At 67.1% G+C, this 55,999-nt stretch carries 54 protein-coding genes, 1 tRNA gene and 1 pseudogene (1 of these 56 cut by a window edge); 28 read left to right on the top strand and 28 right to left on the bottom strand.

Annotation, left to right across the window (positions count from 1 at the left end; genetic code table 11):
* The 4 genes in view from BP26_RS0116920 to BP26_RS0116905 are tightly spaced (at most 57 nt apart) and all read right to left on the bottom strand, a layout consistent with a single transcriptional unit that may run on beyond the window.
* On the bottom strand, window positions 1-1,743 hold the 5' portion of the coding sequence (locus tag BP26_RS0116920) for a glycosyltransferase family 39 protein (RefSeq protein WP_169740732.1). The gene continues 21 nt to the left of window position 1, outside the view; 1,743 of the gene's 1,764 nt are visible here — the first part of the coding sequence; the start codon lies at window positions 1,741-1,743; the stop codon falls past the left edge of the window.
* Window positions 1,744-1,800: 57 nt separating this feature from the next.
* Window positions 1,801-4,872, bottom strand: coding sequence for an efflux RND transporter permease subunit (locus tag BP26_RS0116915; protein WP_029921750.1), 3,072 nt, complete (start codon window positions 4,870-4,872; stop codon window positions 1,801-1,803).
* Between the two features lie 9 nt (window positions 4,873-4,881).
* The gene (locus BP26_RS0116910; RefSeq protein WP_029921749.1) at window positions 4,882-5,997 is read right to left on the bottom strand and encodes an efflux RND transporter periplasmic adaptor subunit; all 1,116 of its coding nucleotides are present in this window, start codon (window positions 5,995-5,997) and stop codon (window positions 4,882-4,884) included.
* Between the two features lies 1 nt (window position 5,998).
* Window positions 5,999-7,336, bottom strand: coding sequence for a TolC family protein (locus BP26_RS0116905; RefSeq protein WP_169740731.1), 1,338 nt, complete (start codon window positions 7,334-7,336; stop codon window positions 5,999-6,001).
* A gap of 175 nt (window positions 7,337-7,511) precedes the next feature.
* Between BP26_RS0116905 and BP26_RS0116900 the strand changes: the two genes are divergently transcribed.
* The 3 genes from BP26_RS0116900 (at window position 7,512) to BP26_RS29590 (ending at window position 10,174) form a co-directional block, all read left to right on the top strand.
* Window positions 7,512-8,183, top strand: coding sequence for a response regulator (locus BP26_RS0116900; RefSeq protein ID WP_029921747.1), 672 nt, complete (start codon window positions 7,512-7,514; stop codon window positions 8,181-8,183).
* 88 nt (window positions 8,184-8,271) lie between these two features.
* Window positions 8,272-9,636 (top strand): sensor histidine kinase, encoded by a 1,365-nt coding sequence (locus tag BP26_RS0116895; RefSeq protein WP_051749084.1) that lies wholly within the window; start codon window positions 8,272-8,274, stop codon window positions 9,634-9,636.
* Between the two features lie 217 nt (window positions 9,637-9,853).
* Entirely contained in the window at window positions 9,854-10,174 is a 321-nt protein-coding gene (locus BP26_RS29590) for a hypothetical protein (protein ID WP_157572575.1), read from the top strand.
* A 951-nt stretch (window positions 10,175-11,125) separates the two neighbouring features.
* Here the strand turns inward: BP26_RS29590 and BP26_RS31150 are convergent.
* The 3 genes and pseudogenes from BP26_RS31150 to BP26_RS0116880 form a co-directional block, all read right to left on the bottom strand.
* Complete coding sequence (locus BP26_RS31150) at window positions 11,126-11,542, bottom strand: protein tyrosine phosphatase family protein (RefSeq protein WP_436233354.1); 417 nt, start codon at window positions 11,540-11,542, stop codon at window positions 11,126-11,128.
* 27 nt (window positions 11,543-11,569) lie between these two features.
* Window positions 11,570-12,091 (bottom strand): annotated as a pseudogene (locus BP26_RS31145) (NUDIX domain-containing protein); the annotation flags it as partial.
* Window positions 12,088-12,537, bottom strand: coding sequence for a YiiD C-terminal domain-containing protein (locus BP26_RS0116880; protein ID WP_029921744.1), 450 nt, complete (start codon window positions 12,535-12,537; stop codon window positions 12,088-12,090). The pseudogene BP26_RS31145 and the gene BP26_RS0116880, both read right to left, overlap by 4 nt.
* A 175-nt stretch (window positions 12,538-12,712) precedes the next feature.
* On the opposite strand from BP26_RS0116880, the gene BP26_RS0116875 reads away from it, so the two are divergent.
* From BP26_RS0116875 to BP26_RS0116855, 4 genes are all read left to right on the top strand, one after another.
* Window positions 12,713-13,618 carry an oxidoreductase gene (locus tag BP26_RS0116875; protein ID WP_029921743.1) on the top strand — a complete coding sequence of 302 codons (906 nt, stop codon included), beginning with the start codon at window positions 12,713-12,715 and terminating at the stop codon, window positions 13,616-13,618.
* 117 nt (window positions 13,619-13,735) lie between these two features.
* Window positions 13,736-16,966, top strand: a complete 3,231-nt coding sequence (locus BP26_RS0116870) for an adenylate/guanylate cyclase domain-containing protein (protein ID WP_029921742.1) — start codon at window positions 13,736-13,738, stop codon at window positions 16,964-16,966.
* Window positions 16,967-17,320: 354 nt separating this feature from the next.
* Window positions 17,321-18,019: a response regulator transcription factor gene (locus BP26_RS0116860; RefSeq protein ID WP_211254952.1), complete on the top strand. Its 699-nt coding sequence runs from the start codon at window positions 17,321-17,323 to the stop codon at window positions 18,017-18,019.
* Window positions 17,925-19,703 (top strand): sensor histidine kinase, encoded by a 1,779-nt coding sequence (locus BP26_RS0116855; protein WP_051749083.1) that lies wholly within the window; start codon window positions 17,925-17,927, stop codon window positions 19,701-19,703. Before BP26_RS0116860 ends, BP26_RS0116855 begins: the two co-directional genes overlap by 95 nt.
* Before the next feature lie 70 nt (window positions 19,704-19,773).
* Here the strand turns inward: BP26_RS0116855 and BP26_RS0116850 are convergent, their stop codons facing one another.
* The 4 genes from BP26_RS0116850 to BP26_RS0116835 form a co-directional block, all read right to left on the bottom strand.
* Complete coding sequence (locus BP26_RS0116850; RefSeq protein WP_029921739.1) at window positions 19,774-20,175, bottom strand: CBS domain-containing protein; 402 nt, start codon at window positions 20,173-20,175, stop codon at window positions 19,774-19,776.
* A 171-nt stretch (window positions 20,176-20,346) separates the two neighbouring features.
* Window positions 20,347-21,096, bottom strand: a complete 750-nt coding sequence (locus BP26_RS27755; protein ID WP_169740730.1) for a M48 family metallopeptidase — start codon at window positions 21,094-21,096, stop codon at window positions 20,347-20,349.
* 8 nt (window positions 21,097-21,104) lie between these two features.
* Complete coding sequence (locus tag BP26_RS0116840) at window positions 21,105-21,695, bottom strand: lipocalin family protein (protein WP_029921737.1); 591 nt, start codon at window positions 21,693-21,695, stop codon at window positions 21,105-21,107.
* 141 nt (window positions 21,696-21,836) lie between these two features.
* Window positions 21,837-22,619, bottom strand: a complete 783-nt coding sequence (locus BP26_RS0116835) for a ParB/RepB/Spo0J family partition protein (protein ID WP_051749081.1) — start codon at window positions 22,617-22,619, stop codon at window positions 21,837-21,839.
* Between the two features lie 79 nt (window positions 22,620-22,698).
* Between BP26_RS0116835 and folE the strand changes: the two genes are divergently transcribed.
* The 3 genes from folE to BP26_RS0116820 all read left to right on the top strand — a co-directional run bounded on the left by folE (window position 22,699) and on the right by BP26_RS0116820 (window position 25,233).
* Entirely contained in the window at window positions 22,699-23,250 is a 552-nt protein-coding gene (folE, locus tag BP26_RS0116830) for a GTP cyclohydrolase I FolE (RefSeq protein WP_211254951.1), read from the top strand.
* Window positions 23,251-23,367: 117 nt separating this feature from the next.
* Window positions 23,368-24,354 carry an acyl-ACP desaturase gene (locus BP26_RS0116825; RefSeq protein WP_029921735.1) on the top strand — a complete coding sequence of 329 codons (987 nt, stop codon included), beginning with the start codon at window positions 23,368-23,370 and terminating at the stop codon, window positions 24,352-24,354.
* A gap of 12 nt (window positions 24,355-24,366) precedes the next feature.
* Entirely contained in the window at window positions 24,367-25,233 is an 867-nt protein-coding gene (locus BP26_RS0116820; RefSeq protein ID WP_051749080.1) for an SDR family oxidoreductase, read from the top strand.
* Window positions 25,234-25,252: 19 nt separating this feature from the next.
* Here the strand turns inward: BP26_RS0116820 and BP26_RS0116815 are convergent, their stop codons facing one another.
* The 8 genes from BP26_RS0116815 to BP26_RS0116780 form a co-directional block, all read right to left on the bottom strand.
* Window positions 25,253-26,020: a LytR/AlgR family response regulator transcription factor gene (locus tag BP26_RS0116815; RefSeq protein WP_029921733.1), complete on the bottom strand. Its 768-nt coding sequence runs from the start codon at window positions 26,018-26,020 to the stop codon at window positions 25,253-25,255.
* A gap of 13 nt (window positions 26,021-26,033) precedes the next feature.
* Window positions 26,034-27,149, bottom strand: coding sequence for a sensor histidine kinase (locus tag BP26_RS27750; RefSeq protein ID WP_169740729.1), 1,116 nt, complete (start codon window positions 27,147-27,149; stop codon window positions 26,034-26,036).
* Window positions 27,150-27,182: 33 nt separating this feature from the next.
* On the bottom strand, window positions 27,183-27,470 hold the full coding sequence (locus BP26_RS0116805) for a hypothetical protein (RefSeq protein WP_029921731.1): 288 nt from the start codon (window positions 27,468-27,470) through the stop codon (window positions 27,183-27,185).
* 109 nt (window positions 27,471-27,579) lie between these two features.
* Window positions 27,580-28,494 (bottom strand): polyphosphate kinase 2 family protein, encoded by a 915-nt coding sequence (locus BP26_RS0116800; protein ID WP_029921730.1) that lies wholly within the window; start codon window positions 28,492-28,494, stop codon window positions 27,580-27,582.
* Between the two features lie 21 nt (window positions 28,495-28,515).
* Complete coding sequence (gene trhA, locus BP26_RS0116795) at window positions 28,516-29,130, bottom strand: PAQR family membrane homeostasis protein TrhA (protein WP_366518049.1); 615 nt, start codon at window positions 29,128-29,130, stop codon at window positions 28,516-28,518.
* Window positions 29,131-29,212: 82 nt separating this feature from the next.
* Window positions 29,213-29,665 carry an NfeD family protein gene (locus BP26_RS0116790; RefSeq protein WP_245611828.1) on the bottom strand — a complete coding sequence of 151 codons (453 nt, stop codon included), beginning with the start codon at window positions 29,663-29,665 and terminating at the stop codon, window positions 29,213-29,215.
* Window positions 29,662-30,615, bottom strand: coding sequence for an SPFH domain-containing protein (locus BP26_RS0116785; protein ID WP_029921727.1), 954 nt, complete (start codon window positions 30,613-30,615; stop codon window positions 29,662-29,664). The genes BP26_RS0116790 and BP26_RS0116785 overlap by 4 nt, the downstream gene beginning before the upstream one ends.
* A 43-nt stretch (window positions 30,616-30,658) precedes the next feature.
* Window positions 30,659-31,081 (bottom strand): SufE family protein, encoded by a 423-nt coding sequence (locus BP26_RS0116780; RefSeq protein WP_029921726.1) that lies wholly within the window; start codon window positions 31,079-31,081, stop codon window positions 30,659-30,661.
* A gap of 159 nt (window positions 31,082-31,240) precedes the next feature.
* On the opposite strand from BP26_RS0116780, the gene msrP reads away from it, so the two are divergent.
* From msrP to BP26_RS0116740, 8 genes are all read left to right on the top strand, one after another.
* Window positions 31,241-32,230, top strand: a complete 990-nt coding sequence (gene msrP / locus BP26_RS0116775) for a protein-methionine-sulfoxide reductase catalytic subunit MsrP (protein ID WP_436233353.1) — start codon at window positions 31,241-31,243, stop codon at window positions 32,228-32,230.
* A 7-nt stretch (window positions 32,231-32,237) separates the two neighbouring features.
* Window positions 32,238-32,852, top strand: coding sequence for a protein-methionine-sulfoxide reductase heme-binding subunit MsrQ (gene msrQ / locus BP26_RS0116770; RefSeq protein WP_051749078.1), 615 nt, complete (start codon window positions 32,238-32,240; stop codon window positions 32,850-32,852).
* Window positions 32,853-32,944: 92 nt separating this feature from the next.
* Window positions 32,945-33,667, top strand: a complete 723-nt coding sequence (gene rph, locus BP26_RS0116765) for a ribonuclease PH (protein WP_029921723.1) — start codon at window positions 32,945-32,947, stop codon at window positions 33,665-33,667.
* An 18-nt stretch (window positions 33,668-33,685) separates the two neighbouring features.
* Complete coding sequence (rdgB, locus tag BP26_RS0116760) at window positions 33,686-34,285, top strand: RdgB/HAM1 family non-canonical purine NTP pyrophosphatase (RefSeq protein ID WP_029921722.1); 600 nt, start codon at window positions 33,686-33,688, stop codon at window positions 34,283-34,285.
* Window positions 34,275-35,492 carry a radical SAM family heme chaperone HemW gene (gene hemW / locus BP26_RS0116755; protein WP_084183168.1) on the top strand — a complete coding sequence of 406 codons (1,218 nt, stop codon included), beginning with the start codon at window positions 34,275-34,277 and terminating at the stop codon, window positions 35,490-35,492. Before rdgB ends, hemW begins: the two co-directional genes overlap by 11 nt.
* Window positions 35,493-35,517: 25 nt before the next feature.
* A complete protein-coding gene (locus tag BP26_RS0116750; protein WP_029921720.1) occupies window positions 35,518-35,706 on the top strand; it encodes a CPXCG motif-containing cysteine-rich protein in 189 nt (62 codons plus the stop codon).
* A 118-nt stretch (window positions 35,707-35,824) separates the two neighbouring features.
* Window positions 35,825-36,040, top strand: coding sequence for a 50S ribosomal protein L31 (gene rpmE, locus BP26_RS0116745; RefSeq protein ID WP_029921719.1), 216 nt, complete (start codon window positions 35,825-35,827; stop codon window positions 36,038-36,040).
* 270 nt (window positions 36,041-36,310) lie between these two features.
* Entirely contained in the window at window positions 36,311-37,606 is a 1,296-nt protein-coding gene (locus tag BP26_RS0116740; protein WP_029921718.1) for a citrate synthase, read from the top strand.
* A gap of 729 nt (window positions 37,607-38,335) precedes the next feature.
* On the opposite strand, the gene BP26_RS0116735 is transcribed toward BP26_RS0116740, so the two are convergent.
* A complete protein-coding gene (locus BP26_RS0116735) occupies window positions 38,336-38,611 on the bottom strand; it encodes an acylphosphatase (RefSeq protein ID WP_029921717.1) in 276 nt (91 codons plus the stop codon).
* 21 nt (window positions 38,612-38,632) lie between these two features.
* Here BP26_RS0116735 and BP26_RS0116730 point away from each other — a divergent pair, with 21 nt between their 5' ends.
* Both BP26_RS0116730 and BP26_RS0116725 read left to right on the top strand, forming a co-directional pair.
* Window positions 38,633-39,334, top strand: a complete 702-nt coding sequence (locus tag BP26_RS0116730; RefSeq protein ID WP_157572574.1) for a hypothetical protein — start codon at window positions 38,633-38,635, stop codon at window positions 39,332-39,334.
* Between the two features lie 83 nt (window positions 39,335-39,417).
* Entirely contained in the window at window positions 39,418-40,794 is a 1,377-nt protein-coding gene (locus BP26_RS0116725; protein ID WP_051749077.1) for an MATE family efflux transporter, read from the top strand.
* 74 nt (window positions 40,795-40,868) lie between these two features.
* On the opposite strand, the gene BP26_RS27745 is transcribed toward BP26_RS0116725, so the two are convergent.
* Both BP26_RS27745 and BP26_RS0116715 read right to left on the bottom strand, forming a co-directional pair.
* A complete protein-coding gene (locus tag BP26_RS27745) occupies window positions 40,869-41,513 on the bottom strand; it encodes a glycine zipper 2TM domain-containing protein (protein WP_157572573.1) in 645 nt (214 codons plus the stop codon).
* 127 nt (window positions 41,514-41,640) lie between these two features.
* Complete coding sequence (locus tag BP26_RS0116715; protein ID WP_029921713.1) at window positions 41,641-43,230, bottom strand: peptide chain release factor 3; 1,590 nt, start codon at window positions 43,228-43,230, stop codon at window positions 41,641-41,643.
* 234 nt (window positions 43,231-43,464) lie between these two features.
* On the opposite strand from BP26_RS0116715, the gene BP26_RS0116710 reads away from it, so the two are divergent.
* Both BP26_RS0116710 and BP26_RS0116705 read left to right on the top strand, forming a co-directional pair.
* A tRNA-Ile gene (locus BP26_RS0116710) sits at window positions 43,465-43,541 on the top strand.
* Between the two features lie 107 nt (window positions 43,542-43,648).
* Complete coding sequence (locus tag BP26_RS0116705; RefSeq protein WP_029921712.1) at window positions 43,649-44,731, top strand: metallophosphoesterase; 1,083 nt, start codon at window positions 43,649-43,651, stop codon at window positions 44,729-44,731.
* 9 nt (window positions 44,732-44,740) lie between these two features.
* On the opposite strand, the gene BP26_RS0116700 is transcribed toward BP26_RS0116705, so the two are convergent.
* Window positions 44,741-45,286 (bottom strand): DUF1415 domain-containing protein, encoded by a 546-nt coding sequence (locus BP26_RS0116700; RefSeq protein ID WP_029921711.1) that lies wholly within the window; start codon window positions 45,284-45,286, stop codon window positions 44,741-44,743.
* 85 nt (window positions 45,287-45,371) lie between these two features.
* On the bottom strand, window positions 45,372-46,328 hold the full coding sequence (locus tag BP26_RS0116695; RefSeq protein ID WP_029921710.1) for a DUF1684 domain-containing protein: 957 nt from the start codon (window positions 46,326-46,328) through the stop codon (window positions 45,372-45,374).
* Window positions 46,329-46,485: 157 nt separating this feature from the next.
* On the opposite strand from BP26_RS0116695, the gene BP26_RS0116690 reads away from it, so the two are divergent.
* The gene (locus BP26_RS0116690) at window positions 46,486-47,811 is read left to right on the top strand and encodes a PQQ-dependent sugar dehydrogenase (protein WP_029921709.1); all 1,326 of its coding nucleotides are present in this window, start codon (window positions 46,486-46,488) and stop codon (window positions 47,809-47,811) included.
* Between the two features lie 13 nt (window positions 47,812-47,824).
* Here BP26_RS0116690 and BP26_RS0116685 read toward each other — a convergent pair whose 3' ends face one another.
* A complete protein-coding gene (locus BP26_RS0116685; RefSeq protein WP_029921708.1) occupies window positions 47,825-48,748 on the bottom strand; it encodes a bestrophin family protein in 924 nt (307 codons plus the stop codon).
* A gap of 175 nt (window positions 48,749-48,923) precedes the next feature.
* On the opposite strand from BP26_RS0116685, the gene BP26_RS0116680 reads away from it, so the two are divergent.
* Window positions 48,924-49,376 carry a YybH family protein gene (locus BP26_RS0116680; protein ID WP_029921707.1) on the top strand — a complete coding sequence of 151 codons (453 nt, stop codon included), beginning with the start codon at window positions 48,924-48,926 and terminating at the stop codon, window positions 49,374-49,376.
* A gap of 9 nt (window positions 49,377-49,385) precedes the next feature.
* Here BP26_RS0116680 and BP26_RS0116675 read toward each other — a convergent pair whose 3' ends face one another.
* From BP26_RS0116675 to BP26_RS0116665, 3 genes are all read right to left on the bottom strand, one after another.
* Window positions 49,386-50,234, bottom strand: a complete 849-nt coding sequence (locus tag BP26_RS0116675; protein ID WP_029921706.1) for an isocitrate lyase/PEP mutase family protein — start codon at window positions 50,232-50,234, stop codon at window positions 49,386-49,388.
* Between the two features lie 188 nt (window positions 50,235-50,422).
* Window positions 50,423-51,466 carry an SDR family oxidoreductase gene (locus tag BP26_RS0116670; protein WP_029921705.1) on the bottom strand — a complete coding sequence of 348 codons (1,044 nt, stop codon included), beginning with the start codon at window positions 51,464-51,466 and terminating at the stop codon, window positions 50,423-50,425.
* Between the two features lie 298 nt (window positions 51,467-51,764).
* Window positions 51,765-52,583, bottom strand: a complete 819-nt coding sequence (locus BP26_RS0116665; RefSeq protein ID WP_029921704.1) for an SDR family NAD(P)-dependent oxidoreductase — start codon at window positions 52,581-52,583, stop codon at window positions 51,765-51,767.
* A 124-nt stretch (window positions 52,584-52,707) separates the two neighbouring features.
* Between BP26_RS0116665 and BP26_RS0116660 the strand changes: the two genes are divergently transcribed.
* From BP26_RS0116660 to BP26_RS26805, 4 genes are all read left to right on the top strand, one after another.
* Entirely contained in the window at window positions 52,708-53,484 is a 777-nt protein-coding gene (locus BP26_RS0116660) for a class II aldolase/adducin family protein (RefSeq protein ID WP_029921703.1), read from the top strand.
* A gap of 8 nt (window positions 53,485-53,492) precedes the next feature.
* On the top strand, window positions 53,493-54,512 hold the full coding sequence (locus tag BP26_RS0116655; protein WP_029921753.1) for a 2-dehydropantoate 2-reductase: 1,020 nt from the start codon (window positions 53,493-53,495) through the stop codon (window positions 54,510-54,512).
* A gap of 32 nt (window positions 54,513-54,544) precedes the next feature.
* Entirely contained in the window at window positions 54,545-55,618 is a 1,074-nt protein-coding gene (locus BP26_RS0116650) for an SMP-30/gluconolactonase/LRE family protein (RefSeq protein ID WP_211254950.1), read from the top strand.
* A gap of 16 nt (window positions 55,619-55,634) precedes the next feature.
* On the top strand, window positions 55,635-55,999 hold a 365-nt coding region (locus tag BP26_RS26805; protein WP_169740728.1), incomplete at its 3' end, for a hypothetical protein.

Raw genomic sequence — 55,999 nt, 5'->3', positions numbered from 1 at the left:
CGCCGAACTCAGCGCCATCACCGCCAGCAATCCCTGCGTTACCTTACCGCCCCGCCCACAAGCAATAACAAACGGCAACAACACCGGCAGAATGAAACGGAAGTCGCTCTCGCAGGAAAACGGGTAACTGATCCGTGCCGCCAGCAAGCTCAACAGCCACAGCACGCTCAACACGATCCACGGCGCCTCGCGCCACATCACTTTCGTCGACCAGCGCAGCGCAGCCGCCCGCATGATCAGCAAAGCCAGCAACCACAGCAGTACGACACCCCACAGCAGCGCGATAAAGCGATGCAACGCCCCCTGGAAACTGAACTCCCCCGATAGCGCCGACCGCAGCAGGAAATTCCAGAAGTTGGCACGCCCGGTCGCATCGGCCCGGGTATCGAGCCAGGGGGTACTGAGGAAGACCGGGATATCCAGCGGCAGGAAATAGTGGAACTGGTTGGGTACGCGCAGATCGGCGTCGAGGTTGACGATGTTGCCGATCAGCCAGTTGGACATCTGGCCATGCCACCAATAGTAGAGATTGCGGCCGAGGCCCAGCAGCAGGCCCACGGCCATCACCGCGCTGGCCGCGCCGGCATCGATCCAGCGCCGTGTCCTGCGCCAGCCGCCATGCCGCAACAGGCGCAGTGCGATCAGCGCCAGGGCCGCGGCCGGCAGGACCAGGGCGCTGCTCTTGCACAGCAGCGCCAGGGCGATGCTCGCCGCCATGCCCAGCAGGTGGCGCCGCCGCCCGCCGCGCCACCAGCGGAACATGAACCAGGTGGCGACCGCGGCGGCGGCATAGAGCGGCGGGTCGTTGCCCAGGCGCAGGCCGTGAATGATGCCGGCGGGCCACAGCACCAGGGCGGCGGTGGCCACGCCCTGTGCCGAGGGCGAGCGGCGCAGCGCCAGCCGCAGGGTTGCGGTGGATGCGACCAGGAAGATCAGCCAGAAGCCGAGCGCAAAAGCCTGCAGTGCCTGCGGCTGGGACAGTCCCAGCCAGTCCGCCCAGCGCCAGACCAGGGCGCCGCCGATGTAATACAGCGGCGGCTGGTAGTACTCCCAGCCCTGGTTCGGCAACGGCAGACTCAGGCGGGTGGCGATGTACTCGACATAGCCCAGGTGCCCGGTCTCACCGAGGCGCTTGACGTCGTAGTTGCGCCAGGTCCAGGGCGTGGCGCTCCAATAGAAGCACAGCACCACCAGCCCGATACCGAGCAGCACGGTTTGCCAGCGCCGCAGGCGGAAGGCGCCCGCCAGGGCCAGCAGCCAGGGCAGCAGGGCCGCCGCCAGCAGCAGGCAGCGCCAGCCGGGGAGCGGGTCCAGGGACAGGCTGCCGCTCCAGCCGTAGTTGTCGACGATGAATTCGAGCTGGTTGCCGCCGGTATGCAGCCAGGGCGACAGGTCGATATCGAAGCCGTAGCGCCAGTCAGTCAGGCCGCCGGGCCGCACGCCGTCCAGGGGAACCGGCTGCCCGTTGACGTGCAGCTCGACCAGCCGGTCGTCGGGCACGATGTGCCAGCGTCGCGGCGTCAGCCAGTTGAGCGGCATCTCCACGGTGAGGCGGTTGCCCTTGCTGACTTCGCCGAACAGCCAGGGCATGGACACCGGGCCGTCGCGGCCCCCGGCGAGGTGCTGCGTCGCCGTCATGCGCGGGTAGACCAGGCCCAGCGCGAGGCTGACCGTCAACAGGCCGATCAGCGCGAACGCGACGGCGCGCTTGCCGGAAAACGGTGTGAATGTCGCAAACGCCATCTGGCCCCCCGAGGTCGGCGCCAGCATACCGCCTGGGAGGGGAAAAATGCCTGCGCGTTACACGCCGCGGCCGCGGTTGACCCTGGCGAAGGCCACCGGCAGCACCAGCAGGGTCAGCAAAGTGGTACTGAGCATGCCGCCGAAGATCACCAGGGCCAGCGGCCGCTGCGCCTGCGAACCGATGGCGTGCGAGAACGCGGCGGGCGCCAGCCCCAGCGCAGCGAGGAGTGCCGTCATCAGCACCGAGCGGAAGCGCCGCGTGGCGCCCTCCACCACCGCCGCGTCGAACTGCCACTGCGGGCTCTGCGCCAGTTCGCGGATGCTGGTGATGAGGATGACCAGATTCTGGATCGCGATGCCGAACAGCGAGAGGAAGCCGATGCCGGCGGAGATGCTCAGGTCTTCGTGCGCCAGGTACAGAGCGGCGACGCCGCCGATGGCGGCGAAGGGCACGTTGATCAGCACCAGCGCGGCGTCGCGGACGCGGCCGAAGGCGAGCACCAGCAGCACGAAGATCGCGGCCAGCGCCACCGGGATGATCAGGCCCAGCTTGCGCTGCGCCAGCTTCATCTCGTTGAACTGGCCGTCCCAATGCAGCACGTAGCCGCGCGGCAGTGCGACATGTTCGGCGACGCGCGCCTGCGCCGCCGCCACCGCGCCGCCGAGATCGCGGCCGCGCACGCCGAACTTGATGGCGATATAGCGGCGCGCACCCTCGCGGTAGACGAAGAAGGGGCCGTCGCCCACTTCCACCTTGGCCACGGCGCTGACCGGTACGCGGCTGCCGTCCGGCGCATCGACCAGCAGGCGGGCGATTTGCTCCGGGCCGGAACGCGGCCCCTGCGGCAGGCGCAGGAACAGGTCGTAGACGCGCTCGCCCTCCTGCACCTGGGTCTGCGCGTTGCCGCCGACGGCGTTGAGTACCACGCTTTCGATGTCGGAGACGTTGAGGCCGTAGCGCTGCGCGGCGATGCGGTCCACGCTGAGGTTGAGGGTGGGCTGGCCCAGTTCCTTGAAGATGCCGACGTCGGCGACGCCCTGCACCTGCTCCAGCTGCGCCTGCACTTCCTCGGCCTTGGCCTGCAAGGTGGGCAGGTCGTCGCCGAAGATCTTCACCGAGTTCTCGCCCTTGACGCCGGACAGGGCTTCGTCGACGTTGTCCTGGATGTACTGCGAGAAATTGACGTCGATGCCGGGGATGCCGTCGAAATATTGCTGCAGGCGGTCGATCACGCCCTGCCGGTCGACGGCATGGCCGAGATCCGCCGGCGACTTGAAGTAGACCCCGTACTCCTGGTTGTAGACGCCGGCCGAATCGGTGCCGTCATCGGGGCGGCCGATCTGCGCCGTCACCGTGCGCACCTCGGACTCCGTGGCGATGCGCTTGCGGATCCTGTCGGCGATGCCGGCCGAATAGGCCAGGTCCACCGTGTTGGGCAGCGTCACGCGAATCCACAGGTTGTTCTCCTCCAGCGTCGGCAGGAAGCTGGTGCCCAGGCCGGCCAGGGCCACACCGGACAGGCCGAGGAAGAACAGCGACACCAGGCCGGTGCGGAAGGGATAGCGGATCAGCACTTCGAGAATGGCGCGGTAGCGCTGCTGCATCCACTCGATGAAGCGCGGCGCCTGTACCACCCAGCCGCCGCCGAACAAGGTGGCCGCCGCCGCCGGCACGAAGCTGGAGCTGAGGGCGATGGAGGCCAGCAGCGCCAGGCCCATGGTGAAGGCCATCGGCTCGAAGATGCGCCCTTCGACGCCGCCGAGCAGGAACAGCGGCGCGTAGGCGACGATGATGATGGCGGTGGAGAAGATCATGGCGCGCTGCACTTCCGCCGTGGCGCTGCGGAACACCAGGCCGGCCTCGCGGCCGCCGCGTTCCAGGTGCTGCATGATGTTCTCGATGACGATCACCGCGGCGTTGACGATCAGGCCGAAGTCGATGGCGCCGAGCGAGATCAGGTTGGCCGGCACGTCCAGCCAGTGCATGCCGCTGAAGGACACGCACAGGCCCAGCGGGATGATCGCCGCCACGGTCAGCGCCACGCGCAGGTTGCCGAGGAAGACCCACAGCACCAGCAGCACCAGCACGATGCCGACCAGCAGGGTATGCGTCACCGTGTGCACGGTGAGATCCAGCAGTTCCTGCCGGTCGTAGTAGGGTTGCACTTTGACGCCCTCCGGCAGGCGCCCGCTGGCATTGATGCCGACGATCTTCTCGCGCACCTGCGCCAGCACCGCGCTGGCGTTCTGGCCGCGGCGCAGCATCACCACGCCCTGCACGATGTCGTCCTGGTGGTTGAACTGCACCTGGCCGAGACGCTCGGCATGGCCGAGTTGCACCGTGGCCACGTCCGCCACCCGTACCGGCACACCGCCGTTGCCGGCGACGGTGATGCGGCGGATGTCGTCGAGCGACTGCACCAGGCCGACGCCGCGCACCACCAGTTGCTGCTCGCCGCTGGGCAGCAGGCCGCCGCCGACATTGGCGTTGCCGTTGCCCAGGGCCTGCGCCAGCTGCGCCAGGGTGACGCCGTAGCGTTGCAGCTTTTCCGGATCGGGCAGCACCTGGTACTGCCGCACCATGCCGCCGAAGCCGCTGACGTCGGCCACGCCGGGCACGCTCTTCAGCTCCTTGAAGACTTCCCAGTCCTGCAGGCTCTTCAGCTCTGTGAGGTCGACGTCCGGGTTATCCGAGGCGATGCGGTAGCGCATGATCTCGCCGGTGGCGTCGGAGTCCGGGCTCAGGCTGGGCTGCACGCCGGTGGGAAAGGTGATCTGGGCGAGGTACTGCTGCACGTTCTGCCGCGCCTGGAAGTCGTTGCTGCCGTCGCGGAACTGGATCGTCACCACCGACAGGCCGAACAGCGAGACCGAGCGCACCGATGCGGCGTCCGGCACGCCGGACAGCGCGGTCTCCACCGGCACGGTGAGCTGGCGCTCGACTTCGAGGGTGCTGCGCCCCGGCCACTGCGTGATGACCTGGACGTTCAGCGGCGCGATGTTCGGATAGGCCTCGATCGGCAACTGGCGGAAAGACCAGCCGCCGAGCAGCAGCAGCAGCGCGCAGGCGAGGAACACCAGGGCGCGGTTGTTGATGACGCCGTCGACGAATTTTTCGGAAGCGGTCATCGGGCGCGGCTAGGAACCGCTGACCTGGTTGAGCAGCACCGCGCCTTCGCTGACCACCGGCGTGGCGGCGTCGAGCCCGGTGACGACAGCGTACTCCGTATCGTCGAGGGCATGGCCCTGCACCGGCAGGCGGTGGTACTGCTTGCCGCCCTGCTGCACGAAGACGTAGTCCTGGTCGCGCACGCGGATCACCGCGCTGCGCGGCACCACCAGCGCGGTGCGCTCGCCGGTGCCGAGCTTGCCGCTGACGAACATCTCGGGCCGTAGCAGCCTATCCGGATTGGGAATGTCGCAGCGCACCGGCAGGGTGTGCGTGGCCGGGTCGATGGTGGGCGCGATGAAGCTGACGCGGCCGCTGAAGCTGCGGCCCGGCAGGGAGCTGCTCTGGAAGTCGAGCGGCTGGCCCAGCTTCAGCGCGGCGTAGTCGCTGTCGTAGCTGTTGAAGTACAGCCACAGCGTGGAGGTGTCGGCCACCGTCATCAGGCTGTCGCCGATGTTGAGGTAGCCGCCGGCGTCGACGTTGCGCTGCATCACCACGCCGCCGATCGGAGCGCGTACCAACAGGTATTGTTCGGCCTGGCCGCTGCGATCGAGACCGGCAATATCCGCATCGGCCGCGCCCAGCACCTTGAGACGGTTGGTGGCGGCGAGGAAGGTTTCCGCCGCGTCATCGCGCAGCGTAGCGTCCGAGCCGCCCTGGGCCAGGGCGTCGCGGAAATGCCGCGCCAGCAGGTATTCGTTCTCGGCGGAGATGAAGTCCGGACTGTAGACTTCGGCCAGCGGCTGGCCGGCCTTCACCGATTCGCCCTCGAACACGAAGACGCGGCCGAGGCGACCGGCGACGCGGGCGGCGGCGATGTGCACGCGCTGCCGGTCCAGCGCCAGCTTGCCGGTCACGGCGATGGTGTCGGGAACGGTGCGCGACTGCGGCAGGACGGTTTTGACGAAGTCGGGGTTGAAGGCCTGGGCGGGCTTGGCCGCATCGGGAGTGGTGGCCGCGGCATCGGCGGCTTTTTCCGCTGCGGAGGTGGAGTTTGTGGGCGCCGTGGCCGCATGCCGCCCGGCGCCGTAGCCGATGGCGAGCGCCAGCAGCGCCGGCACCAGGATGTAGAGCCAGGTTTTCATGTCAGGGAACGTCCGGGTCTTTGCCGATGGCGGCGGCGAGTGAAACGTAGGCTTGCACGGCGGCGTCCTGTGCCTGGATCAGGCTCAGCTCGGTATCGCGCAGGCCGGTTTGCGCGGTCAGCAGGTCGGAGAAACCGGTCCCGCCAGGGCTGCCGCTGCTGCCGTAACTGTCCAGCGCCAGCCGGTAGGCCATCTGCGCCTGCGGCAGCAGCTGGTCGCGGGTGAAGCCGAGCTGGCGCAGGGCGGTTTCCAGGCTGTGGTAGGCGTTGGCCACGCCGAGGTCGACCTGCTGCAGGTTGGCTTGTTGCCCCGCCCGCGCCGCCTCGAGCTGGGCCTGCGCCTGGCCCAGGCCGGCCTTCTCCCTGGCGAACCCCCAGCTCGGCAGGTTGAAGCTGATGCCCAGGGAATACATGCGCATGGTCTGCAACTGCACTACCGAGGGATCGGCGTAGGTGCCGGCGCTGAGCTGGAAATCGGGCCAGAACGACTTGTGCGCCAGGGCCACGCCCTTGTCCGCCGCCTCGACCTGGAACTCGCCGCCGGCGATGGCCGGGTTGTTCTTCTGCGCCAGCTCGATCAGGCGGTCCAGGGGCTGCGCCGGCAGGTGCGGACTGTCCTGCTGGTCCTGCACCTGCAAGGGCGTCTGCGAAGCCCGGCCGAGCAGGGTGTTGAGCTGCTCCCGGGCGCCCTGCACCTGCTTGTCCAGGGCGTAGCGGCCGTTCTGCAGGCCGCCGACGGCCACCTGGGCGTTGAGGAATTCGACATAGGCCGCGGCGTTGTTGGCGTAGCGGACCTTGGCGATGGCCTTGATCTGCTCCAGTCTTTGCAGGTCCTGGTCCGTGAAGTGCAGCTGGTCCTGCAGGGCCATCAGCTGGTAGTAGGCCAGCTTGAGTTGCGACACCAGTTGCAGTTCGAGGCTGTCGTACTGCCGCCCCACCGCCTCCGCCTGGGCCCGGGCGATGTCCGCCGCCAGGCTGCGCTTGCCCGGCCACAGCAGCGGCTGGCTGAAGTTGTAGTAGGCGTAGAAGCCGGAGTTGCGGTTGAAGTCGAAGGGGCCGCCGGTGTTCGCCTGTTCCAGCAGGCTGAACTGCGGCGCCGGCAACGCTTCGGCCTGGGGAACCGACAGCCGCGCCGCCAGGTAGTCCTGCCGCGCTTGCCGCAGCTGGGGATTGTCCTGCTTCAGCGCCGTCACCAGGTCGTCCAGGGTCCAGGCCCCGGCCGGAGCCGCGACGCCCGTATCGGCGATGGCGGCGCCCGCCAGCAGCAGGCCGGCCAGCACCAGCGCCACCGGGAATTGCGGGCGGAGGTGGCGGCGGATTGGCGGGTGGGTTCGGCGCATGAGAACAGGCAGCTCAACTTCCGGCCTGGGACAAGGCTGGCTTTCGGCGCGCAGGCTATGCGCAACTGCTTTCTCGGACCTTACGACTCCCCCCGCTGTCAGACGGTAAGCTACGCTTACCCGTGGGCGCCGCGAACAGCCAGCGCCCACAGGCTTATCCGCCGGGAGAGAGGCCATGCGCCTGCTATTGATCGAAGACGATGTACAGATTGCCGAAAGCCTGGGGCGCGCCCTGCGCCGCGCCGGCGACGTGGTCGACATTTACGGCACCGCCCGCGACGCGGAGCAGGCCCTGCGCGCGGTCGACTACGCGCTGGTGATCCTCGACCTGGGCCTGCCCGACCGCGACGGCGGCACCCTGCTGCGCGCCATGCGCGCGCAGGACAACCACACCCCGGTGCTGGTGGTGACGGCGCGCGACGAACTGAACGACCGCGTGCGCCTGCTCGACCTCGGCGCCGACGACTACCTGGTCAAGCCGTTCGAGATGGTGGAACTGCAGGCGCGCATCCGCGCGGTGGCGCGCCGCGCCATCGCCAAGTCCGGCGGCGACATCGGCGTCGGCGGCCTGCGCTTCGATCTGGCGGAACGGCGCGCCTATGCTGGCGACGTGCCGCTGGAGTTGTCGCCGCGCGAACTGGGTGTGCTGGAAATGCTGCTGCTGCGCCGCGGCCGCGTGGTGAGCAAGGCGCAGATCCAGGAGCACCTGTGCGACTGGGACGAAGCGCTCACCGACGGCGCCATCGAGCTCTACGTGCATCGCCTGCGCAAGAAGCTGGAAGGCACCGAGGTGGAACTGCGCACGGTGCGCGGCTTCGGTTACCTGCTGCAGCATCCGCAGGGATAAGCCCCTGGACGGTTCGGCCGGTTCCACCGGCGCAACCGCCGAAAGCCTGCGCCGGCGCTTCCTGCGCCTGCTGCTGGCGCCCCTGCTGGTGCTGTTCGCCATCGGCGGCGGCGCCTGCTACGCCTTCGCCCTGCACTACGCCAACACGGTGTACGACGGCTGGCTGTTCGATTCGGCCAAGTCGCTGGCGCTGGTGGTGGAGCGCACCGATCACGGCGTGATCCTCGACCTGCCGCAATCGGCCGTGCGCCTGTTCGTGTGGGATGTTTCGGATACCACCTATTACCGCGTCTCCGGCTCCAGCAGCGGCTTCATCGCCGGCCAGAGCGATTTTCCGGCGACGCCGGAGAACCCGGACGGCGCGGTCGACTACCAGGGCGCGCGCCTGTTCGACGCCGTCATCGACGGCCGCGCGGTGCGCGTGGCCACGCTGCAACTGCCCGCCGATCGCTTCGGCGAAGCGGTGACGGTGCAGGTGGCCGAAACGCAGAACAAGCGCCGCAAGCTGGCGCGTGAAATCCTGGCCAGCGTGTTGCTGCCGCAGATCGTGCTGATCGGTGCCGCGAGCCTGATGCTGTGGTTCGGCATCCGCGGCGGCCTGGCGCCGCTGGGCCGGCTGGCGGAGCGCCTGCAGGCGCAGGATCATCGCCGTCCACAGCCGATTGCCGTCGACGACGTGCCGCAGGAGGTCCAGCCCCTGGCGCTGGCCTTGAACGATCTGCTGACCCGCCTGGAAAGCGCGCTGGCGGCGCAGCGGCGCTTCGTCGCCGATGCCGCCCATCAGCTGCGCACGCCGCTGACCTCGCTCAAGCTGAACATGGAGCAGGCGCTGCAGGATGCCGGTCATGGCAATGCCGGCAACAGCGCCGGCAATAGCGTGATCCCGGTGTTGCAGGAATGCGCGCGCGCGGTGGAGCGCGTCACCCGCCTGTCCAACCAATTGCTATTGCTGGCCCGTTCCGAGCCCGACGCCATCGCCACCACGCCGTTCGAGCGGGTCGACCTGTCGAGGCTGGCGCGCGAGGTGGGCGCCGAGTGGGTGCCGCGGGCCCTGCGCCGGAACATCGATATCAGCCTGGCCGTGCCGCAGCAGGCGGTGGCGGTGAGCGGCAACGGCCTGCTGCTGGCGGAAGCGCTCAACAACCTGATCGACAACGCCATCAAGTACCACCCCGGCGGCGGTCACCTGTCGATCGAGGTGGCGGCGCAGCCGCAACCCTGCATGCGCGTCGTCGATGACGGCGCCGGCATCCCGGCGCCGCTGCGGGAACAGGCGCTGAAGCGCTTCTACCGGGTGGACCGCAGCGGCAGCGACGGCAGCGGCCTGGGCCTGGCCATCGTGCAGGAGATCGTGCGCTCGCACGGCGCCACGCTGACCCTGGGCGACGGGCTGGGCGGGCGCGGACTGAGCGCGAGCATCGTCTTCCCGGAAGCGGCGGCCGCGCGCCAGTAAGCCGCACCCCGCCTTGCCATAGGGACAGCCCGAAATCGGTGGCCTAAGCTTATATATCACGCGCTTGCCGTGCGGAGAATTGCCTGGCTCAGATTGACTGCTGCACCCGCGGTGAGATCTTTCGTGATTGGCGCAAATCGGCCCGAGGGGGTCGGTCGCGAACGGCAGCTTCGTGGAAATAGAATTGAAGCAACATCCGTTTGCCGGGAGTAGCTCAATGAATTGGTACGCTGGCCGCTCGGTTTATCTGTGGGGTCAGAAATCGGATGGCACAAATGTTTTTGAGGAAAGAGTAGTTGCATTTGCTGCTCAGTCGGAGAGCGATGCCGAAATAAAAGCGCGAGCCGAAGCGGAGGCTTACTGTCATAGCCGCAGAGACGTGACTTACGAACGCCATCCGGAATTAATCTTATATCTATTGGATGACGTGGCTTTGGCCGACGGGGCCGAGGTATGGTCAGAGATGTTTGAAGCCAGAGAGTCGCTTGTTCAGTTCTACGCAACCCGCTACCTGCGCTACGAGTATCATCCAGAATGATTCTGGCCTCGATTCGGCGCCAAGAGGCTGCGTTCGGCCCTGAGCGGTCGGTCGCGAGCGTCAGCTTTCGGGCAGGCTGTCTATTAGGTGCATTAGGGAGTCGTCCTTGTTAAGAACATCCTCAATGGCGGCCTCGGCCTCGCTGATCTGTTTGGCAGCATGCGCGATTTTGCCCGGACACCCGGCGGACTGTCCACGGGGACCATTCGAAACGAATCCCTCAAAAATTGTGGCGCCCACAATCCCCTACGTTAGCCCCGACACAATGGGCTATACCAGGATACCCATCGAAGCGGACGAAACGCGCAACGGAGCAGTAGGCGGGGAAGTTGGCGGTCTAGAGGGGCCTTACGGCGAAGCTGCATCGGGAGATTGGGGCTACGACGAAGATAGAGGACTCTTCTTTGAAACGGAGACTCTCTATGCCCCAAACAACCCTGCATGGAAGCCGGACGCATCTATTGTGTCCATCTCCCTGCGCCGACCATTAAATCCAAACGCCGTTAGAAAAGTTCGAACAGCTGATCACAGCGCTCAGATCGTCACGGTCTTAGTTGCCACACCCGAGCAGACGGCAAAATTTCACTGCTTAGAAAATGCACTATTAGCTGTGCCTTCCCCCTGGGTTCCGCCCCGGGAAATTAGGCGTTACTCAGATGCATATAGCACTGGCTTAGATTTGGTGAAAGATGGCAAACGAATAACTCCATATCCAGACCATCAGGGTGAGGGGGCAGATCAAATCAAGGTCCGAATCCACGCTTACATTGATGGGGTGCTGTTCGATACGTCCACGACCCCATGACATATCCGTATTGCGACGCTCAGCTTCAGCTTTGACCATTTATCTGGCAGCTATTCGGCAGCGAACTTAACGAGCCGAATGTCTCTACCTGGCACGTTGCTGACAATAAGGATTCGTTTGTCCCTACACCTGCTCGGCGCTCCCAGTCAGGCCGCAGCAGCCAGCCGCTCCTCGATGAATCTGCTCCACACCGCGTCCGGCTGCCACACCGCGAGCAGGTCGCGCGCCGCGACCTCGTATGCCACGCCCAGGCGCAGCACGCGGTAGAGGAAGACGAAGGCCGAGGCGCGCTTGTTGACGGCACAGTGCACGAAGATGCGGCGGTCGCTCTCGGCCTGCATCAGGGCGCAGAAGCGGGCGAAATCCTCGGCCGTCGGCGCTTCCCACACCACCGGCAGGTGGTGGTAGCGCAGACCCTGCTCTTCCACGGCGGCCTGTTCTCCCGTCACGGCCGATATCGAATCGGCCGGCAGCAGGTTGATCACGCTCTGGTAGCCGCCGCTGCGTACCGCGCGGAACTGTTCGGCGCTGGGCTGGCCGGCGGTGGCGAGGCGGTCGTCGATGATGCGCAGATTCTGGATCTGCTTGATCGGCTCGTTCTCGAACGGCAGCGGGGTGAGGCCGCGGCGGATCATCCAATCGCGCAGGGCCAGGCCGGTCGCGGCCGGCCAGGGGCGCAGCTGGTCCGGCGCCACTTTCCTGTATTCGACCAGCTCCTCGCCGAGCACGATCTCGCCCGCCGCGACGACGTGATAGGCGATGATGATCTGGTTCATGCGCTGGAACGGATAGTGGCCGATGAACTCCGTCACGCGGCCCTTCAGGCCCAGTTCCTCGTCCACCTCGCGCAGCACGCCGGAAGCCGGATCGGGATCGTCCTTTTCCAGGAAGCCGGTGATCAGGGCGAACATCTTCGGCGGCCACATGCGGTTGCGGGCGAGGATCACCTCGCCCTCGTGCTCGACGATGGCGGCGACCACCGGTACCGGGTTGTCCCAGTGCACGAAGCCGCAGCCCGTATCCGGGCAGCGCAGGCGCGGCGGGCCCTCGTCCACCGAGCCGATCGCCAGCGGCTTGGTGCAGCGCGGACAGAATTGGAAGGTCTGGGTCATGCCTGGTCTCCGCCGAGGGCGACAAAAGTCCCGCTATGTTGCACCACTTCACGGTCCGCGCTGCGCAGCGTGCTGTGCACCGTGATGCGCGCGCGCCCGCGCTTGCGCAAGGTGGCGAGGAAGCGCGCCCACTCGTCCACCGGCAGCCGGCTTTCCGAGAAGAACGCGTCGGAGACCGGTTCGAGGAATTCGCATTCGCTTTTCTGCACCACGATGCGCGCCTCCACCCCTTCCTGCCGCAGACCCTGTTGCAGCAGGGCCCAGCCGGTGACGATGCCGAGGGTGGCGAGGCTGCCGCCGAAGGCGGTATCGCGATGGTTGCGGTTGGGCGCGAGCGGCGCCGTCAGCTCGATGTGGCCGTCACCGTTCTGCAACACGCGCAACTGCATCGCGGCGGTCAGGGGAATATGACGGTGCAGGTATTCGGTGAAGGCTTCGGGTGACATCGGTGATTCCGGGCCGCTCCGGGGGCGAAAGCTGCGCGCACCTTACCGCAGTGCGCCGGGTGCGGCCAGCGTAGGCCCGCCCGGCCCTGCTCCGAACGCAGGAGGTCATGAACCGATTCGCCTGCAATGATGCCGCCAGCCGGATTTCAGGCCGGATTCGATCGGGGGATGCGACATGCCGCAGAAGAACTGGACGCTTGCCGAGATGCCGCGGCTGGATGACAAGGTGGCCGTGGTGACCGGGGCCAACCGCGGCCTGGGGCTGGAAATAAGCGCGGGGCTGGCGGGCGCCGGCGCCACCGTGGTGATGGCCTGCCGCGATCCGCGGAAGGCGCAGGCGGGAGCCGCCGAAGTGCGGCGGCGCGTGCCGCAGGCGAAACTGGAAATCATGCAGCTGGATCTCGCCGATCTCGCCTCGGTGCGGCAGTTCGCCCAGGATTTCAAGGCGCGCTTCAGCCGGCTCGACATCCTGTGCAACAACGGCAGCGCCATCATGGTGCCGCTGGGCAAGACCCGCGACGGCTTCGAGACGCACATCGGCACCAACCACCTCGGCCATTTCGCGCTGACCGGCCTGCTGCTGGAGCGCTTGCAGGCCACGCCGGGTTCGCGCGTGGTCAACACCGCCAGCATGGCGCACCGTCTGACCAAGGGGCTGAAGCTCGACGACCTGCATTTCGAGCGCCGCCCCTACAAGGAAATGGACGCCTACGGCCAGAGCAAGCTGGCCAGCCTGCTTTACACTTTCGAGCTGGACCGGCGGCTGCGCCAGTCCGGCTCGGCCGTCACCGCCGTCGCCGCCCACCCGGGCTGGTCCAATACCAATCCGGATCAGGGCAGCGCCCTGATGCGCTGGGCCAATTCGTTCATGGCGCAGCCTGCGGCGATGGGCGCCCTGCCGTCGCTCTATGCTGCCACGGCACCCGGGGTACAGGGCGGCGAGTATTTCGGCCCGGGTGGCTTCAAGGAGTTGCGCGGCTATCCGGCCAAGGTCGGCAGCAGCGACGAATCGCGGGATCCACAGCTCGCCGCGGCCCTGTGGGTGCGTTCGGAGCAGCTGACCGGGACCAAGTACCTGTAAGACTTGCCGTCTCTGCGGGAGCGGGCCCCGGTCCGTTTCAGCCGCTGTGGCTGGGGTAGCTGACGCCGCCGCGTCCTTGGCCCATGATGGGGACATAGCCAGGGAGGAGACCCCCGCTTGCCGACCTGTCACAACTGCGGCACCGCCAATCCGGACGGCGCACGCTTCTGCAACCAGTGCGGTACCCGCCTGGGCAATGACGCCGCTCCCGAGGCGGCGCGCCGCGTCTATACGCCGCGCCACCTGGTGGAGCGGGTGCTCAACAGCCGCGCCGCGCTGATCGGCGAGCGCAAGCGGGTCACCGTGCTGTTCGTCGACATCAAGGGCTCGACCCGGCTGGCGGAGCAGGCCGGCGCCGAGGCCTGGCACCTGATCCTCGATCGTTACTTCACCCTGCTCAGCGGTGCGGTGCATCGCTACGAAGGCACCGTCAACCAGTACACCGGCGACGGCATCATGGCCCTGTTCGGGGCGCCGCTGGCGCACGAGGACCACGCGGTGCGCGCCTGCTTCGCGGCGCTGGAGATGCAGCGCCAGGTGCGCCTGTATGCCGACGAGCTGCGCCTGGCTTCCGGCCTGAATCTTTCCATCCGCGTCGGCCTCAATACCGGCGAGGTCATCGTCGGCGCCATCGGCGACGACCTGCGCATGGACTACACCGCCCAGGGCCTGACGGTGAACCTGGCGGCGCGCATGGAGCAGATCTGCGAGCCCGGGCGCATCTACGCCACGCGCAACACCGCGGCGCTGGCCGAAGGTTATTTTCGCCTGCGCGATCTCGGCAAGATGGCGGTGGCCGGCATGGATGCGCCGCTGCGCGTTTACGAGGTCGAAGCCGAGGGAACATTGAAGACCCGGCTGGAGCGCGGGCTGGCCCGCGGCGCCGCGCGCTTCGTCGGCCGCGAGGCGGAACGAGAGCGGTTGCAGGCGGCGCTGGAGGAAGCGCAGGCCGGCCGCGGCCAGGTGGTGGCGGTGGTCGGCGAGGCCGGCATGGGCAAGAGCCGCCTGTGCCACGAGTTCGCGCAGGATTGCGAGCGCGGCGGCATGACCGTGCACCGCGCCACCGGCGTGCCGTATGCGGCGGCGATGCCGTTCCACCCCGTGACCACGCTGACGCGCCGCCGTCTGTGCCTGCCGGAGGATGGCCATCCGGCCGAGCTGAAACGCCTCGCCGCAGGCGCCTTGCTGCTGTTCGAGCCTGCTTCGGTGGCGTTGCTGCCGCGGCTGCTGGAGTTTCTCGGCGCGGGCGATGGGTCAGCGAGTGCGGCGGGTGCCGGCGCCACGGCGGATCGCCGCCAGCTGTTCGAACTGCTGGCGCGGCTGCTGCCGCGTGCCGACACGCCGCAGATCCTGCTGGTGGAAGACCTGCACTTCGCCGATGCCGGCAGCGAAGCCTTCCTGGAGATGCTGGCGGCGCAGGTGGCCGGCACGTCCACCTTGCTGCTGCTCAACTTCCGGCCCGACTATGCGGCCTCCTGGCTGGACGCGCATCCGCGTATCCACATCGGCGCGCTGGATGGCGTCCAGATCGAAGCAGTGGCCTCCGACCTGCTCGGCGCCCATCCCAGCGTGGTGGCGTTGCCGCAGCAACTGAGCCGGCGCGCCGGCGGCAATCCCTTCTATGTCGAGGAGGCGGTGCAGGCGCTGGGCGAGACCGGCTATCTGCAAGGCTCGAACGGCGCCTATTCCCTGGTGCGCCACATCGAGCAATGGCCGATCCCCGATACGGTGCACGCCCTGGTCGCGGCGCGCGTCGACCGCCTCGGCGAGGCCGACAAGAACCTGCTGCAGTCGGCCGCCATCATCGGCCTCGAATTCCCGCAGCAGGTGCTGGCGCGCCTTGCCGCGCTGCCGCCGGCGCAGTGCGCGGACGGCCTGAAGACGCTGCAGAGCCGCGGCTTCATACAAGCCAAGGCCGATGTGGTCGGGATTTATACCTTCAGCCATCCGCTGAGCCAGGATGTGGTCTACCGCGCGCAACTGGAAACGCAGCGCAGCGCGGCGCATCGTCGCCTGGCGGAGTTGCTGGAAGAAGAACATCCATTGAGCGCTCCCCCGGACGATGATGCGGCGGCCATCGCCCATCACTGGCGTCGTGCCGGCGAATGGGCGCGGGCGGCGGAGTGGAACCTGCGCGCGGCCAGCTGGTCCTCCGCCCATGGCGCCAATGCCTCGCTGGCGCAGTTCCGGCTGGCGCAGAAGAACCTGCTGCAGGCTCCGCGCAATGCCGCCACCGACCGCCTGCGCATCCAGTCGCTGGCCGGTCTGGTGCGCATGGCGCAGTTCACCGAAGCGGCGGAAGAAGAGATCGAGGCGGCCTATATCGAAGCCCGGGCCCTGGCCGAGGCCAACCAGGACACCGCGGCCCTGGCCGAGCTGCTGATTTCCTACAGCGCCGAACAGCTGCATCGCGGTGACGCGCGCGAGGCGATCCGCTACGCCGGCGAGGCCGTGCGGCTGGCGGTGGACAGCAATGCCCGCGGGCTGATCAACCGCTTCCGCTTGCAGCTGCTGCTGGTGCACAGCACCGCCGGCTACCCGCGCGAGGGCGCCGAACTGGTCAGCGCGGCCGGCGGCGACGGCTGGCTGACCGAGCCGGTCGGCCCGGAGAATTTCATGTCGCGCGCCTTCCATGCGCTGACACTGGGCTGGCTGGGAAAACTCGACCGGGCGCATGCGCAGCTGCGCGAGACGCTGAGCTACGCCGAACCGGAAGGCCGCGACACCAGCTGGATGCACACCAACTGGATCGACCTCGCCGCCTTCACCGGCGACCCGGCCGGCGTGTTGCAACACGGCCAGCTGGCCATGCAGCGCGCCGAGACCTGGGGCAGCTCCTACTTCCGCGCCATTGCCCTGCGCGGCCTGGGCATGGCCCATGTGCTGCTGGGCGACGGCGCAACGGCGGTGCGCGTGCTGGAGCCGGCCCTGCCCCTGGTGGCGCCCGGCGCCACCGCCCACCAGTTCCAGGCGCAGACCCTGGCCACGCTGGCCAAGGCCTATGTCCTGCTCGGCGCCAACGATCGCGCCCACGCAGTCGCCACCACCGCCATCGCCACGGCGCAGGGCTCGCATTCGCGGGTGTGGGAACTGATCTGCTGGGCGGCCTTCTTCGAACTGCCCGGCAAGGGCCCCTGGAGCGGCCGCGTACCGGAAGGCCTGGCACGCATGGCGGAGCTGATCGACAGCACCGGCGCCGAAGTGGCGCGCCCCTGGTGGTGGCTGGCACAGGCACGCTGGGCGCCGAGCGCGGCCGAGGCAGCCAGCCATCGGGCGAAGGCCCTGGAATGCTTTGCCGCTGTCGGCGCGCACGGGCATCTGCGGCGGCTGGCGGCGCAGGCGGCCTGAACGGAATGCAGCGATCGTAGGGCGGTCCGTGGCCGCCGCTGCGCCGCCCTGGCCGCGCGGCATGCGGCGGGCACGGCCCGCCCTACAAAAAGCACTCGATTCTCACGGTACTGCCAGGTCCATGGCCACCAGCGGCGGCAACAGGAACATCAGGGCGATGAAGAAGGCGAACCACATCATTTGCTCGCGCATGGCGCTGTCCTCGGCCGGGGTTGGCGGGGAGCAGTTTCGGCGCGGCGCTTGCCGCCGGATTGACGGCGCCATGCAAATGGCGAGGAACCGTGTGCAGAATCCGTGCAGCGCGGTTTTCGCCGCCCGGCGGCTGCTAATCTGCTCGCCGTTACGGTCAATTCGATGAGCGCGATGGAAAAGATCCTGGTGGTGGACGACGATCCGCATATCCGCGAGGTGGTGTGTTTCGCCTTGCAGAAGGCCGGCTATGCCACGGTCAGCGCCGAGAACGGCAAGCAGGCGCTGGACTGCTTCGGCCGCGAGAAGCCGGCGCTGGTGGTGCTCGACATCCTGATGCCGGAGATGGACGGCACCGAGGTCTGCCGGCGCCTGCGCGCGGCGCCGGCCACCGCGCACACGCCGATCCTGTTCGTCTCCAGCAAGGACGACGAGGTCGATCGCATCGTCGGCCTGGAACTGGGCGGCGACGACTACGTCGCCAAGCCGTTCTCGCCGCGCGAGCTGGTGGCGCGGGTGCGCGCCATCCTGCGCCGTGCCAGCCATGTTCCGGCGGCGGCGCAGCAGGCGCTCAAGCATGGTCGCCTGCGGCTGGATCTCGACCGTTACGAGGCCTACTGGGACGACAAGCTGGTGGTGCTGACCCTGACCGAATTCGGCATCCTGCGCACCCTGATCGAACGGCCCGGCAAGGTATGCAGCCGCGATCACCTGATGAACACCGCCTACGAGCTGCACAAGATCGTCAGCGACCGCACCATCGACAGCCATGTGCGCCGGGTGCGCGCCAAGTTCAGCGCGCTCGGCGCCGATCCGGTGGAAACGCTGCACGGCGTCGGCTATCGCCTGGGCCCCTGCGAGTAAGCCGATCGCTGCGATCACCCCCACTCCGGAAGCGGCAGGCAAGCGCGGCGGCGGCTGGTTCCGCCTGCGCCTGCGCACCATCCTGCTGCTGATCAACCTGGTGGTGCTGGTGTTGCCGCTGGGCAGCATCTTCGTGCTGCGCATCTACGAGAGCGCGCTGATCCGCCAGACCGAGTCGGAGCTGATCGCCCAGGGTGCAGTGATCGCGGCGGCGTACCAGACCGACTACACGCGGCTCGCCGGCCACCACGATCCGCATGCGCGCGGCGATGTGCAGTCGCTGGATTACGGCAATCCCCTGCTCTGGCATCCGCCGCAGAATCCCGGCAACGGTCCGTGGCGGCCGCGCAGCGCGCAGCTCGACCTCGCCGATGACAAGGTGCGCCCGCCGGTGCCGGATCCGGCCGTGGCTGACACCGGCGCCGATCCCCTGGCGCAGACCCTGGGCCACGAGCTGACGCCGGTGCTGCGCGGCGCGCAGCTCTATACCCTCGCCGGCATCCGCGTGGTCGACTACAACGGCATCGTCGTCGCCAGCACCAGCGAGGATCTCGGCGCTTCGCTGATCACCCGCGAGGAAGTGACGCGCGCCTTGCAGGGCGAGCCGGTGAGCTTGCTGCGCTGGCGCGGCACCGAACCGCCGACGCCGCTGGAATCGATCAGCCGCGGCGCGCATGTATCGGTACTGGTGGCGCAGCCCATCGTGCACGATGGGCGTGTGCTCGGCGCGGTGCTGCTGGTGCGCACGCCGGCCAACATCAAGCAGGCCATCCTGGGCAAGCGCACCGCGCTGCTGCGCGGCGCGCTGATATTGCTGCTGGTGGTGCTGGCGCTGTCCTTGTTCACCTCGCTCACCATCAGCCGCCCGGTACATGCGCTGATCGAGCAGGCGCGGCGCGCCGCCCGCGGCGAGCGCGGCGCGGTGACGCCGCTGCGCCACGCCGGCACGCGCGAGATCCACGAGTTGTCCGAAACCATCGCCGCCATGGCCGGCACGCTGGAAAGCCGCGCCGCCTACATCCGCGACTTCGCCGCGCACGTCTCGCACGAGTTCAAGACGCCGCTGACCTCGATGCAGGGCGCGGTGGAACTGCTGCGCGAGCACGGTGCCGGCATGTCCGGCGAGGAGCGCGAGCGCTTCCTCGGCATGGTCGCCGCCGACGCCAACCGGCTGGAGCGCCTGGTGCGCCGCCTGCTCGAACTGGCCCGCGCCGACGTGCTGCAGCCAAGACAGGAGCAGGCCGCCATCGTCGACATCGTCAACGCGGTGGCGACGCGGCAGCGCGAGCTCGGATTGGAAGTGGTGGTCGACGGCCAGGCCGCCGGTGCGCGCGTGGCGATCGCCGCCGAGGTGCTCGACTCGATCCTCGGCACGCTATGCGACAACGCCCGCCAGCATGCGGGCGCCGGCGCGCGCGTCACCATCCGTTACGCCATTGATCCGGCCGCCCGTCAGCTCATGATCGACTTCAGCGACAACGGCCCCGGCATTTCGCCCGGCAATGCCGCCAAGATATTCGAGCCGTTCTTCACCACGGCGCGCGAACGCGGCGGCACCGGATTGGGTTTGTCCATCACGCGCTCGCTGCTGGCGGCGCATGGGGGCGGGATTGCGCTGCTGCCTGCGGAACGCGGAGCAACGTTCCGCCTGAATTTGCCGCTGGTGCTGGAGCCTACGATTTAGACGGAATCTGGCCGGCGCGGAGGAAATCCGCGCTTGCCCGCCGTCGTCGAGGTTTCAGGGCAAGCCGGGATCAGCAGAGCGAATTGATCGCCTTCATCACGTCCGAGCGCGAAATCTGCCCTACCAGCTTGCCGTTCTCCAGCACCGGATAGCGCCGGAACGACTGGTTGACGAACATGGTGGCGAGTTGCGTCAGGTTCATCTCCGGATCGACGGTGACGACCTTGGTGCTCATGAACTGGCTGACCGGCCCGGCGATGCAGGTGTCCTGCGATGCCACTAGGGCGACGCTGAGGCAGTCCTTCTCCGAGAACATGCCCACCACCTGGCCGTCCTTGTTCACCACCGGCGCACCGGCGATGCCGTGCTGCACCAGGGTGTTGACCGCCCGCATCACTTCCATATCCGGTGTGAACGTAATGAGCTTGGTGCTCATGTAGTCCCTAACCCGTACCGAGTCCAGCGTTGCCATCACATGCTCCTCCGCAAGTGCGCGCAAGAGGACATTACCGGCCCCTGGCGCCGGATACAACCTCCCACTTGGGAAGGGAGGCCGATTGGTTCGTCTTGGATACAGAGTGGGCCGCTCTGGAACCGCCCGGCGCACCATTCCGGAGCGCCTTCCGTGCCGTCCGCGCGGGTTTCAGCGGCGCGGTAGGACGGTGTGGAGGGAGGCGCCTTCCTGGCGCAGCCAGGCGCGCCAGGCGCTGCTTTCCGGCATCTGGCGCATCACCAGCGTCCAGAACTGGCGCGAATGGTCCAGGCGGATGCGGTGGCACAGCTCATGTACGACCACGTAGCGGAACACTTCCGGCGGTGCCAGCACCAGGCGCCAGTTGAGGCTGATGTCGCCGCGGGGGGTGCAGCTGCCCCACAGCGACTTCTGGTCGGCGATGCGCAGACCGTGGTAATCCACGCCCAGGCGCGCGGCTTCCTCGTCGAGCAGGCGCCGCGCCTGGTGCCGCGCCAGTTCGCCGAGGGCGGTGCGCAGGGCCTTGGTCAATACCGCCGGATAGCTGCGGGCGATCTGCGCGCAGAAGATGGTGATGGCGCCGTCGTCGAAGCGCACGCGTGGCCGCGTCAGGCGGGCGGAGACGATCTCCACCGGCGTTTCCACGCCATGCAGCGGGATGGTATCGGTGCCGTCCCACAGCAGCGGCGGGCGCCGCGGCTCGGCGGCGCTGCGCAGGTGCAGTTCGGCCAGCTTGAGGCGGATCCATTCCTCGCGGCTGTGCAGGAACTCGTAGGCGGCGCGTTTCGGCACGAAGCGCGGAATGATCAGCCGCACCTCCCCGTCCGGGCGCACCTCGATGCGGATGCTGCGCGCCTGCTTGCTGACGCGTTCCACCACCTGGAACGGCGGCTGCGGTCCTTCCAGCGGGATGGCGGTCATGCCGGCGCTCATTGCGACTGGAAGCCGGGCTTGCCCAACTGGTCGATCTGCTGCGGCACGCGCAGGAAGCGGCTGGTGTCGTAGCCCTGCCGGTCGAACTCGGCCAGCAGCCGGTGATAGGTCGCGTCGTCGATCTCCGGCGAGCGGGCGAAGACCCAACCCCATTTTCTTTCGGGATAGCCGACCAGCGCGTACTGGTAGGCGGGATCGACGTAGAGGATCAGGTAGCTGAACGACACCGGCCAGACCGGTGAGGCGCGCCACTCGGCGTTGTTGCTGCCGGCCACCACGCTGTCCTTCAGTTCCTTCTTCTCCAGCGGGTTCTCGAAACTGCCCTTGCGGCCGAAGTAGAGGTCGTCGATGTCGCCGTCAGGCCGTTGCGCGTATTCGACATAGCTGCCGACATAGCCGGCTTCCGCGAAATAGGGAATGTTGGCGATAACATACCAGCGGCCCATGAAGCGCGGCAGATCCACCGCGGGGGCCAGCGCCAGCGGCGCAGCGGCGCGCGGATTGGGATTGGCGGGTGCGCCGACGCATGCGCACAGCACGGCCGGGGCCGCCACGCACAAGGCGAAAACGATGGAGCGACAATTCATCAAGCTGATGCGGTCAGGACTTCGGTGAGGACGCCATTATCCGACTTCCGGCGCTGGCGTGTGTTGCAGGGTGGCGATGCGCCTTTTCGTAACAGAACTCGTGCCAGATCATGCGCAAGCACAGACCGCCGATCGGCCCCTTCAGTTCTCGCGGTAGCCCATGCGCTCGAGCAGGCCGTCGAGTTCGTCGAGGCTGTGGAAGCGCAGTCGCAACTCGCCGGCGCCCTTGGCGCCCGGCTTGAAGTCCGCCGGATAGCCGAGGTGCTCCGACAGCTTCTGCGCCAGCTTTTCCCAGTCGTCGCCGCTGCGATTCTTCTTCGGCGCGCGCTTCATCGCCAGGCGTTGCTCGAAGGCGCGCACCGACAGGCGCTCGCGCAGGATGATCTGCGCCCAGGCCTGCTGCTTGTCCACCGGCAGGCCGGCCAGTACCTTGGCGTGACCCAGCGACAGGCCGCCCTCGTCCACCTGCGTCTGCACCGTCGGCGCCAGCGCCAGCAGGCGCAGGTGGTTGGTGACATAGGTGCGCGACTTGCCGATGCGCGTGCCGATGTCCTCGTGGCGCAGGGTGAAGGTGTCGCCCAGGCGGCGCAGGCCTTCGGCGGTTTCGATCGGCGAGAGCGATTCGCGCTGCAGGTTCTCGATCAGGCCGAGGATGTAGGCCTCGGTGTCCGACAGGTCGTCGCGCACCAGGGCCGGGATCTCGTGCAGGCCGGCCTGCTGCGCGGCGCGCCAGCGGCGCTCGCCGGCCAGCAGCTCGTAGCCGCGGCCGTCGCTGCGCACCACCACCGGCTGCACCACGCCTGATTCACGGATCGACTCGGCCAGTTCGGCCAGGGCGGCGGGATCGAAGCGGCGCCGGGCCTGGGTGCGGCCGGGGCGGATCAGGTCCACCGGCACCTGCAGCACTTCCTGGCGCTTAACCATTCCGCCCGTCCGGAGGAGCCGCCCGCTTGACCGCTGTGGAATAATCGAAAGTCACTATCACGCCAGAAAGAGAATAATCGTGGAAGAACATTACCGCGCCATCATCGAGGCCCTGGGCGAGGATCCGGAGCGCGAAGGCCTGCGGCGCACCCCGCACCGCGCCGCCAAGGCAATGGAATTCCTGACGCAGGGCTATCGCCAGGACCTGCAGGCAGTGGTGAACAATGCCATTTTCAGCACCACCAACAGCGAGATGGTGATCATCAAGGACATCGAACTCTACTCCTTGTGCGAGCACCACCTGCTGCCGTTCCTGGGCCGGGCCCACGTCGCCTACATCCCGGACGGCAAGGTCATCGGATTATCCAAGATTCCGCGCATCGTCGATATGTTCGCGCGGCGTCTGCAGATCCAGGAAAACCTGACCCAGCAGATCGGCAACTGCATCCAGGAGGTGACCGGCGCCCGCGGCGTGGCGGTGGTCATCGAAGCTAAACATCTATGTGCCATGATGCGGGGTGTGGAGAAGCAGAACTCCTCGATGACCACCTCGATGATGCTTGGAACGTTCCGCGACGACCCCCGCACGCGCACGGAATTCCTTACCTTAATCAGGAGGATAGCGGTCTGAATCAGCGCGTGGGCCCGGCCTCGTCTGTCCGCCCGTCGTTTCCGTATAATGATTTCGTAAGAAATGCCGCTTACCTCCCGGGCAGGCGGCGGCGGCAGCACTCTAGGATCGTCCACCATGGGCAGCGCAGCACCGAAAATCAGTTTTGGCACCCCCGACCAGATTGAAATCCTGGCCGCGCTGGAGCCGTTCGTCAGGGAGCAGACGGCCTCCCACCTGGAGCGCCGCAAGCTGTGGTTCCCCAATGACCTGTCGCCGGCCGACGACCAGGAGACGCAGCAGGACATCACGGAGCTGTTGCGGGTGCGCGACGCCGCACGCGGCCTGCCCGACGCGGTGCGCGTGGCGCTGGCCCTGAACCTGCTGACTGAGGAAGGGCTGCCGCACTTCCATCGCCTCATCGCCACCCACCTGGGCAACGAATCCCCCTGGTCCGACTGGAACAACCTGTGGACCGCCGAGGAAGACCGCCACGGCTGCGTGCTGCGCGACTACGTGCGCGATGCGCGCGTGTTCAATATGGGCGCGCTGGAGCGCATGCAGTACCGCTACATCGAAGCCGGTTTCAACCCGGACTGGCACCAGGATCCCTACCGCCTGCTGGCCTATACCAGCCTGCAGGAACGCGCCACGCAGTATGCGCACGCCAACACCGGCCGCAGCTGCGGCCGGTACGAGCCGAAAATCCAGCGCATCCTGGCCCACATCTCCGGCGACGAATCGCGGCATTACGCCTTCTACCGCGCGGTGTTCCACGAGGTGCTGAAGCAGGACACCAATGTCGCGCTGAATTCGCTGCTCAAGGTGATGCCGGCGCTGGCCATGCCCGGCCACAACATCTGCGACTACGAGCATATGGCGGACGTGGTGCGCCGCGCCGACATCTACGGCCCGCGCCATTACCAGCAGATCGTCGAGGAGCTGCTCGAGTTCTGGAACATCGGCGGCCTTACCGGCCTCTCGGCCGAGGGTGCCGCGGCGCAGGAAAAGCTGATGAAGATTCCGTCGCGCCTGCAGCGCATGGCCGATTACCTCGACGCCAAGGCCGCCGCCGAGCGCACTTTCAGCTTCGATTTCATCTACGATCGCACCATCACTCTTTAAGAGGATGGTTGCGTGAGTTCGACCCCCGCGGCACCGGGCCAGCAGGCCCGCAAGCGCATCTTCATCACCGGCGCCGGCAGCGGCCTGGGCAAGGCCGTGGCGCTGCGCTTTGCCCGCGAGGGCTGGCGGGTCGCCGTCACCGATGTCGATCTCGCCGCCGCCACGCAGACCCTGGCTGAAGTGACCGCCGCCGGCGGCAGCGGCTTCGCCGACGTCTGCAACGTGACCTCGGAGGAATCCTTCGCCGCCATTGCCGCGCGCCTGCAGCGCGAGTGGAACGGTGTCGACGTGCTGGTCAACAACGCCGGCGTCGCCACCAAGGGCACGGTGGTCGAGTCGTCCATCGAGCAGTGGCAGTGGGTGCTCAACATCAACCTGCTCGGCTGCGTGCGCGGCGCGCGCGCCATCGTGCCCCTGCTCACCGCGCAAGGCAGCGGCCATGTCGTCAACATCGCCTCCTTCGCCGGCATCGCCAATCCGCCGGCGATGGCCAGCTACAACGCCGCCAAGGCCGCGGTGATCTCGCTGTCCGAAACCCTGCGCCATGAGATGGAGCCGCACGGCGTCGGCGTCAGCGCGGTCTGCCCTTCCTTCTTCAAGACCAACCTCATCGCCACCAGCCGCCAGGCTTCGCCGGAACAGGGCGACGAGCCGGCGCCGCAGATGGACCGCATCGTGCAGCGCCTGATGGACAAGTCCGCCGTCACCGCCGACAGCGTCGCCAGCGACATCTTCGACGCGGTGCGCGACAAGCGCTTCCTGGTGTTGGTCAATGCGGATGACAGGCGGCAGGTGCTGCTCAAGCGGGTTTCGCCCGAGTTCTATTTCCGCATGGTGCAGAAGGCCACGGCGAAGTTCATGCAGCGCTCGAAGAGCTGAACCCGTCTCGCACCCGCGGCTAGATGTCCCCCAGCAGGGCCTTCACCCGATCGTGATAGCTGCGTGACAAGGTCAGCTCCGTGCCGTCCTTGAGCAGCACGCACTGATCCGCGTTGAACAGCGGCGTCAGTTCCTTGACCCGGTCCAGGTTGACGATGGTCGAGCGGTGGATGCGCACGAAGCGCTGCGGGTCGAGCTGCTGCTCGAAGGCGTTCATGGTTTCGCGGATCAGGTGCAGCTCGCTGCCGGCATGCAGGCTCAGGTAGTTGCCCTCGGCGCCGATCCAGTCGATCTCGTCGACGCTGACCACGCGGGTGCGGCCGCGGGTCTTGACCGCGACGCGGCGCAGCCAGCGCGCTTCCGGGCGCAGTTGCGCCAGCAAGGCGTCGAAGCGGTGGTCGAGGCTCTGTTCGCTGCGGTTGCGCAGCTGCTCCCGCGCGCGTTGCAGGGCGTTCTCGAAACGCTCGCTGTCGAAGGGCTTGAGCAGGTAATCGAGTGCGTGCACCTCGAACGCGCGCAAGGCGTGCTCGTCGTGAGCGGTGACGAACATGATGGCGGGACGCGCCGCCGGCTCCAGTGCGGCGATGACGCCGAAGCCGTCGATTTCCGGCATCTGCACGTCGAGGAATACCAGATCCGGGCGCAGGCTCCGGATGCTGCTGATGGCGGAGGCGCCGTCGCCGCACTCGCCGACGATCTCGAAATCCTCGGCCTGTTCCAGGTGGCGCCGCAGACGCCGACGCGCCGGGGGCATGTCGTCGACGATGAGGGTACGGATGGCGGCCATGGTGTTCCCCGCCTCAGCCGGTGCGCTGCCGTTCGTACGGCAGGCACAGGCGCGCATTGAAGCCGCCGGCCGCGGGCGAGTCGATTTCCAGGCCCTGCTCGCCGCCGTAAAGCTGGGTCAGTCGCGCGCGTGTATGCGACAGGCCGATGCCGTGGCGGCGCGGCGAAGCACCGGCGAGTCCCGGGCCGTCGTCGCTGACCCACAACTTGAGGCGGCCATTCTCGACGCGTGCGCCGACCTCGATGTGGCCGGTGGCGACGCGGCGCGAAATGCCGTGCACCACGGCGTTTTCCACCAGCGGTTGCAGGATGAAATTCGGCACCTGCGCCCCGAGCGCCTCGGGCTCGAAGGCGTAACGCACCTGCAAGCGGTCCTCCAGCAACAGTTGCTGGATGTCGAGGTAGCGGCGCACGAAAGCCAGCTCGTCGGCCAGCGGCACCTTTGGGGCATCGCCGCCGGCGAAGGACAGGCGCAGCAGGTCGCTGAGCATGGTGATCAGACGCTCGGCGGTGGCGGCGTCCTTGTAGGCGAATTCGGATACCGCGTTGAGCGTGTTGTAGAGGAAGTGCGGATTGAGCTGGGCCTTCAGTGCCTGCACCTGCGCCTGCGCCAGCAGCTTCTCGCGCTCCTCGTAGCGGCGCACCAGCCGGATCGAATAGACGATGGCGGCGAAGGCCAGGTAGATGATCACCATATAGGGCGTCGACACCAGCACGCTCTCGCCCAGCGTCCAGTGCACGCTGCTGCCGATGCGGTCGCCGAACACGGCATAGACGAGGGAGTGGCAGATGGCCACGTTGACCGCCGAGATGGCCAGGCCGGCTCCGGCGTGTATGCCGATGTTGCGCCAGCGCAGGGGCCCTTCGATGGCGTAGTGCTGCGTCAGCCACAGGATCAGGGGCGAGAGCAGGCTCCACACCGAGGCCTGCAGGAACGTGCCGAAGACATCCCGCGCCAGGTTGGCACCGTGGGCCATCTGCATGTCCTCGATCATGTCCGAGGGCATCATCAGGCCGTAGAAGCCGAACCAGAACAGCAACACCCAGGCCGCCACGCTCCAGCGGGCGACGGAAGGCCGCGCGGCCTGCGCGCCGTCGATGCTGTCCGGTGGAATCGAAGCTGCGCTCAAGTTCAACAAGGCCATCGAAGGATACGGCCCAGTTTAGACCGGTCCGCGCGCGGCCGTGGGCTCGGCGCCCAGGTGCAGCCAGCGGTGCGCCAGCCGCGCCAGACGGCTTTGCGGAGCACGGGCCTTGGCCGCGGCCCGGGCAACCATTGCGGGGGACTGGTCGGCCGCGGTGAACTGCTCCGAGTAGGTGTAGGCCAACAGGCGTTCGCCGCGCGTCGGTACCTGGCCGAAGCTGGCGAGTACGGCGGCGTGCAGCAGCAGCGCGGCGAAGCCGGCGCCGGCAACGGGATGGGCCGTGCAGAAAAGCATCAGTTTGTTCATCGGAAGATCTCCACAAGCAACGGCCCCTTGGCCGCAGTGGAAGTCTGTTCCGGGTCCGCTGACCTCGCCATGGCTGTGTGACGGGCCGTGGCAAGGACGGGATGGGGCGTCAGCCGCCTTCGGCCTCGAGTTGCTTCTTGAGCTTGTTGAAAGTGGCGCGCTCGGCCGTGGCGGGTTTGGGGTATTTGAGGTTCAGGCTTTCCAGGGTGCGCACGACGATATCCGCCACGGCGGCGCGCATGTGCGGCTTGTCGTCGGCAGGGATGGCATACCACGGCGCCCAGGGCCGGGACGTCTCGTTCAGTGCGTCCTGGTAGGCGCGCATGTAGTCCTTCCAGTAGGCGCGCTCGGCCACATCGCCGCTTTCGAACTTCCAGTTCTTCTCCGGTTCTTCCAGCCGCGCCAGGAAACGCTGGCGCTGCTCCTCCCAGGAGACGTTGAGCCAGAATTTGAGGATCACCGTGCCGTTGCGCGCCAGGTGCTTCTCCATGTCGCGGATCGAGGCATAGCGTTGCGGCCAGATTTCCTTGGGGTCGAACCCGCGCGGCAAGTGCTGCGGCTCAAGCAATTCGGGATGCACCCGGGCGATCAGCACCTCCTCGTAGTAGCTGCGATTGAACACGCCGATGCGGCCGCGTTCCGGCAGCCGCACATTGGTGCGCCAGAGGAAGTCGTGCTCCAGTTCTTCCTTGCTCGGCTGCTTGAACGAATACACCTGGCAGCCGGCCGGATTCACGCCGGACAGCACGGCGCGGATGGTCGAATCCTTGCCGGCCGCATCCATCGCCTGGAAGATCAGCAGCAGGGCGCGATGGTCGTAGGCGTAGAACATGTGCTGCAATTCGTCGAGCTTGCCGACCAGCCGGGCCAACTCGTCCTTCGTGGCATCCTTGCCCGGAGCGTCCTTGGGCGGTTTGGTCGGTGACTTCGCCAGCCTGAAACGGCCGTCGGCGGGCACCAGGTAGGGGCTGTCCACCGCCCGGAACAGGTTTTTCTCCCGTACCTGAGACTTGTCTTTGCCCATGCGGCTCCTCGTCGCGGTTGGTCAGTGCGGCCCGGGAAGCACGTAGAACAGCACCGAGAAGTAATGGCAGACGCTGCCGGCGAGCACGAAGGCATGCCAGATGGCGTGGTGATAGCGCAGCTGTTCCCAGGCGTAGAAAATCACGCCGAAGCTGTAACTCAGGCCGCCGGCCAGCAGCCACCACAGGCCGTTGGTTTCCATGCTGTGGATCAGCGGCTTGGCCGCGACCACGCCGCACCAGCCCATCAGCAGGTAGATCACCAGCGACAATGCCTCGAAGCGGCCGGTGGTGAAGATCTTGAAGACGATGCCGACCAGGGCCAGGCCCCAGGTGAAGCCGAACAGGCTCCAGCCGAGCCAGCCGTTCAGCGCCAGCAGGGTGAACGGCGTATAGGTGCCGGCGATCAGCACGTAGATCAGGCTGTGGTCGATGACGCGCAGCACGCGCTTGGTGGCGGGCAGCGGGATGCTGTGGAACAGGGTGCTGGCGGTATACATCAGCACCAGCGCGCTGCCGAAAATGGCGGCGGCGGTGATGTCCCGCGCGTGTCCCCACACCGCCGCCTTGGCGACGAGGATGGTCAGCCCGGCGATGGACAGCAGCGCGCCGATGCCATGGGTGAGGCCGTGCGCCAGCTCCTCGCCGAAGGTGTAGATGGTTTCGCGGACGCGTTCGGCCGGCGATTCAGGTGCCTGGTCTTCGACTTTGCTGCTGGTGTTAATCGGCTTTCTCCACTCTCAGGGTTGCGCCCTCCACCGCGATCACGCGCACGCAGCTGCCGGCGGGCAGATCCGGGCCGGCGACGCGCCACTGGCCATCGTCGACGCGGACCCGGCCGATGCCGTTGACGATCGGCGCTTCGAGGGTGAATGTACGGCCGGTGTACAAGCTGCTGCGGTCATTGAGGCCGTTGACCGCGACCTGGGCATTCTTCTGCGGCCGCAGCCGCCGCCAGGCCAGCACCGAGCCGATGGCGACGGCCGCGAACAGCGCCACCTGGAACACGATGCCGAGGCCCGGCGCGGCCCACAGCAGGGTGCCGACCACCAGCGCGGAAATGCCCATCCACAGGAAGAAGGCGCCGGGCAGGAAGGCCTCGACGATCATCAGCGCCAGGCCGACCAGCCACCAGTGCCAGAACACTAATTGCAGGGCGGGATGCAGGCTCACGGCTTGCCTTGCATGGTCTGCTTGGTCAGTTCGGCGATGCCGCCGATGGCCCCGATCACGCTGGCCGCTTCCAGCGGCATCAGCACCAGCTTCTGGTTCGGCGCCGCACCGATGATCTTGAGGGCTTCCACGTATTTCAGCGCGACGAAGTAGTTGATGGCCTGCGGGCTGCCCTTGGTGATGGCATCGGACACCACCTGCGTCGCCTTGGCTTCCGCCTCGGCCGAACGCTCGCGCGCCTCGGCTTCGCGGAAGGCGGCTTCCTTGAGGCCCTCGGCTTCGAGGATGCGCTTCTGCTTCTCGCCTTCGGCGGCGAGGATCTCGGCCTGGCGTGCGCCCTCGGCCTTGAGGATGGCCGACTGCCGCGCGCCCTCGGCTTCGAGGATCGAGGCGCGCTTGTCGCGCTCGGCCTTCATCTGCCGGCCCATCGAATCGATCAGGTCGGCCGGCGGGCGGATGTCCTTGATCTCGATGCGGGTCAGCTTCACGCCCCAGGGCGAGGTGGCCTGGTCGACCACGGTGAGCAGGCGCGAGTTGATGTGGTCGCGCTGCGACAGCAGTTCGTCCAGGTCCATCGAACCCATCACCGTGCGCAGATTGGTCATGGTCAGGTTGAGGATGGCGTATTGCAGGTTCTGCACCTCGTAGGCGGCGCGCGCCGCGTCGAGGATCTGGAAGAACACCACGCCGTCGACGCCGACCATGGCATTGTCCTTGGTGATCACTTCCTGGCTCGGCACGTCCAGCACCTGCTCCATCATCGACAGGCGGCGGCCGACCCGGTCCGACCACGGCACCAGCAGGTGCAGGCCAGGCTTGATGGTTTCCTTGTAGCGGCCGAAGCGCTCGACCGTGTACTGCATGCCCTGGCCGACGATGACGATGCTGCGGAACAGCGTCACGGCGACGAAAACCACCAGTACCACGAGTAATACGCTTCCGATCGGCATGTTGCGTCCCCCTGTTCCCGGATTCCGGCCTGAATCCCCGATTCTAGGCTGTCTCGTTGACAGCTTGTGTGGCCAGCAGCTTGATCCGCTCCACCATGGAGTAGAAACCGTTGCGCCGGTTCATGCTCAGATTGCTGTCCAGGCCCAGGCGGGCGAAGGCGCTGTTGATGTCGGTATCGAGGATTTCTCGCGGGGTGCGGTCGGAGCAGAGCATGAACAGCACGGCGATCAGGCCCTTGACGATATGCGCGTCGGAATCACCGGCAAAGTGCAGTTTCAGCGGCGGCCCCGGCTCGGTGCGGGCGGTCATCCACACCTGGCTCATGCAGCCGCGCACTTTGTTGGCCTCGTTGTGCTCGGCCTCGGGCAGCGGCGGCAGCTTGCGGCCGAGCTCGATGAGGTAGCGGTAGCGCTCCTCCCAGTCGCCCAGCATCTCGAAAGTTTCCGCCAGTTCTTCGACCTGCATGTCCTTGCGTCCGTAAGTTATGTTCGAGCGTATGCGGGCTATGTTAGCCGTGAACCGCCGGGGTCCGCTGCGGTCAGACGCTCGGCCAGCACCTGTTTTGCCCGCGAAACCGGCGCCATATCCGGCCCGGCACATTGAGAATGGAGTTGCACCATGTTGATCCGAGTCCGCCCGCAGCATCCGATTCAGCCGTCCGAAATCACCCCGGAAGGGGTGTACCGCGACCGTCGCCGTTTCCTGGCGCAGCTGGGAATGACCGCCATCGGCCTGGCTACGGCCGGCTGCGGCAAGGCCGGCGACGCGGCCAAGGCGGCGCTGCCCGCCGCCGCGAGCCCTGCCGATCAAGCTGCGGCCGCCGGCGCCGACTTCAAGCTCGACCGGAAGACCGACATGGCCGGCAAGGAGGCGCCCACGCCCTACCAGGACGTGACCCACTACAACAATTACTACGAATTCGGCACCGGCAAGGACGAACCGGCCCAGTATGCGAATACCCTGAAGACGCGGCCCTGGTCGGTGGCGGTGGGCGGGGAATGCGACGCGCCGGGCCAGGTCGGTATCGACGATCTGCTCAAGCTGTTTCCGCTGGAAGAGCGCGTCTACCGCCACCGCTGCGTCGAAGGCTGGAGCATCGTGGTGCCCTGGGACGGCTTCGCCCTGGGCCCGTTCCTGGCCCGCTTCAAGCCCAATTCCCGGGCCAAATACGTCAGTTTCAGCACGCTCTACGACGCCAAGCAGATGCCCCAGGCCGGTCGCGTCCTGCCCTGGCCCTACCGCGAGGGCCTGCGCATCGACGAGGCCATGCACCCCCTGGCCTTCCTCTCCATGGGCCTGTACGGCAGGAACCTGCCCAACCAGAACGGCGCGCCGCTGCGCCTGACCCTGCCCTGGAAATACGGCTTCAAGAGCATCAAGTCCATCGTCGGCATCGAGTTCACCGAGCAGGCGCCGCAAACCACCTGGAACCTGTCGGCGCCGGATGAGTACGGCTTCTACGCCAACGTCAATCCGAATGTCGACCACCCGCGCTGGAGCCAGAAGACCGAGCGCCGCCTGGGTGAGTTGTTCAAGCGGCCGACGCTGCTGTTCAACGGCTATCCGGAAGTGGCTTCGCTGTATTCCGGGCTGGACCTGCGCGCTTTCTACTGAGCCGGCCATGTCCATGACCCCATTGCGCTGGCTGAAGCTCGCCACCTGGCTGTTGTGCCTGGCTCCGGCCGCGCAATTGGGCTGGCTCACCTATATCGGTCATCTCGGCCCCAACCCGGTGGAAACGCTGGAACACGGCACCGGCAGCCGCGCCCTGCAGATCCTGCTGCTGACCCTGGCGATGACGCCGCTGCGCCAGCTCACAGGCCGGCCGGAGCCGATCCAGTTGCGCCGCACCCTGGGCCTGTTCGCTTATTTCTACATGTGCGCGCACTTCGCCATGTACCTGGTGTTCGACCTGGAGCTGTCCTTGCCCAAGCTGGGCGAGGACCTGGTCAAGCGCACCTGGATCACCCTGGGTTTTTCCTGCTGGTTGTTCCTGCTGCCGCTGGCCATCACCTCCACCGACGGCTGGCAACGCCGCCTCAAGCGCCGCTGGAAGAGCCTGCACCGCCTGATCTACCCGGCGGCGCTGCTGGCCTGCTTCCATTTCGTCTGGTTGGTGAAGAAGGACGAGACGGAACCCATGATTTACCTGGGGATTCTGCTGGTACTGCTGGGGTGGCGCATGCCATGGAGAAATTGGGCGAAGGGTATACTGGGCGCTCAAACCTCCACCTGAGCTTCAAGACGCGGCTTCACCCCGGGCACCCGAGTCATCCAGCGCAGACTGGATTTGCCGCCCCGGTGCCGCGTCCCACCTGCGTAATCCCCATGTCGACCCGTCCCTCCGGCCGCAATGCCGATCAGCTTCGTCCCATTACCATCCAGCGGCAGTTCACCAAGCACGCGGAAGGCTCGGTCCTGGTCAGCTTCGGCGATACCCGCGTGCTGTGCACCGCCAGCGTGGAAGAGCGCGCCCCGGCCTGGCGCAAGGAGCACGGCGGCGGCTGGCTCACCGCCGAGTACGGCATGCTGCCGCGCGCCACCCATACGCGCAGCAAGCGCGAAGCCGCGCAGGGCAAGCAGAACGGCCGCAGCCAGGAGATCCAGCGCCTGATCGGCCGCTCGCTGCGTTCGGTGCTGGACCTGAGCGCCCTCGGCAACTTCACCATCACCATCGACTGTGACGTATTGCAGGCCGACGGCGGCACCCGCACCGCCAGCATCACCGGCGGCTACGTCGCCCTGGTCGAGGCGGTCAACGCCATGCGCAAGCGCGGCCAGATCAAGACCAATCCCCTGCATGGCCAAGTGGCGGCGATCTCGGTGGGCATCTACCGCGGCCAGCCGGTGCTGGATCTGGACTACGTCGAGGACTCCGACTGCGAGACCGACATGAACGTGGTGATGAACGAAGCCGGCCAGTTCGTGGAAGTTCAGGGTACCGCCGAAGGCCACGCCTTCCGCCGCGAGGAGCTGGACGCCATGCTCGACCTCGCCGCCAAGGGCATCGCCGACCTGGTCAAGGCGCAGAACGAGGCGCTGGCCGGTTAGGCCCTGGGCGCTATCCCCATGGCCACGGAAGTCGTCCTCGCCAGCCGCAACGACGGCAAGTTCGCCGAGATGCAGGCGCTGTTCGCGCCGCTCGGCTGGAAGCTGCGTTCGGTGGCGGAGTTCTGCGACGACGCGGCGGAGGAGACCGCTTCGACCTTCGTCGAGAACGCCCTGATCAAGGCCCGCCATGCGGCCCTGGTTTCCGGACTGCCGGCCATCGCCGACGATTCCGGGCTGGAAGTGGCCGAACTGGAGGGCGCTCCCGGCGTACGCTCGGCGCGCTATGCCGGCGAGGGCGCCAGCGATGCCGACAACAACCAGAAACTGCTGGCCGCGCTGAAGAACATTCCCGACGAGCGCCGCGGCGCCCGCTTCGTCTGCCTGATGGTCTACCTGCGCCACGCCGAGGACGCCACCCCGCTGATCGCCCAGGGCAGCTGGCGCGGCACCATCCTGCACAACCCGCGCGGCACCCACGGCTTCGGCTATGACCCGTTGTTCCTGGTGCCGGACCTCAAGCGCAGCGCCGCCGAACTGGACGCCGAGGTGAAGAACCGCGTCAGCCATCGCGGCAAGGCGGCGCGGCACCTGTATTCGATGATTCATGATGCGGGGTGAAGCTGTGAGGCGGGAGGCGGGAGGCGATAAGCGTGATGAAGCCAAAGCGTCTCTTGGCGACATTCCGCTGTCGCTCTATCTGCATTTCCCCTGGTGCGTGCGCAAATGTCCGTACTGCGACTTCAACTCGCATGCCGTACGCGGCGATATTGAAGAAGACCGTTACGTCGACGCACTGATCCGCGATCTCGATTACGAACTCGCTGTTGCGCCTCTCGCCTCCCGCCTCTCGCCTCCCGTAGGAAGCATCTTCGCCGGCGGCGGTACCCCCAGCCTGTTCTCTGGCCGCGCCATCGGCCGCGTGCTCGAGGCGATGGCGGCGCGCCTGCCGTTCGCGCCGGATATCGAGATCACCCTGGAAGCCAATCCCGGCACCGCCGACGCCGGCAATTTCCGCGAATACCGCGCCGCCGGGGTCAACCGCCTGTCGATCGGCGTGCAGAGCCTGGACGACGTCCAGCTCAAGCGCCTGGGCCGTATTCACGGCCGCGAGGAGGCCATCGCCGCCTACCGCACCGCGCGTGACGCCGGCTTCGACAACATCAACCTGGACCTGATGTTCGCCCTGCCGCAACAGACGCCGGACGAAGCCCTGGCCGATCTGCGCGCCGCTTGCGCGCTGGCGCCGGAGCACCTGTCCTATTACCAGCTGACGCTGGAGCCGAATACCGAGTTCGCCGCCCATCCGCCGGTGCTGCCGGACGACGAGGCCGCCTGGACCATGCAGCTGGCCGGCCAAGCCCTGCTGGCCGAACAGGGCTACGCGCAATACGAGGTTTCGGCCTATGCCAGTGCCGGCCGCCAGTGCCGCCACAATCGCAACTACTGGGAGTTCGGCGACTACCTCGGCATTGGCGCCGGCGCCCACGGCAAACTCAGCGGCGCCGGCGGCATCGTCCGCCGCGCCCGGCACAAGCACCCGCGCAGCTACCTGGAGGGCGCCGGCGGGGCCGCGGCGATCCAGGAGGAAAGGACCGTGGCGGCGAGTGAACTTCCGTTCGAATTCGCCATGAACACCCTGCGCCTCAACCAGGGCTTCAGCCTAGCCGAATTCGAGCGCCGCACCGGGCTGCGGGCCACAGTGCTCGATGCGGCACTGAACCAGGCGCGGAAAAAGGGTCTAATCGAGGAGGAGGGCGGCCACATTCGCGCCAGCGTCTTCGGCCGCGCCCACCTCAATGCCCTGCTGCGCGAATTCCTGGAATAGCTCGAATAACCGGTAACAAGTCCCCATGATCGAAGAGACCACCGTCACCTGCCCGGCCTGCTGGGAAAGCATCGAGCTGACCGTGGACCTCAGCGCCGGCTCGCAGACTTATACCGAGGACTGCTCCGTGTGCTGCCGGCCCATGACCGTGCATCTGACGGTGGCCGACAACGGCGAGGAATACACCGTCGAGGTCGAGCCGGAAAGCGATTGACGGAGATCGAAATTTCCTTGCTTCCGGGGGGCTGTTCGGGTAGACTTCGCGACCCTTCTTCTGTGCCTATCGGTTTCCGCCCTTGGATTCCGGGGCCCGGACTTGACGAGAACCCATCATGAAAGCAGATATCCATCCGAATTACGTTGAAGTGAATGTCTCCTGCAGCTGCGGGAACAAGTTCCTGACCCGCTCGACGATCGGCCACGATCTGCAGATCGAAGTCTGCTCGAAGTGCCACCCGTTCTACACCGGCAAGCAGAAGGTGATGGACGCCGGCGGCCGCGTCGACAAGTTCAAGAAGCGCTACACCAAGACCGCTGCCACTGCCTGATCTGTACGCTTCTTCGCCAAAAAGCCGCCTTCGGGCGGCTTTTTTGTTTCAAATCCCCGGATCATGCGACTTTTCAGGAGCCTCCGGAGCGGCCATGACGATTTCCGGAAGGGAGGTTTACGCCGCTGCCATCTGGCGGCGTATGGGTGAAACTCGTTATGCTTGCGCGACTTAAACGCCCTACACCCTGCGCCCGACGTGTTGCTGCGGGCGATATTTGCGGCAGTGCGGCAACCCGATTCCCTGCAGAATTTGACGGAGAGTGCGGTCATGACGAACAGCTACAGCCTGCTCAACAACGAAACCGGTGAAAAAGTCGAATTGCCGCTGGTCAAGGGCACATTGGGCCCGGCCGGCGCCGATGTTGGCAAGGTCTACGACAAGATGGACCTGTTCACCTATGACCCGGGGTTCACCTCGACCTGCTCCACCAAGAGCGCCATCACCTACATCGACGGCGACAAGGGCGTGCTGCTGTACCGCGGTTACCCGATCGAGCAGCTGGCCGCCCACTCCAGCTTCATCGAGGTGGCCTACCTGATCCTCAACGGCGAGCTGCCCAACAAGGGCCAGCTGGAGGAATTCGAAGCCTCCATCCGCCGCCACACCATGATCAACGAGTCGCTGCGGCGCTTCTTCGACGGGTTCCGCTACGACGCGCACCCGATGGCCATGCTGACCGGCATCGTCGGCTCGCTGTCCGCGTTCTACCACGACACCACCAACAACAAGGACGAGCGGCAGCGCGAGATCTTCGCGCACCGCATGATCGCCAAGATCCCGACCATCGCCGCGGCCGCCTACAAGAAGTACTTCGGCCAGCCCTTCATGTACCCGCAGAACCACCTCGACTACTGTTCGAACCTGCTCTACATGATGTTCGCCGTGCCGGCCGAGCCGTACCACGTCGATCCGATCGCGGCCAAGGCCCTGGACATCCTGTTCATCCTGCATGCCGACCACGAGCAGAACGCCTCGACCTCGACCGTGCGCCTGGCCGGCTCCACCGGCTGCAATCCGTACGCCGCCGTGGCCAGCGGCATCGCCGCCCTGTGGGGCCCCGCCCATGGCGGCGCCAACGAGGCCGTGCTGAAGATGCTGGGCGAGATCGGCACCGTCAAGAACGTTCCGGCCTTCCTGACCAAGGTCAAGGACAAGAACAGCGGCGTGCGCCTGATGGGCTTCGGCCACCGCGTCTACAAGAACTTCGACCCGCGCGCGACCATCATCCGCGAGCAGTGCCACAAGGTGCTCAAGCACCTGGGCAAGGAAAACGATCCGCAGCTGGAGTTGGCGCTGGAGCTGGAGCGCATCGCGCTCACCGACGATTACTTCAAGGATCGCAAGCTCTACCCGAACGTCGACTTCTACTCCGGCATCATCTACAAGGCGCTCGGCATTCCGGTCAACATGTTCACGCCGATGTTCGCCATCGCGCGTACCGTCGGCTGGGTGGCGCACTGGTCGGAGATGGTGTCCGAGCCGGGCGGCCTCAAGATCGGCCGTCCGCGGCAGGTCTATGTGGGCTCGCCGGTGCGGGATTACAAGGATCTGACGTCGCGCTGAGCTTAGTTACTGACGGCCTCTCCCCATGTGTGGGGAGAGGCCGTTTCTCATCTGAGCAGCACCACCCTCCGTTCGCCCCGAGTGCCCGCGCAGCGGGTGTGCTTCTCCGAATGTCCCGAGTGAATCGCGAAGCGATTTGTATCGAGGGAGGGGCCGGCGCTGAACCATCCTCCATCGTCATTCCGGCGAAAGCCGGAATCCAGGCTTCGGTGAACTTGGGTGCCGGATGAACTCAACTTGGATACCCAACCGAGGTCCTATCGCTCGCTCTGAAATCTCGGTGTACGCGCTAGCGCGCGAGGCGTTTAAGTCGCAGATTGAAATTGCGGTTCCGCCTTGAAGGCGGGTTACTTTCTTGTCTCCAGCGACAAGAAAGTAACCAAAGAAGCGCCGCCCCGGAGCCTGCGCCCACATTTCGCTTTCGAGTTCATCTTTGCCGTCCCTGGCGAGACTTCATTGCTGTTCCCCCCCCCCGGCCCGGCCATCCATGGCCGGGCGTTCGGGCCTGTTGGAGTGACATTGAGTCACTCCAACAGGCCCTCACCCTGCGCTTCTCGCCCGCGGCGGGGTTTTCAGACAGGCCATCCCTGGCCTGTCTGAAAACGCTTCGGCATCCTGCCTCGCCTCGCGCCAAACAGGCGCGAGCCCATGTCGCCGCGGACTCCGATGCTCGGCGCAGGCAACGGGGGAACGTCAAAAGCCAAATCAAAAGCCGACAGACATCCTGTCCTAGCGCTTGACCAGAAACCCATCTTCCGCCGGTTCGCTGGTTTCGCTCCATTCGAACTGCTCCACCTGTGCGGCGGGCGAACCCTTCGACAGGAAATCGCGAAAAGCCTGCAGGTCGGTCTCATTGTCGCCGCCGACCAGGCCTTCCACGGCGCCGTCGTCGCGGTTGCGGATCCAGCCGCGCAGGCCGAGGAACAGGGCTTTGCCCTGGGCGGAGGCGCGGAAACCGACGCCCTGGACGCGTCCGGTGACGACGAAGCGGTATGATGGGGTCATGATTTGCCGTGGGTCCCGGTCATGAAGTTGCCCATCCTAAGTCGTTTGCGCGCCGCCGGCAGCAAGGGCGATGTCGCCGGCACGGCCGGCGGCGAGCGTTACACGCTGTCCGCGGAAATCCCCGGGCTGCGTCCGGGCAAGCCGCTGTGGCGGATCAACGTGGAAATGCACAGCGAACCGCAAGGCGATGGCGAGCGCCTGCATCTACGCGCGCACTGGCAGGCCAATTTCGCCAGCGCGCTGGCGCCGGCCTTGGGCGCGGATGGCGAGGCGCCGCCGGTGGCTGAGTCCGGGCCCGGCCATTCGCGCGAGATGCTGCCGGTGCAACGCGTCGGCCAGTGGCTCAAGCGCCGTCTCGACAATCCCCTGCTGCGCGCGGTGGCCGAGCCGTTGCTGCGGCATGACTTCAATTCCTGGATCGAGCTGCGCGCTTCCACCGCCGATCTCGCCGACGGCGCCGGCGCGCTGCTGCCGGAAACCGCCCGCCTGCGGGCGCTGGGCATCGAGCCCAAGCTGAGCGATGCGAAGAACGATGCGCCGCTGACGCAGTCCTGGGCCGGCAGCGCCATGGGCGCGCGGCCCGGGTTCGCCCAGGTGTCGTTACTGCAGATCGACAAGCGTCATCTGCCGCCGGCGCTCGCCGCCCTGTTGGGCGCGCGGCCGTTCCAGATGGCGGCGGCGGTGATCAATGTGGCGGAAGAGGAAGACAAGACAAAGCGGTAACAGAAAGACGTCATGCCGGCGCAAACCGGAATGACGATTCAACACTGCGCTGTGGCACTACGCACAAACCATAAGCGACGCCGATGACCGCCGACGCCGCAATCTCCCTCAAGCCCACCTCCGCCCGGCGCACGCGCGAGGTATGGGCGCTGGCCTTGCCGATCATCGGCGCCATGTCCTCGCAGAACGTGCTCAACCTGGTGGACACCGCCATGGTCAGCCATCTCGGGCCGGCGGCGCTGGCGGGCGTAGGCCTGGGCAGCTTCATCAACTTCATGTCCTTCTCCGCCATCACCGGCCTGTCCTCCGCGGTGCAGGCGATGGCGGCGCGGCGCTACGGCGAAGGGCGGTTGGGCGAGACGGCAGTGCCGCTGAACGGCGGCATCTTCCTGTCCCTGCTCATTGGCATGCCGCTGTCCATCGTGCTGTTCCTCGCGGCGCCGTGGATCTTCGCCAGGCTCAATCACGATCCCGAGGTGGTGCGGCAGGGCAGCATCTACCTGCAATGCCGCCTGGTCGGCGTGGCCGCGGTGGGCATCAACTTCTCCTTCCGCGGCTACTGGAGCGCGGTGAAGAAGACGCGCTTCTACTTGATCACGCTGTTCTGCATGTGCACGCTGAACATCCTGCTCGACTGGCTGCTGATCTTCGGCAAGCTCGGCCTGCCGGCACTGGGCGTGCGCGGCGCGGGCCTGGCCAGCGTGATCAGCGTCATCTGCGGCAGCCTGGCCTACTGCGCCATGGCCTGGAGCCAGGCGCGGCCGGCCGGCTTCTTCGCCCGGCTGCCGACGCGGGCGCAACTCGGTGATTTGCTGCGCCTGGGCCTGCCCACCTGCGCGCAGCAATTGCTGTTCTCGGGCGGCTTCGTGGTGCTGTTCTGGATCATCGGCCAGATCGGCACCGACGAGCTGGCGGTGAGCAATGTACTGGTCAACATCACCCTCACCGCGGTGCTGCCCGGCATGGGCTTCGGCCTCGCCGCCGCCACCTTCTGCGGCCAGGCCCTGGGACGGCACGACCCTGGCGACGCCTACCGCTGGGCCTGGGATGTGTACAAGGCCAGCTGGTGGGTGTTCGCGCTGATGGCGCTGCCGATGCTGCTGCTCACCGGGCCGGTGCTGCGGGTGTTCTTCGGCAGCGAGCACGATGCGAGCGCCACTGCCCACCTGGTGGAGATCGGCGCGCTGCCGCTGCGCCTGATCGGCGCCGGCGTGCTGCTCGACGGCCTCGGCTTCATCCTGATGCAGGCCCTGCTCGGCGTCGGCGCCAGCCGCGCGGTGATGCTGCTGTCGGTGGGCCTGCAATGGGGCCTGTTCCTGCCGCTGGCCTACCTGCTCGGCCCGTTGCTGGGTCTTGGCCTGGGGCCGATCTGGGCGCTGATGACGGCCTACCGCCTGACGCAGGATCTGATTCTGATCTCACTATGGCGTGGCCGGACCTGGGCGCGGATCAAATTCTGAGCCGGCGCGGCGATTGGGCCCCGCCCACAAAAAAGCCCGGGCAGTGCCCGGGCTTTTGCTTTCAGCCTGCCGGCTTAGTACGGCTGCAGGTTGTTGCCGTCGACGTGGACGCGCGTGCCGGGGGCCAGGCCCTCGGCGCTGTTGATGGTGACCACGCGCTGGCCGCCGGTCTCCATGTTCACCGCCACCTGGTACACGGTGCTGGAGGTCGCGGCCTTCTGCACTTCGCGGCCCGCCAGGGCGCCGCCGAGCACGCCGACCACGGTCATGGCGGTGTTGCCCTTGCCCTTGCCGAACTGGTTGCCCGCGAGGCCACCCGCAGCGGCGCCGCCGAGGGTGCCGACCCAGCCGGCTTCACCGGCCTTCTTGATCGGGGTGATGGAGGAGACCACACCGCAGTCCTGGCAGGCGGGCGGCGGCGGGGGGGCCGCCTGGGCCTGCTGCTGCGCCTGCTGCTGCTGCGCGGCGAGCGCGGCCTGCTGGCGCGCCAGCTTGCGCTGCTCGGCCTTGATCTTGGCCAGTTCCTGGTCGTTGGCGGACGGCGCGGCGGGGGCCGGAGCCGGAGCGGCCGCAACCGGGGCCGGGGCCGGAGCGGGCGCGGCGGCAGGCGCGGCAGCCGGAGGCGGGGCGGCCTGTTCGGCGGGCGGGGGCGGCGTCTGCGAGGGGCCGCAGGCGGCCAGGGTGACGAAGCTGAGCATTACCAAGGTTTTCTTGAACACGGTGACTCTCCCTTTGAGAAGTGGCAGGTGGCGGCAATCTAGCACCCGCAAACTGAACGGATGCTGTCTGCCGCCTGCATTGAGGCTGGCGTCAAAGTAGGCGTTTCCTTCGCCTGGCCAGACCCCTCTATTCGTGCTCGCCTTGCTCCCGCGTGTCAAGGAAGCGCACGTCCGGGGCGCGCTCCATCGCCATCTGCAGGTTGACCGAGCTGGAAGCCAGGTAGACCAGGTGGCCGGAATGGTCCAGCGCCAGGCGGGCGTCGTTCTTGTCTTTGAAATCCTTCAGCTTTTTCGGATCGTCGCAGGTCACCCAGCGGGCCGAATGGATGTTGCCGCCCTCGAATACCGCCTCCACACCGTACTCGTCGCGCAGACGGTATTGCACCACGTCGAACTGCAGCACGCCGACCGCGCCGAGGATGATGTCGTTGTTGACCAGCGGCCGGTACACCTGGGTGGCGCCTTCCTCGCACAGCTGGTCCAGGCCCTTGTTGAGCTGCTTGGCGCGCAGCGGATCCTTCAGGATCACGCGGCGGAACAGCTCCGGCGCGAAATTCGGGATGCCGGTGAAGCGCAGGGTCTCGCCCTCGGTGAAGGAATCGCCGATGGCGATGGTGCCGTGGTTGTGCAGGCCGACGATGTCGCCGGGGAAGGCTTCTTCCACGGCTTCGCGGTCCGCCGCCATGAAGGTCAGCGCATTGGCCACGCGCACCGGCGCGCCGAGGCGCACGCTGTATAGCTGCATGCCCTTGCGGTAGCTGCCGGAGCAGACGCGCAGGAAGGCCACGCGGTCGCGGTGCTTGGGATCCATGTTCGCCTGGATCTTGAAGACGAAGCCGCTGAACTTGGGCTCCTCCGGCAGCACCCGGCGCGGCGTGGCCTCGCGCGGCAGCGGCGAGGGCGCCCATTCGACGAAGGCGTTGAGCAGCTCGCGCACGCCGAAGTTGTTGATCGCCGCGCCAAAGAACACAGGAGTCAGCTTGGCGGCGCGGTACAGGTCCATGTCGAAGCCGGTGCCGGCCATCTGCAGCAGGTCGATCTCGTCCAGCAGCGTCTGGTAGGACTGGCCGAAACGCTCGGCCATGCCCGGTGCGCGCAGGCCGTCCACCACTTCGATCTCGCTGATGCGATGCTTGTCGCCGGAATACAGGTAGAAGCGGTCTTCCATCAGGTGGTAGACGCCCTTGAAGTCGCGGCCCATGCCCACCGGCCAGGTGATCGGCGCGCACTGGATGCCCAGCACCTTCTCCACCTCGTCCAGCAGCTCCATCGGGCTGTGGCCGTCGCGGTCCAGCTTGTTGATGAAGGTGATGATCGGCGTGTCGCGCAGGCGGCAGATCTCCATCAGCTTGATGGTGCGCGGCTCCACGCCCTTGGCGGCGTCGATCACCATCAGCGCCGAGTCCACCGCCGTCAGGGTGCGGTAGGTGTCTTCGGAGAAGTCCTCGTGGCCCGGCGTATCGAGCAGGTTGATGATCTTGCCGCGATACGGGAACTGCATCACCGAGGTGGTGATGGAGATGCCGCGCTGCTGTTCCAGCGCCATCCAGTCGGAGGTGGCGTGGCGGCTGGCCTTGCGGCCCTTCACCGTGCCGGCGAGCTGGATCGCGCCGCCGAACAGCAGCAGCTTTTCGGTCAGCGTGGTCTTGCCCGCGTCCGGATGCGAGATGATGGCGAAAGTGCGGCGCAGGGCCGCTTGTTCTGCAGGCGTGCTCATGGGGTTCAGGCGGCGCGAGGGGCGCGCAAATACAGCGTAGGGACGCGATTGTACCTTTCGCGGCCGGGCGGCGCGAAACTTGCCCCGGTAGCCGGCTCGGCGGATTCGCATCGTCAGCCGCGAATCCGCGATACACGGAGCGCGGGTGGTCGAAGCGATATCCAGCCTGCCCCGCCGGTTTTTGCGGGCGCAGGGAAGCGCTGGCTTCTCTTATACTTCCGCCTCCAGACGCGCGGGCCTTTAGCTCAATTGGTTAGAGCAGGGGACTCATAATCCCTTGGTTGTCGGTTCAAGTCCGACAGGGCCCACCAATTTCCGCGGATGACGCCGGAAGACGGCAGGCGGCTCCGCTTCCCGGCCAACCGCCGGCGTTCTCACCGAAAGGCCATTGTGCGGTTCCGGCCACCGAGAGGAAAACATGGCCTTGATTCGCCCGCTGCCCGAAGGGCCGCTGGACATCATCGGAGACGTGCACGGCGAGCTGGCGGCGCTGCATGAGCTGCTGGCGCGGCTGGGCTATGACTCCGAAGGGTGGCACCCCGAAGGCCGGCGCCTGGTGTTCGTGGGGGACCTCTGCGACCGCGGGCCGGACAGCCCCGGCGTGTTCGCCCTGGTACGCCGCATCGTCGACAGCGGCCGCGGCGACTGCATCCTCGGCAATCATGAGCTGAACCTGCTGCGGCTTTCGCCGAAGCTGGGCAACGGCTGGTTCTTCGCCGAGGAAGACGACCACGACCTGAAGCTGGGCCAGTTCAGCGGTTGCCGGCGGCTGCCGCAGGAGGATCGCGCGGCGCTGCTGCAATTCATCGGCGGCCTGCCGCTGGCATTGGAGCGTGAGGATCTGCGCATCGTCCATGCCTGCTGGAATGCGGAGACGATCACGGTCTTGCGCGGCGAAGGCGCGGACGAGCCGTTGCGCATCTATCGCGACAGCGAGGACCACTACGCCGACCGCATGGCGGGCGCCGATTTCCTCGCGCTGGCGGAAGCGGAAGAGCTGGCTTTTTCCGCGATGGCCACCGACCGCAACCGGCAGCCGCCGCCCGCTCCGAACTACGCGCGCTGCGACGAGCTGTACCAGAACGGCAACCCGGTGCGCGTCGCCACCTCCGGCATGGAGCGCGTTGCGGCGCAGCCGTTCTTCTCCACCGGCAAATGGCGCCTGCTCGAGCGGGTGCGCTGGTGGGAGGAATACACCGACGGCGTGGCGGTGGTGTTCGGCCACTACTGGCGCGTGCCGGACGGCATGGAACGGCCGCGGCACAAGGACATCATGAATCCCTTCGAGCGCTATGCGGAAGGCGACTGGTTCGGTCCGCAGGCGCGCGCGTTCTGTGTCGACTACTGCATTGGCGCGCGCTTCCTGGAGCGGGAGCGCGGCGTCACCACCGGCTTCCTCACCCGGCTGGGTGCACTGCGCTGGCCGGAAGCCGTGTTGCTGATGGACAACGGCCGCATGGTGCAGACCACGCCGGGATCGCGCGGAGCAACGGCACTGTAGACGCGTGCCTTATTCCGACGGCAGGTAGCCGAACAGTTGCCGGCGCTGCTCCGGCGTCAGCTCCCGCATCTTGCGGATGTTGGTCTCCGGTATGCCGTCCGGATCGGGATGGCTGTCCAGCGCCGCTTCCACGCTGTCTTCACGCAGCAGGTGCAGCAGCGGATACGGCGCGCGGTTGGTGAGGTTCTCGGCGTCGCCCGGCATGGTGCCGGCGAACTGGTACTGCGGGTGGAAGCTCGCCACCTGGTAGTCGCCGCTCCATTCGAACTCCTCCAGCAACTGGTCCACCTGGTCGAGGAAGTCGTTGTAGTCGGCAAAATCCGCCAGCAGGTTGGAAATCGCGATCAGCGTGGTTTCCAGTTCGGCCGGCGGCGTCTCGTCCAGCTTGCGCAACTCCATCTGCAACTCGGTCAGCAGCTCCAGCTCGTCGGCCGCCGTGCTGACATGGACGCGCAGGCGCCCCTCGCGCACCGGCTTGCCGGCGAACGGGCACAGGTTCAGGCCGATCACCACGCTGTCCAGCCATTGGCGTACCGCGCTTTCGATAGGGTCCATGGAGGGCTGCCTCAAGTAAGGGCGGGCACTTTAAGGCTTACGGCACGGCGGCGAAAGCGATGGCATTCGTCGATCCGCGCCGCGCTCATCGCTCCGCCACACCCTCTACCCCTTCGTGATACTTCTTCTCGCCCACCGGCAGCGCCACCTTGAGCCAGTTCTGCCGCGGCGGCAGCGGGCAGGTGGCGTATGGGGTGTAGGCGCAGGGCGGGTTCTGCAGGCGGTTGAAGTCCAGCCACACCTCGCCGGGCTGGTCGAGGCCGTGGTCGGGGAATTCGCTGTAGAGGAAGCGGCCGGCGCCGTAGCTGGTCTTGGGGCTGGTGCTGTCGCGCAGGATGTAGAACAGCACCGTGTCGCCCGGCTCCTCGATGATCGGCTCCAGCTTGTAGCTCTGGCCGCCGATGGTGAATTCGGCTACGCCGGGTACCGGCGACTTGTCCTCGGTGCCGATGATGCTGGGAATGGAGATGATCTTCTGCGGCACGTACGGGGTCCACTTCGCCTTGACGCGGAAGGCGGGATCCGGCGCGTACCAGTTGAGGTGCTGGAAGCCGGTGCGCGTCGGTGCCTGCGAGTCTTTTATCCGCAGGATGTAGCGGTCGCCGCGGTGGATGACGAAGAACACCAGGGTGCCGGCGGTGAGCCGGGTCGGCTGCGGCTCGTCGTCGGCGTGCAGGGTCTGCGCCTGCGCCGGCTTGCCGTCCACCTGGAGTTCGGCGGGGAAGCCGCCTGGCGGCGGCAACAGCTTGACCGTGCTGCCGTCACGCTCGAGCACGCCGAGGTGAGCCGGCACCTGGCCCTTGAGGTGGATGGGGTTGTCGTCGGCGCCGCCGAAGGGGTTGCGGCCCTGTGCGATCGGCTCCAGGCCGGTGAGGGACATCCAGCCTTCCGGCGCGGAGAGCTTCTGCGCGCGCGCATCGCGCCAGGCCTGCAGGTCCTTGCTCCAGTCGCCGGCGGTTGGTGTGGTCGCCGCCGCGGCCAGGGTGCAACCTGCGCCGGCCAGCGCCAGCAAGGCGGCGCGCAGCATCACTTGGGAGTTCATGGGGGTATATCCCGATATATTCGATGCGCCGATTTTGCGCGCGAAAGCGGCATAACGAAACGAATTTGTGGCGATGAGCTAATGTTCAGTTGATGCGGTACCGGGCAGACTGCTGACGCTTCGCGGCCCATGCTCCCGATGTGACGAGGAAAATGCCATGCGTTCCAGTTTCTTCAAGCTATTGCTGGCCGGCCTGTTCGCTTCCAGCTTCGCCGCCTGTGCCGACCAGGCGACGCAGACGGTCGAGGCGGGGAGCGGCCCGCACCCGGTATTGCCGCCGCCGCAGCACAGCCTGCTGCCGACCGTGAAGATCGCGCCGGCCAGGGGCTGGCCCGCGGGCGCCAAGCCGGTCGCCGCGCCCGGCCTGGCGGTGGCCGCCTACGCCAGCGGACTGGACCATCCGCGCTGGCTCTACGTGCTGCCCAACGGCGACGTGCTGGTGGCGGAGACCAATTCGCCGGCGAAGCCGGACGACGATGCCGGCATCAAGGGCTGGATCGGCAAGCTGGTGATGAAGCGCGCCGGGGCCGGCGTGCCCAGCGCCAACCGCATCACCCTGCTGCGCGATACGGACGGTGACGGCGTGGCGGAAACCCGGACGGTGTTCCTGCAAGGCCTGAATTCGCCCTTCGGCATGAGCCTGGTCGGCGACACGCTCTACGTCGCGGATACCGATGCGGTGCTGCGCTTCCCCTACCACGCCGGCGACACGCAGATCACCGCGGCGGGGGTGAAGGTCACCGACCTGCCGGCGGGCACCATCAACCACCACTGGACCAAGAACATCCTGGCCAGCGCGGACGGCTCGAAGCTCTACGTCACCGTGGGCTCGAACAGCAACGTCGCCGAGAACGGCATGGACAACGAGCACAACCGCGCCGCCATCCTCGAAGTCGATCCGGCCAGCGGCCATTCCCGCGTCTTCGCCTCCGGCTTGCGCAATCCCAACGGCCTGGCCTGGCAGCCGCAGAGCGGCGCGTTGTGGACGGCGGTGAACGAGCGCGACGAGATCGGCAGCGACCTCGTACCGGACTACATGACCTCGGTGCGCGACGGCGGTTTCTACGGCTGGCCCTACAGCTATTACGGCCAGCACGTCGACGAGCGCGTCCAGCCGCAGAACCCGGACCTCGTGGCCAAGGCCCTGGTGCCGGACTACGCATTGGGACCGCACACCGCCTCGCTGGGCCTGTGCTTCTACCAGGGCGCGCTGCTGCCGCAGCACTATGCCGGCGGCGCCTTCGTCGGCCAGCACGGCTCCTGGAACCGCAATCCGCGCAGCGGCTACAAGGTGATCTTCGTGCCCTTCGCCGACGGCAAGCCGGCCGGCGTGCCGGAGGATGTGCTGACCGGCTTCCTCGATGCGGATGGCGATGCGCTGGGCCGCCCGGTGGGCGTGACGGTGGACCGCGCCGGCGCCTTGCTGGTGGCGGACGATGTGGGCAACACGGTATGGCGCGTCACCCTAGGCACCAGCCACTGAGTGCGCGACTGCGTTACAGCAGGACGTAGTCCCTGGGGATTTCCGGCAGCGGCGGCAGCGGGTCGCCGAGCATCTCCAGCAGCGTGGACTTGATCATCAGGCTCAGGGTATTGAGCGGCAGGTCGTTGGGGTCGACGCCGAACGGCTCCTCGATTTCATCTGCGATGGCGTCGAGTGCGATGAACGTGTACGAGATGAATACCGCGAACAGCGGCGTCAGCCAGCCGATGGCCGAAGCCAGGCCGAACGGCAGCAGCATGCAGTACACGTATACCGTGCGGTGCAGCAGCACGGCGTAAGGCATCGGAATCGGCGTGTTCTGGATGCGCTCGCAGCCGCCGACTACTTCGGCGAGCTGATCGAGATTGCGTTCCATCGCGTGCGCCATCATCTCGCTGACGCGATCCTCGCGCCGTGACTGGCCGAGCTGTTGGCCCAGCAGCAGCAGGATCGCCATCGGGCGGAAGCGCGCGGCAAGCACGCCCGGCAGCACCCCGGCGGGCAGCAAGTCCTTCAGCTCCGCGGCGGGATCGCTGCGGCGCAGCTGGTGTTTCAGCGCATAGGAGAACGCCGCCAGCCCCAGCACGAAGCGCCGCGCCTCCGCCCCGTCCGGCGCCCATTGCGTCTGGGTCAGCGCCTGGCGGCCGAGGGCACGCACGACGTTGAGCAGTTGTCCCCACAAGCGGCGCGCTTCCCAGTAGCGGTCGTAACTGACGGTGTTGCGGAACCCCAGGAAGATGGCGAGCGCGATGCCGACCAGGGTGAAAGGCTGAATGTTGAGGTCCAGCGCCAGGCGTGACAGCAACAGCTGGTGGGCCGGCACGGCCACCACGCCCAGGATCAGGATCACTGTCAGCCGCGGCAGGATTTTCGGCAGGATCGAACCGCGCCAGGCGAAGATCATGCGAAACCAGTTCAGCTTCGAGCGTACGATCATTGCGGAGCCGTCTCCTGAGTGCGGCGCCGGGCCGCGGCGGCAAGGGTAGCGCATCCGGTACGCGGCGGGCATGGGTTACAAACCTGTAGCCTTCCTGGGGCATCCAAGCGCATCGGCCGGCACACCGCAGGGGACGGCGTGCGGCCGGGCGCACATGACAAAAGGGGAATCAGGGATGCGTATCAAAATTGTCTCGCTGCTTGCCGCGGTGGCCTTGCTTGCCGGCTGTGCCGGTGTCGCCCCGCAGCCGGTTCAGGAGAGGGCGGAACTGCAAAAGCAGGTGATGGAAACCGAGCGGGCCTTCGCCAAATCCATGGCCGACCGCGACCATGTCGCCTTCGCCGCGCACCTGTCGGAAGAGGCCGTGTTCTTCTCCGATCCGAGCGTGCTGCGCGGCAAGCAGGCGGTGGCGGACGCCTGGAAGCCCTACTTCGCCAAGGCGGCCGCGCCGTTCTCGTGGAACCCGGAACACGTCGAGGTGCTGGACTCCGGCACGCTGGCGTTGAGCAGCGGCCCGGTCTACAACCCGCAAGGCAAGCTGATCGCCACCTTCAATTCCATCTGGCGGCTGGAAGCGCCGGGCGTGTGGCGCATCGTCTTCGACAAGGGTAGCGACGTCTGCAAGTAGCCCGGCTTTTCAGCGCGGCGTCTTGCGCCGCGCCTGGTCCTCGCCGAAGAACTTGTCCAGCGCCGCGCCCGAGGCCGCTTCGCCGAGTGCATCGAAGCTGCCCTGCTGCGCGATCTCCTGCGCCGCGCGCATGAAGCCGCCCCAGGCCGAGCGCGCCAGCGCGCCGCCGACGCTGATGCGGCGCACGCCCAGATCCGCCAGCTCGGCCACGCTCAGTCGCATCGCCGGTACGGTCAGCACGTTGAGCGGCTTGGGTGCCACCGCCCGCACCAGCAGCTTCACCTCCTCGCGGGTCTTGGCGCCGGGCGCGTAGAGCACGTCGGCACCGGCGTCCGCATAGGCCTGCAGACGCAGGATCGCTTCCTTCAGCGGAGAGGCATGCCCGGTGAGGAAACATTCGGCGCGGCCCACCAGCAGGGCTTCGCCGCCGCGTTCGTCGATCGCCGCGCGGGCGGCGGCAATGCGTTCCACCGCCTCGGCCACTTCGTACAACGGCCGTTGCGGATCGCGCCGCGAATCCTCGATGGACAGCGCCGCCACGCCGGTTTCCAGGCACAGCACCACGTTGCGCGCCACGCCCACTGCGTCGCTGGCGAAGCCGCTTTCGAAGTCGGCGTTGACCGGCACGTCGCTGGCCTCGACCATGCCCTGGATATGCGCCAGCGCCATGCCCAGCGTGATGTTGTTGTCGGGCATGCCCACGCTCCAGGCGGCGCCGGAGCTGGTGGTGGCCAGGGCCTTGAAGCCCAGGCTTTGCAGGTAGCGCGCGCTGCCCACGTCCCAGGGATTGGGGATGACGAAGCAGCCCTCCTGGTGCAGCCGCCGCATGGCGGCGCGATGTTCCTTGATGCTTGGCATGGCGGACTCCAGGGTGCGGCGGGCGGGGGCCTGCCGCTTCGTTGCCGGACGAGATGATTTTCCTCCCTCGGCAACCCGTTGTCTGCTGCTTTCCAAGGCGGCAGTCCATGACCGCCGTATCGGCCCTGATGCAGCCTGGCCGGCGACAGGATCGCCTCCGGTTACGGCGCAACGCGGTTCCGGAATCCCTATGCGGTTTTTTCCGGATTGCTCTTCAGCAGCCCGAGCCGCAGCAGGCTTTCCGCCGTCGCGACGATCGCCTCCTCGTTCGGCCGCGGCGCCCAGCCCAGTACCCGCCGGGCCTTGTCGTTGCTGCCGTTCTTCACCTTGCCGAGTTCCGGCAGCACCTGCCGTAGCGCGGGGCTGAACAACGCCGTGGTGCGTACCAGCCAATCCGGAAGCTGCCGCGCGGGTACCTTGCGGCCCGCCTCGCCCATGCGGCGCTTCAGCACCTCCGCGATTTCGAACATCGACATGAAATCGCCGGCGGCGGCGAGGAAGCGTTCACCCACGGCGGCGGGATGCGTCATGGCGCGCAGGTGCAGGTCGGCCACGTCGCGCACATCGACCACACCGAAGTACAACCGAGGGCAGCCGGGCATGGCGCCCAGCAACATCTGTTTGAGCAACTGTATCGAGGACGAGAAGTCCGGTCCCAGCACCGGGCCGAACACGGCTACCGGATTGACCGCGACGAGCTCCAGGCCGCGGCCTTCCCGGGCGATGAAGTCCCAGGCCGCGCGTTCGGCCAGGGTTTTCGACTTCACGTAGGCGGGCACCCTCACCTCGAGATTGGTCCAGTCCGCCTCGGTGAATGGCGTGGTCCGCTTGCTGTGGCCATAGCCCATCGCCGCGAAAGAGGAAGTCAGCACCACGCGCCTGACTCCCGCGTCCCGCGCCGCCCGCAGCACGCGCAGCGCGCCTTCGCGCGCGGGCACGATCAGCTCGTCCTCGTGCTTCGGCGCGCCGGAGGGGAAGGGCGAGGCCAGGTGCAGCACGTAATCGCAGCCGGCGACGGCTTCCGCCCAGCCCGCGTCGCGTTCCAGGTCGGCGGCGAAGAAGGACAGGCGCTCACCCGGCTCGGCGCCGCCGGTCCTGAGCATGGCGCGCACCTCGCCTTCGCGCTTCAGGCTGCGCACCGTGGTGCGTACCGTGTGGCCCGCGGCCAGGAGTTGCAGGATGGTATGGCTGCCGATGAAGCCGGAGCCGCCGGTGACGAGTATGGTGCCCATCGTTGTTTCCTTGGAGCCCTAGTGTCCTGTAACACAATGAATCGCGCCTGCGAAGGCGGTCATTTTTGCGCATTGCACGAAGGATGGGCGCCGGGCCAAAAAAAACCCCCATCGGGGGACGGGGCCAAGCTCAGAATCCTGTTTCCCTATGCCGGATGCGGACGAGGCGCTTGCAAGGTGCGCGTCTGCGGCCCGCGATCGGCTGGAATCTGTAGGCCGCAGATTGTGCGTCGTGGCCAAGACCGTCTGTGCGGTAACGTACATAGCAGGGACCGGCCGGGCCGGCGCATGCCATGCTTCAGCCGCGCGCCTTGGCCCGCCGCGCCGCCAGGTTCTTCCGGCCGTGCTTCTCCAGGTCCGCCAGCACGATGCGCATGATCCAGCCGAAGGCGCCGAAAGCGCGCAGCAGCCAACCCTGGAAAGCCGGCACGGTGACTTCGCGCGGCCGCTTCGCCACCGCGCCGACGATGGCGCGCGCCATCACGTCCGGCGTGATCGCCGGCTCGCCGAAGGCGGCGGCGGCGCTGTCGTCCTGCGCTTCCTGCTCCAGCATCGGCGTCTCCACCGCGGGCGGGTAGACGATGGTGAAGTGCAGCGGCTGCTTGCGGTACTCCCAGGCAAGCGAATGGTGAAAGCCGCGCAGCGCGTGCTTGGTGCCGGCATAGCTGGCCAGGCTGGGGAAAGGCATGTAGGTGGTGAGGCTGCAGATGGTGATGAGGTGGCCGTGGCCTTGCGCGATGAAGCGCGGCAACGCCGCCAGCACCCCGGCGATATTGCCCAGGTAATTCACCTCCACCGTGTGTCGGTGCTGCTCGAGCGAAACATCCAGCACGTAGCCGGTGTGCACCACGCCGGCATTGTTGATCAGCACGTCGACCCGGCCGAAGTGCCGCCAGGCCTGGTCCAGCGCAGCCTGCCATTGCGCCGGGTCGCGTACGTCCAGCGCCAGGCCGAAGGCGGCCTCGCCGAGCTTCTGGGCCAGCGCCGCCGCGCCCGTACCGTCGATGTCCGCCAGTACCGCGCGGTAACCCCGCCGCACCGCCTCACGCGCCGTCTCCGCGCCGATGCCGCGCGCGGCGCCGGTGATGAACAGCACCTTTCCGTCAGCCGCCGTCATGTGCACTTTCCTTTCCTTCCGGGATAGGTCATTTTTACCCGCGGCGGCGTGACCCGCTTGACACTCAACGACAGCGCCCAACGCTTACCATGAGAGCAGGCCAAAATAACCAGGAGCAGGCGCCATGAGCGTGCAAGCCATCAAGACCCCGTCGGACGTGCGTCAGCAAGTGAGCCAGGACGAGTGGCAGACGCGCGTCGACCTCGCCGCCGCCTACCGCTTGGTGGCGCTCTACGGCTGGGACGACCTGGTCTTCACCCACATCACCGCCAAGGTGCCGGGGCCCGGGCACCACTTCCTGATCAACCCCTACGGCATGATGTTCGAGGAGATCACCGCCTCCTCGCTGGTCAAGATCGACGCCGCCGGCAAAAAGGTGATGGACTCGCCCTACCCGGTGAACCCCGCCGGCTTCACCATCCACAGCTGCGTCCATGGCGCGCGCGGCGACGCCAAGTGCGTGATGCACACCCACTCGGTCAACGGCGTGGCGGTGTCGGCGCAGAAGGAGGGCGTGCTGCCGATCTCGCAACAGGCCTTCTTCGTCCTGTCCTCCCTGGCCTACCACGACTACGAGGGCGTGGCCCTGCTGGAAGACGAGAAGCCGCGCCTGGTGCGCGACCTCGGCGACAAGGTGTTCTTCATGCTGCGCAACCACGGCCTGCTCACCGTCGGCCAGACCGTGGCCGAGGCCTTCGTCGCCATGTACATCTTCGAGGCCGCCTGCATGGTGCAGGTGCGTGCCCAGTCCGGCGGCGGCGAGCTGATCCATATCGACAAGAAGATCCTTGCCATGGCCCAGGCCCAGGTGGCCAAGGTCACCCTTGGCGGTGGCGGCGCGCTGGCCTGGCCGGCGCTGCTGCGCAAGCTAGATCGCGCCAACCCGGGTTACGACGCCTGAACGCGCCCATCAGCGCATCCCCCCGCATCTGCGTCTTCGGCGCCGGCAGCATCGGCTGCTACATCGGTGGCCGCCTGCAGGCCGCCGGCGTGGCGGTGCAGCTCATCGGCCGGTCGCGCCTCGCGGCCGAGCTCGACCGTCACGGCCTGCATCTCACCGACCTCCATGGCGCCGACCAGCGCGTCAGCCGCACCGCCCTGCATTTCGCCACGACGCCGGATGCGGCGGCGGATGCGGACCTCGTACTGGTCACGGTGAAGTCCGCCGATACCGCCGAAGCCGGTCGCGAACTCGCCGCCGTGCTCAAGGCGGATGCCGTGGTGGTGAGCTTCCAGAATGGCATCGGCAATGCCGAAGTGCTGCGCCAGGCCCTGCCGCGGCACACGGTGCTCGACGGCATGGTGCCGTTCAACGTCCTCAATCGCGGCTGCGGCTCCTTCCACCAGGGTTCGGAAGGTCATCTCGCGGCGACCGATCATCCGGCGCTGCGCGCCTGCCGGGGGCTGTTCGACCTCGCCGGCCTGCCGCTGGACCTGCATGCCGACATGGTGGCCGTGCAGTGGGCCAAGCTGCTGCTCAATCTCAACAACCCGGTCAACGCCCTTTCCGACAAACCCCTGCAGGAACAACTGTCGCAGCGCGCCTATCGTCTCTGCGTGGTGCTGGCACAGCGCGAGGCCCTGGGCCTGCTCGATGCGGCGAAGATCAGGCCGGCCAAGCTGACGCCGCTGCCGCCGCACTGGATTCCCCTGATGCTGGGCCTGCCGGACGCCGTGTTCCGCCGCGCCGCCAACAAGATGCTGGAGATCGATCCTCTGGCACGCTCCTCCATGTGGGAAGACCTGCAGGCCGGGCGCACCACCGAGGTCGACTGGATCAACGGCGAAGTGCTGCGCCTGGCCGAACGCCTCGGCCGCCAGGCGCCGGTCAACGCAAAGCTGCTGGCGCTGATCCGCGAGGCTGAAAAAGGCGGGCGCCGCGAGTGGAGCGGCGAGGCCTTGTTGGCGGAGTTGCGTGCGGTGGTCTAGCTGATGACGATTCCATAAAGGGGAGCTTGTCCGTGCGTCTCAAACACCTCGTTGTACTGCTGCTGCTGGCCTTGGTCGGCTACCTGCTGTTCTGGCCGGTGCCGGTCCAGCCGCTGGCCTGGACCCCGCCGTCCGCGCCCGCCTATGCCGGGCCTTATGCGCCCAACGATGCCCTGGCCAGGGTCGAACACCTGGGCGTGAATGCCGGCGAAGGCCCGGAAACGGTAACGCCCGACGCGCAGGGCCGCATGGTGGTCGGCTACAAGGACGGCCGCGTCGAGCGCTATGCCGCGGACGGTTTGAGCCACGAAACCCTCAACAACACCGGCGGCCGGCCCGAGGGCCACGCCTACGATGCGCAGGGCAACCTGGTCATCGCCGATGCCATCAAGGGCCTGCTGCGCCTGCATCCCGACGGCAAGATCGAGACCCTGACCAATAGCGCGGACGGTGTGCCCTTCGGCTTCACCGACGACGTCGCCGTGGCCCAGGACGGCAACATCTATTTCTCGGATGCGTCCAGCAAGTTCGGCACCGCCATGCTGGGCGTGGACGACGTCATCGAACACGGCGGCCATGGCCGCCTGCTCAAGTACGATCCCGCCAGCGGCAAGACCGCGGTGCTGTTGAGCGGCCTGCAATTCGCCAACGGCGTCGCCGTCGGCCCGGACGATGCCTACGTGCTGGTCAACGAGACCGGCAACTACGACGTGCTGCGCTACTGGTTGAAAGGCGACAAGGCCGGCAGCAGCGAAGTCTTCATCGCCAACCTGCCCGGCCTTCCCGACGGCATCAGCTTCAACGGCCGCGATACTTTCTGGCTGGCGATCTACGCGCCGCGCGACAAGCTGCTCGACGCCGTCGCCGGCCTGCCGTTCCTGCGCAAGATCACCATGCGCTTGCCGCAGGCGCTGATGCCCAAGCCGGAGCGGCATGCGTTCGTGCTGGGGCTGGATCTGAACGGCAAGGTCGTGCGCAATCTGCAGGACCCGCGGGGCGATAGCTTTGCGCCGATCACCGCGGCCAAGGAGGCCAATGGCATGCTGTATTTCGGCAGCGTGATTCGTTCGGAGTTCGCGCGGATGCCGGTGCCGAAGGCGGAGTAAGGCGATGGAGGATTATTTGTTCCGACCACGCGCCCGGACAATCGCCGCCGAACGCCTGCATGAATTCCTGGCGCTGTTCCCCGGGCTCAAGACCACGCCGCCGATACGCGCCGTGTCGACGACGCAGCCGAACGCGGAGGAGGCCTTGCGCGAGATCGTGCGCAGCCGCATGGAACTGCTCGGCCCGGTGACCGAAACGCAGCTTGCCGCGCCGCTGGCGCTGGAGAACGACGAAGTGCTCGCCGCGCTGTATGCGCTCGAAGCCGAGGGTGCCGTGATGCGTGGCGGCTTCACTGCGCCCACCGCGGCGGAGTGGTGCGACCGCCGCCTGCTGGCGCGCATCCATCGCTACACCCGCGAGCGCAAGCGCGCCGCCGTGCA

Source organism: Nevskia soli DSM 19509 (genome assembly GCF_000711955.1).
GTDB classification, from domain to species: Bacteria; Pseudomonadota; Gammaproteobacteria; order Nevskiales; family Nevskiaceae; genus Nevskia; species Nevskia soli.
This window is presented reverse-complemented; position numbering and strand designations above follow the sequence as displayed.

Coding starts and splice junctions, on each gene's coding strand:
- BP26_RS0116915 (WP_029921750.1), bottom strand. CDS start 4,872: ATGACCGCTTCCGAAAAATTCGTCGACGGCGTCATCAACAACCGCGCC.
- BP26_RS0116910 (WP_029921749.1), bottom strand. CDS start 5,997: ATGAAAACCTGGCTCTACATCCTGGTGCCGGCGCTGCTGGCGCTCGCC.
- BP26_RS0116905 (WP_169740731.1), bottom strand. CDS start 7,336: ATGCGCCGAACCCACCCGCCAATCCGCCGCCACCTCCGCCCGCAATTC.
- BP26_RS0116900 (WP_029921747.1), top strand. CDS start 7,512: ATGCGCCTGCTATTGATCGAAGACGATGTACAGATTGCCGAAAGCCTG.
- BP26_RS29590 (WP_157572575.1), top strand. CDS start 9,854: ATGAATTGGTACGCTGGCCGCTCGGTTTATCTGTGGGGTCAGAAATCG.
- BP26_RS0116880 (WP_029921744.1), bottom strand. CDS start 12,537: ATGTCACCCGAAGCCTTCACCGAATACCTGCACCGTCATATTCCCCTG.
- BP26_RS0116875 (WP_029921743.1), top strand. CDS start 12,713: ATGCCGCAGAAGAACTGGACGCTTGCCGAGATGCCGCGGCTGGATGAC.
- BP26_RS0116860 (WP_211254952.1), top strand. CDS start 17,321: ATGAGCGCGATGGAAAAGATCCTGGTGGTGGACGACGATCCGCATATC.
- BP26_RS0116855 (WP_051749083.1), top strand. CDS start 17,925: ATGTGCGCCGGGTGCGCGCCAAGTTCAGCGCGCTCGGCGCCGATCCGG.
- BP26_RS0116850 (WP_029921739.1), bottom strand. CDS start 20,175: ATGGCAACGCTGGACTCGGTACGGGTTAGGGACTACATGAGCACCAAG.
- BP26_RS27755 (WP_169740730.1), bottom strand. CDS start 21,096: ATGACCGCCATCCCGCTGGAAGGACCGCAGCCGCCGTTCCAGGTGGTG.
- BP26_RS0116840 (WP_029921737.1), bottom strand. CDS start 21,695: ATGAATTGTCGCTCCATCGTTTTCGCCTTGTGCGTGGCGGCCCCGGCC.
- BP26_RS0116835 (WP_051749081.1), bottom strand. CDS start 22,619: ATGGTTAAGCGCCAGGAAGTGCTGCAGGTGCCGGTGGACCTGATCCGC.
- BP26_RS0116825 (WP_029921735.1), top strand. CDS start 23,368: ATGGGCAGCGCAGCACCGAAAATCAGTTTTGGCACCCCCGACCAGATT.
- BP26_RS0116815 (WP_029921733.1), bottom strand. CDS start 26,020: ATGGCCGCCATCCGTACCCTCATCGTCGACGACATGCCCCCGGCGCGT.
- BP26_RS0116805 (WP_029921731.1), bottom strand. CDS start 27,470: ATGAACAAACTGATGCTTTTCTGCACGGCCCATCCCGTTGCCGGCGCC.
- BP26_RS0116800 (WP_029921730.1), bottom strand. CDS start 28,494: ATGGGCAAAGACAAGTCTCAGGTACGGGAGAAAAACCTGTTCCGGGCG.
- BP26_RS0116785 (WP_029921727.1), bottom strand. CDS start 30,615: ATGCCGATCGGAAGCGTATTACTCGTGGTACTGGTGGTTTTCGTCGCC.
- BP26_RS0116780 (WP_029921726.1), bottom strand. CDS start 31,081: ATGCAGGTCGAAGAACTGGCGGAAACTTTCGAGATGCTGGGCGACTGG.
- msrQ (WP_051749078.1), top strand. CDS start 32,238: ATGTCCATGACCCCATTGCGCTGGCTGAAGCTCGCCACCTGGCTGTTG.
- rph (WP_029921723.1), top strand. CDS start 32,945: ATGTCGACCCGTCCCTCCGGCCGCAATGCCGATCAGCTTCGTCCCATT.
- rdgB (WP_029921722.1), top strand. CDS start 33,686: ATGGCCACGGAAGTCGTCCTCGCCAGCCGCAACGACGGCAAGTTCGCC.
- hemW (WP_084183168.1), top strand. CDS start 34,275: ATGCGGGGTGAAGCTGTGAGGCGGGAGGCGGGAGGCGATAAGCGTGAT.
- BP26_RS0116750 (WP_029921720.1), top strand. CDS start 35,518: ATGATCGAAGAGACCACCGTCACCTGCCCGGCCTGCTGGGAAAGCATC.
- rpmE (WP_029921719.1), top strand. CDS start 35,825: ATGAAAGCAGATATCCATCCGAATTACGTTGAAGTGAATGTCTCCTGC.
- BP26_RS0116740 (WP_029921718.1), top strand. CDS start 36,311: ATGACGAACAGCTACAGCCTGCTCAACAACGAAACCGGTGAAAAAGTC.
- BP26_RS0116735 (WP_029921717.1), bottom strand. CDS start 38,611: ATGACCCCATCATACCGCTTCGTCGTCACCGGACGCGTCCAGGGCGTC.
- BP26_RS0116730 (WP_157572574.1), top strand. CDS start 38,633: ATGAAGTTGCCCATCCTAAGTCGTTTGCGCGCCGCCGGCAGCAAGGGC.
- BP26_RS0116725 (WP_051749077.1), top strand. CDS start 39,418: ATGACCGCCGACGCCGCAATCTCCCTCAAGCCCACCTCCGCCCGGCGC.
- BP26_RS0116715 (WP_029921713.1), bottom strand. CDS start 43,230: ATGAGCACGCCTGCAGAACAAGCGGCCCTGCGCCGCACTTTCGCCATC.
- BP26_RS0116705 (WP_029921712.1), top strand. CDS start 43,649: ATGGCCTTGATTCGCCCGCTGCCCGAAGGGCCGCTGGACATCATCGGA.
- BP26_RS0116700 (WP_029921711.1), bottom strand. CDS start 45,286: ATGGACCCTATCGAAAGCGCGGTACGCCAATGGCTGGACAGCGTGGTG.
- BP26_RS0116695 (WP_029921710.1), bottom strand. CDS start 46,328: ATGAACTCCCAAGTGATGCTGCGCGCCGCCTTGCTGGCGCTGGCCGGC.
- BP26_RS0116690 (WP_029921709.1), top strand. CDS start 46,486: ATGCGTTCCAGTTTCTTCAAGCTATTGCTGGCCGGCCTGTTCGCTTCC.
- BP26_RS0116685 (WP_029921708.1), bottom strand. CDS start 48,748: ATGATCGTACGCTCGAAGCTGAACTGGTTTCGCATGATCTTCGCCTGG.
- BP26_RS0116680 (WP_029921707.1), top strand. CDS start 48,924: ATGCGTATCAAAATTGTCTCGCTGCTTGCCGCGGTGGCCTTGCTTGCC.
- BP26_RS0116675 (WP_029921706.1), bottom strand. CDS start 50,234: ATGCCAAGCATCAAGGAACATCGCGCCGCCATGCGGCGGCTGCACCAG.
- BP26_RS0116670 (WP_029921705.1), bottom strand. CDS start 51,466: ATGGGCACCATACTCGTCACCGGCGGCTCCGGCTTCATCGGCAGCCAT.
- BP26_RS0116665 (WP_029921704.1), bottom strand. CDS start 52,583: ATGACGGCGGCTGACGGAAAGGTGCTGTTCATCACCGGCGCCGCGCGC.
- BP26_RS0116660 (WP_029921703.1), top strand. CDS start 52,708: ATGAGCGTGCAAGCCATCAAGACCCCGTCGGACGTGCGTCAGCAAGTG.